Source organism: Streptomyces sp. NPDC041970, from assembly GCF_055588985.1.
Map to the genome: position 1 here is coordinate 1 of NZ_JBVJCD010000008.1, position 55,980 is coordinate 55,980.

The 55,980-nt window shown below is 73.5% G+C and carries 55 protein-coding genes, 1 rRNA gene and 1 riboswitch (1 of these 57 only partly in view); of the genes, 38 read left to right on the plus strand and 18 right to left on the minus strand.

From position 1 onward, the window contains the following. Positions 1–151: 151 nt before the first annotated feature. The 11 genes from rrf (at position 152) to ACZ6EJ_RS06540 (ending at position 10,430) form a co-directional block, all read left to right on the plus strand. A 5S ribosomal RNA gene (gene rrf / locus ACZ6EJ_RS06490) occupies positions 152–268 on the plus strand. 170 nt (positions 269–438) lie between these two features. Beyond that, positions 439–1,047, plus strand: a complete 609-nt coding sequence (locus tag ACZ6EJ_RS06495; protein WP_469265009.1) for a CDP-alcohol phosphatidyltransferase family protein — start codon at positions 439–441, stop codon at positions 1,045–1,047. Positions 1,048–1,159: 112 nt separating this feature from the next. After that, a complete protein-coding gene (locus ACZ6EJ_RS06500) occupies positions 1,160–3,655 on the plus strand; it encodes a sugar phosphate nucleotidyltransferase (RefSeq protein WP_469265010.1) in 2,496 nt (831 codons plus the stop codon). Between the two features lie 100 nt (positions 3,656–3,755). Continuing rightward, positions 3,756–4,670 carry a DUF881 domain-containing protein gene (locus ACZ6EJ_RS06505; RefSeq protein ID WP_469265011.1) on the plus strand — a complete coding sequence of 305 codons (915 nt, stop codon included), beginning with the start codon at positions 3,756–3,758 and terminating at the stop codon, positions 4,668–4,670. Further along, positions 4,667–4,999: a small basic family protein gene (locus ACZ6EJ_RS06510; protein ID WP_003970459.1), complete on the plus strand. Its 333-nt coding sequence runs from the start codon at positions 4,667–4,669 to the stop codon at positions 4,997–4,999. The genes ACZ6EJ_RS06505 and ACZ6EJ_RS06510 overlap by 4 nt, the downstream gene beginning before the upstream one ends. Before the next feature lie 5 nt (positions 5,000–5,004). Continuing rightward, positions 5,005–5,817, plus strand: coding sequence for a DUF881 domain-containing protein (locus tag ACZ6EJ_RS06515; protein WP_469265012.1), 813 nt, complete (start codon positions 5,005–5,007; stop codon positions 5,815–5,817). 190 nt (positions 5,818–6,007) lie between these two features. Continuing rightward, complete coding sequence (locus tag ACZ6EJ_RS06520) at positions 6,008–6,772, plus strand: FHA domain-containing protein (protein WP_469265013.1); 765 nt, start codon at positions 6,008–6,010, stop codon at positions 6,770–6,772. Positions 6,773–6,813: 41 nt separating this feature from the next. Next, entirely contained in the window at positions 6,814–7,557 is a 744-nt protein-coding gene (ftsR, locus tag ACZ6EJ_RS06525; protein ID WP_469265014.1) for a transcriptional regulator FtsR, read from the plus strand. A gap of 53 nt (positions 7,558–7,610) precedes the next feature. Beyond that, a complete protein-coding gene (locus ACZ6EJ_RS06530; protein ID WP_006123076.1) occupies positions 7,611–8,084 on the plus strand; it encodes a bifunctional nuclease family protein in 474 nt (157 codons plus the stop codon). Positions 8,085–8,252: 168 nt separating this feature from the next. After that, complete coding sequence (locus ACZ6EJ_RS06535; RefSeq protein WP_469265015.1) at positions 8,253–8,870, plus strand: MerR family transcriptional regulator; 618 nt, start codon at positions 8,253–8,255, stop codon at positions 8,868–8,870. A 99-nt stretch (positions 8,871–8,969) separates the two neighbouring features. Continuing rightward, a complete protein-coding gene (locus ACZ6EJ_RS06540; RefSeq protein WP_469265016.1) occupies positions 8,970–10,430 on the plus strand; it encodes a DNA polymerase IV in 1,461 nt (486 codons plus the stop codon). Here the strand turns inward: ACZ6EJ_RS06540 and ACZ6EJ_RS06545 are convergent. Then, the gene (locus tag ACZ6EJ_RS06545; protein ID WP_469265017.1) at positions 10,355–10,723 is read right to left on the minus strand and encodes a PRC-barrel domain-containing protein; all 369 of its coding nucleotides are present in this window, start codon (positions 10,721–10,723) and stop codon (positions 10,355–10,357) included. The genes ACZ6EJ_RS06540 and ACZ6EJ_RS06545 overlap by 76 nt on opposite strands. A gap of 131 nt (positions 10,724–10,854) precedes the next feature. After that, positions 10,855–10,950, plus strand: a riboswitch (glycine riboswitch). 192 nt (positions 10,951–11,142) lie between these two features. On the opposite strand from ACZ6EJ_RS06545, the gene gcvP reads away from it, so the two are divergent. Beyond that, on the plus strand, positions 11,143–14,028 hold the full coding sequence (gene gcvP / locus ACZ6EJ_RS06550) for an aminomethyl-transferring glycine dehydrogenase (RefSeq protein ID WP_469265018.1): 2,886 nt from the start codon (positions 11,143–11,145) through the stop codon (positions 14,026–14,028). 103 nt (positions 14,029–14,131) lie between these two features. Here the strand turns inward: gcvP and ACZ6EJ_RS06555 are convergent, their stop codons facing one another. Beyond that, complete coding sequence (locus tag ACZ6EJ_RS06555; RefSeq protein ID WP_007452228.1) at positions 14,132–14,338, minus strand: DUF5999 family protein; 207 nt, start codon at positions 14,336–14,338, stop codon at positions 14,132–14,134. Positions 14,339–14,666: 328 nt separating this feature from the next. Beyond that, complete coding sequence (locus ACZ6EJ_RS06560) at positions 14,667–15,251, minus strand: hypothetical protein (protein ID WP_469265019.1); 585 nt, start codon at positions 15,249–15,251, stop codon at positions 14,667–14,669. Between the two features lie 488 nt (positions 15,252–15,739). Here ACZ6EJ_RS06560 and ACZ6EJ_RS06565 point away from each other — a divergent pair, with 488 nt between their 5' ends. Continuing rightward, positions 15,740–17,245 (plus strand): glutamate-cysteine ligase family protein, encoded by a 1,506-nt coding sequence (locus ACZ6EJ_RS06565; protein ID WP_469265020.1) that lies wholly within the window; start codon positions 15,740–15,742, stop codon positions 17,243–17,245. Between the two features lie 236 nt (positions 17,246–17,481). Beyond that, positions 17,482–18,303, plus strand: coding sequence for a CPBP family intramembrane glutamic endopeptidase (locus tag ACZ6EJ_RS06570; RefSeq protein WP_469265021.1), 822 nt, complete (start codon positions 17,482–17,484; stop codon positions 18,301–18,303). Between the two features lie 101 nt (positions 18,304–18,404). Here the strand turns inward: ACZ6EJ_RS06570 and ACZ6EJ_RS06575 are convergent, their stop codons facing one another. Continuing rightward, positions 18,405–18,599 (minus strand): hypothetical protein, encoded by a 195-nt coding sequence (locus tag ACZ6EJ_RS06575; RefSeq protein WP_469265022.1) that lies wholly within the window; start codon positions 18,597–18,599, stop codon positions 18,405–18,407. A gap of 230 nt (positions 18,600–18,829) precedes the next feature. Between ACZ6EJ_RS06575 and ACZ6EJ_RS06580 the strand changes: the two genes are divergently transcribed. Next, complete coding sequence (locus ACZ6EJ_RS06580) at positions 18,830–19,351, plus strand: peptidase (RefSeq protein WP_469265023.1); 522 nt, start codon at positions 18,830–18,832, stop codon at positions 19,349–19,351. Positions 19,352–19,494: 143 nt separating this feature from the next. Next, on the plus strand, positions 19,495–20,511 hold the full coding sequence (locus ACZ6EJ_RS06585) for an EamA family transporter (protein WP_469265024.1): 1,017 nt from the start codon (positions 19,495–19,497) through the stop codon (positions 20,509–20,511). Positions 20,512–20,556: 45 nt separating this feature from the next. Here ACZ6EJ_RS06585 and ACZ6EJ_RS06590 read toward each other — a convergent pair whose 3' ends face one another. Next, positions 20,557–21,255 (minus strand): pyridoxamine 5'-phosphate oxidase family protein, encoded by a 699-nt coding sequence (locus ACZ6EJ_RS06590; RefSeq protein WP_469265025.1) that lies wholly within the window; start codon positions 21,253–21,255, stop codon positions 20,557–20,559. Between the two features lie 36 nt (positions 21,256–21,291). Here ACZ6EJ_RS06590 and ACZ6EJ_RS06595 point away from each other — a divergent pair, with 36 nt between their 5' ends. After that, the gene (locus ACZ6EJ_RS06595) at positions 21,292–22,623 is read left to right on the plus strand and encodes an aminotransferase class I/II-fold pyridoxal phosphate-dependent enzyme (RefSeq protein ID WP_469265026.1); all 1,332 of its coding nucleotides are present in this window, start codon (positions 21,292–21,294) and stop codon (positions 22,621–22,623) included. A 518-nt stretch (positions 22,624–23,141) separates the two neighbouring features. Further along, positions 23,142–24,053 carry a LysR family transcriptional regulator gene (locus ACZ6EJ_RS06600; RefSeq protein ID WP_469265027.1) on the plus strand — a complete coding sequence of 304 codons (912 nt, stop codon included), beginning with the start codon at positions 23,142–23,144 and terminating at the stop codon, positions 24,051–24,053. 591 nt (positions 24,054–24,644) lie between these two features. On the opposite strand, the gene ACZ6EJ_RS06605 is transcribed toward ACZ6EJ_RS06600, so the two are convergent. Together ACZ6EJ_RS06605 and ACZ6EJ_RS06610 are read right to left on the minus strand one after the other, a co-directional pair. Next, positions 24,645–25,061 carry an ATP-binding protein gene (locus ACZ6EJ_RS06605; protein WP_469265028.1) on the minus strand — a complete coding sequence of 139 codons (417 nt, stop codon included), beginning with the start codon at positions 25,059–25,061 and terminating at the stop codon, positions 24,645–24,647. A 315-nt stretch (positions 25,062–25,376) separates the two neighbouring features. Further along, complete coding sequence (locus ACZ6EJ_RS06610; RefSeq protein WP_469265029.1) at positions 25,377–25,868, minus strand: MarR family winged helix-turn-helix transcriptional regulator; 492 nt, start codon at positions 25,866–25,868, stop codon at positions 25,377–25,379. Positions 25,869–25,965: 97 nt separating this feature from the next. Here ACZ6EJ_RS06610 and ACZ6EJ_RS06615 point away from each other — a divergent pair, with 97 nt between their 5' ends. The 6 genes from ACZ6EJ_RS06615 (at position 25,966) to ACZ6EJ_RS06640 (ending at position 31,404) form a co-directional block, all read left to right on the plus strand. After that, positions 25,966–27,156, plus strand: coding sequence for a PP2C family protein-serine/threonine phosphatase (locus ACZ6EJ_RS06615; protein ID WP_469265030.1), 1,191 nt, complete (start codon positions 25,966–25,968; stop codon positions 27,154–27,156). 246 nt (positions 27,157–27,402) lie between these two features. Beyond that, positions 27,403–28,281 (plus strand): STAS domain-containing protein, encoded by an 879-nt coding sequence (locus tag ACZ6EJ_RS06620; RefSeq protein ID WP_469265031.1) that lies wholly within the window; start codon positions 27,403–27,405, stop codon positions 28,279–28,281. Further along, positions 28,278–28,688 (plus strand): STAS domain-containing protein, encoded by a 411-nt coding sequence (locus tag ACZ6EJ_RS06625; protein ID WP_469265032.1) that lies wholly within the window; start codon positions 28,278–28,280, stop codon positions 28,686–28,688. The genes ACZ6EJ_RS06620 and ACZ6EJ_RS06625 overlap by 4 nt, the downstream gene beginning before the upstream one ends. Further along, a complete protein-coding gene (locus ACZ6EJ_RS06630) occupies positions 28,672–29,136 on the plus strand; it encodes an anti-sigma regulatory factor (protein WP_469265033.1) in 465 nt (154 codons plus the stop codon). Before ACZ6EJ_RS06625 ends, ACZ6EJ_RS06630 begins: the two co-directional genes overlap by 17 nt. Next, entirely contained in the window at positions 29,133–30,152 is a 1,020-nt protein-coding gene (locus tag ACZ6EJ_RS06635; protein WP_469265034.1) for a SpoIIE family protein phosphatase, read from the plus strand. The genes ACZ6EJ_RS06630 and ACZ6EJ_RS06635 overlap by 4 nt, the downstream gene beginning before the upstream one ends. Further along, the gene (locus ACZ6EJ_RS06640) at positions 30,136–31,404 is read left to right on the plus strand and encodes a PP2C family protein-serine/threonine phosphatase (protein ID WP_469265035.1); all 1,269 of its coding nucleotides are present in this window, start codon (positions 30,136–30,138) and stop codon (positions 31,402–31,404) included. Before ACZ6EJ_RS06635 ends, ACZ6EJ_RS06640 begins: the two co-directional genes overlap by 17 nt. Before the next feature lie 90 nt (positions 31,405–31,494). On the opposite strand, the gene ACZ6EJ_RS06645 is transcribed toward ACZ6EJ_RS06640, so the two are convergent. Together ACZ6EJ_RS06645 and ACZ6EJ_RS06650 are read right to left on the minus strand one after the other, a co-directional pair. Beyond that, a complete protein-coding gene (locus ACZ6EJ_RS06645) occupies positions 31,495–31,854 on the minus strand; it encodes a hypothetical protein (protein WP_469265036.1) in 360 nt (119 codons plus the stop codon). A gap of 174 nt (positions 31,855–32,028) precedes the next feature. Further along, on the minus strand, positions 32,029–32,850 hold the full coding sequence (locus ACZ6EJ_RS06650; RefSeq protein WP_469265037.1) for a MerR family transcriptional regulator: 822 nt from the start codon (positions 32,848–32,850) through the stop codon (positions 32,029–32,031). Between the two features lie 931 nt (positions 32,851–33,781). Between ACZ6EJ_RS06650 and ACZ6EJ_RS06655 the strand changes: the two genes are divergently transcribed. Both ACZ6EJ_RS06655 and ACZ6EJ_RS06660 read left to right on the plus strand, forming a co-directional pair. Beyond that, positions 33,782–34,102, plus strand: a complete 321-nt coding sequence (locus tag ACZ6EJ_RS06655; protein ID WP_469265038.1) for a hypothetical protein — start codon at positions 33,782–33,784, stop codon at positions 34,100–34,102. A gap of 172 nt (positions 34,103–34,274) precedes the next feature. Then, positions 34,275–35,087, plus strand: coding sequence for an SAM-dependent methyltransferase (locus ACZ6EJ_RS06660; protein WP_469265039.1), 813 nt, complete (start codon positions 34,275–34,277; stop codon positions 35,085–35,087). Positions 35,088–35,246: 159 nt separating this feature from the next. Here ACZ6EJ_RS06660 and ACZ6EJ_RS06665 read toward each other — a convergent pair whose 3' ends face one another. Together ACZ6EJ_RS06665 and ACZ6EJ_RS06670 are read right to left on the minus strand one after the other, a co-directional pair. Beyond that, positions 35,247–36,215 carry a helix-turn-helix domain-containing protein gene (locus tag ACZ6EJ_RS06665; protein WP_469265040.1) on the minus strand — a complete coding sequence of 323 codons (969 nt, stop codon included), beginning with the start codon at positions 36,213–36,215 and terminating at the stop codon, positions 35,247–35,249. Positions 36,216–36,297: 82 nt separating this feature from the next. Then, complete coding sequence (locus ACZ6EJ_RS06670) at positions 36,298–36,537, minus strand: DUF397 domain-containing protein (protein ID WP_469265041.1); 240 nt, start codon at positions 36,535–36,537, stop codon at positions 36,298–36,300. A gap of 525 nt (positions 36,538–37,062) precedes the next feature. On the opposite strand from ACZ6EJ_RS06670, the gene ACZ6EJ_RS06675 reads away from it, so the two are divergent. The 9 genes from ACZ6EJ_RS06675 (at position 37,063) to ACZ6EJ_RS06715 (ending at position 45,364) form a co-directional block, all read left to right on the plus strand. Then, positions 37,063–37,941, plus strand: coding sequence for an ATP-binding cassette domain-containing protein (locus ACZ6EJ_RS06675; RefSeq protein WP_469265133.1), 879 nt, complete (start codon positions 37,063–37,065; stop codon positions 37,939–37,941). Next, on the plus strand, positions 37,938–38,594 hold the full coding sequence (locus tag ACZ6EJ_RS06680; protein ID WP_469265042.1) for a hypothetical protein: 657 nt from the start codon (positions 37,938–37,940) through the stop codon (positions 38,592–38,594). The genes ACZ6EJ_RS06675 and ACZ6EJ_RS06680 overlap by 4 nt, the downstream gene beginning before the upstream one ends. Before the next feature lie 458 nt (positions 38,595–39,052). Next, a complete protein-coding gene (locus tag ACZ6EJ_RS06685) occupies positions 39,053–39,931 on the plus strand; it encodes a HipA family kinase (RefSeq protein WP_469265043.1) in 879 nt (292 codons plus the stop codon). Then, the gene (locus tag ACZ6EJ_RS06690) at positions 39,928–40,311 is read left to right on the plus strand and encodes a DUF3037 domain-containing protein (RefSeq protein ID WP_469265044.1); all 384 of its coding nucleotides are present in this window, start codon (positions 39,928–39,930) and stop codon (positions 40,309–40,311) included. Before ACZ6EJ_RS06685 ends, ACZ6EJ_RS06690 begins: the two co-directional genes overlap by 4 nt. Positions 40,312–40,589: 278 nt before the next feature. Further along, the gene (fabG, locus tag ACZ6EJ_RS06695) at positions 40,590–41,351 is read left to right on the plus strand and encodes a 3-oxoacyl-ACP reductase FabG (protein ID WP_469265045.1); all 762 of its coding nucleotides are present in this window, start codon (positions 40,590–40,592) and stop codon (positions 41,349–41,351) included. A gap of 20 nt (positions 41,352–41,371) precedes the next feature. Next, positions 41,372–42,127 carry an SDR family oxidoreductase gene (locus ACZ6EJ_RS06700; RefSeq protein WP_469265046.1) on the plus strand — a complete coding sequence of 252 codons (756 nt, stop codon included), beginning with the start codon at positions 41,372–41,374 and terminating at the stop codon, positions 42,125–42,127. A gap of 119 nt (positions 42,128–42,246) precedes the next feature. After that, positions 42,247–43,827, plus strand: coding sequence for an ABC transporter substrate-binding protein (locus ACZ6EJ_RS06705; protein ID WP_469265047.1), 1,581 nt, complete (start codon positions 42,247–42,249; stop codon positions 43,825–43,827). Positions 43,828–43,904: 77 nt separating this feature from the next. Beyond that, entirely contained in the window at positions 43,905–44,591 is a 687-nt protein-coding gene (locus ACZ6EJ_RS06710) for a uracil-DNA glycosylase (RefSeq protein WP_469265048.1), read from the plus strand. A 209-nt stretch (positions 44,592–44,800) separates the two neighbouring features. Further along, positions 44,801–45,364 carry a hypothetical protein gene (locus ACZ6EJ_RS06715; protein WP_469265049.1) on the plus strand — a complete coding sequence of 188 codons (564 nt, stop codon included), beginning with the start codon at positions 44,801–44,803 and terminating at the stop codon, positions 45,362–45,364. Between the two features lie 30 nt (positions 45,365–45,394). On the opposite strand, the gene ACZ6EJ_RS06720 is transcribed toward ACZ6EJ_RS06715, so the two are convergent. Further along, entirely contained in the window at positions 45,395–45,859 is a 465-nt protein-coding gene (locus tag ACZ6EJ_RS06720; protein ID WP_469265050.1) for a hypothetical protein, read from the minus strand. A gap of 218 nt (positions 45,860–46,077) precedes the next feature. Here ACZ6EJ_RS06720 and ACZ6EJ_RS06725 point away from each other — a divergent pair, with 218 nt between their 5' ends. Then, entirely contained in the window at positions 46,078–46,983 is a 906-nt protein-coding gene (locus ACZ6EJ_RS06725; RefSeq protein WP_469265051.1) for a Gfo/Idh/MocA family protein, read from the plus strand. Here ACZ6EJ_RS06725 and lnt read toward each other — a convergent pair. The 3 genes from lnt to ACZ6EJ_RS06740 form a co-directional block, all read right to left on the minus strand. Continuing rightward, a complete protein-coding gene (gene lnt, locus ACZ6EJ_RS06730; protein ID WP_469265052.1) occupies positions 46,907–48,577 on the minus strand; it encodes an apolipoprotein N-acyltransferase in 1,671 nt (556 codons plus the stop codon). The two genes, ACZ6EJ_RS06725 and lnt, sit on opposite strands and share 77 nt — an antisense overlap. Positions 48,578–48,824: 247 nt before the next feature. Further along, a complete protein-coding gene (locus ACZ6EJ_RS06735; protein ID WP_469265053.1) occupies positions 48,825–49,691 on the minus strand; it encodes a universal stress protein in 867 nt (288 codons plus the stop codon). A gap of 34 nt (positions 49,692–49,725) precedes the next feature. Further along, positions 49,726–50,769, minus strand: coding sequence for a ferric reductase-like transmembrane domain-containing protein (locus ACZ6EJ_RS06740; protein ID WP_469265054.1), 1,044 nt, complete (start codon positions 50,767–50,769; stop codon positions 49,726–49,728). A 257-nt stretch (positions 50,770–51,026) separates the two neighbouring features. On the opposite strand from ACZ6EJ_RS06740, the gene ACZ6EJ_RS06745 reads away from it, so the two are divergent. Both ACZ6EJ_RS06745 and ACZ6EJ_RS06750 read left to right on the plus strand, forming a co-directional pair. Continuing rightward, complete coding sequence (locus ACZ6EJ_RS06745; protein ID WP_469265055.1) at positions 51,027–51,692, plus strand: hypothetical protein; 666 nt, start codon at positions 51,027–51,029, stop codon at positions 51,690–51,692. A gap of 314 nt (positions 51,693–52,006) precedes the next feature. Continuing rightward, positions 52,007–52,573, plus strand: coding sequence for a sigma-70 family RNA polymerase sigma factor (locus ACZ6EJ_RS06750; protein ID WP_469265134.1), 567 nt, complete (start codon positions 52,007–52,009; stop codon positions 52,571–52,573). A 49-nt stretch (positions 52,574–52,622) separates the two neighbouring features. On the opposite strand, the gene ACZ6EJ_RS06755 is transcribed toward ACZ6EJ_RS06750, so the two are convergent. The 3 genes in view from ACZ6EJ_RS06755 to ACZ6EJ_RS06765 are tightly spaced (at most 10 nt apart) and all read right to left on the minus strand, a layout consistent with a single transcriptional unit that may run on beyond the window. Then, positions 52,623–53,837 (minus strand): MFS transporter, encoded by a 1,215-nt coding sequence (locus tag ACZ6EJ_RS06755; RefSeq protein ID WP_469265056.1) that lies wholly within the window; start codon positions 53,835–53,837, stop codon positions 52,623–52,625. 10 nt (positions 53,838–53,847) lie between these two features. Next, entirely contained in the window at positions 53,848–55,071 is a 1,224-nt protein-coding gene (locus ACZ6EJ_RS06760; RefSeq protein WP_469265057.1) for an ATP-grasp domain-containing protein, read from the minus strand. Next, on the minus strand, positions 55,068–55,980 hold the 3' portion of the coding sequence (locus tag ACZ6EJ_RS06765) for a pyridoxal-phosphate dependent enzyme (protein ID WP_469265058.1). The gene runs 191 nt beyond the window's last position; the window shows 913 of its 1,104 coding nt (coding positions 192–1,104); its start codon lies off the right edge, out of view; it ends in the stop codon at positions 55,068–55,070. The genes ACZ6EJ_RS06760 and ACZ6EJ_RS06765 overlap by 4 nt, the downstream gene beginning before the upstream one ends.

The following is a 55,980-nucleotide window of genomic DNA, read 5'->3' on the forward strand; positions in this document are numbered from 1 at the left end:
TTGATAGGCCAGATGTGGAAGCCCGGTAACGGGTGGAGCTGACTGGTACTAATAGGCCGAGGGCTTGTCCTCAGTTGCTCGCGTCCACTGTGTTGGTTCTGAAATAATGAACGGCCGTGTTGTGTTCCGGTGTTTGTTGATTTCATAGTGTTTCGGTGGTCATTGCGTTAGGGAAACGCCCGGTTACATTCCGAACCCGGAAGCTAAGCCTTTCAGCGCCGATGGTACTGCAGGGGGGACCCTGTGGGAGAGTAGGACGCCGCCGAACAATTTTTCCGGGAAAGCCCCGTGCCATTGGCACGGGGCTTTTCTGCGTTTCGGGCATGTCGGCTGGATGTCGCCTATCACCTTCGTCACCACCCCTGTGCGTCTGACGGCAGAAGCTGGGGGTAGGGTCATGGGGCATCATCGGCACATTCCCCCACAGGAGGCCCCAGGGTGGAGGTCCAGGAGACTCGGGTCCAGACGGACCGGGTCCTCACCATCCCCAACATCCTCAGCATGGCCCGCCTCGTCGGAGTGCCGCTCTTCCTGTGGCTGATCCTCCGCCCCGTGTTCGGCGGCCCCAACAGCGACGGCTGGGCGCTGCTGGTGCTGATGCTCAGCGGCATCACCGACTACCTCGACGGCAAGCTCGCCCGCCGATGGAACCAGATCAGCAGCCTGGGCCGGCTCCTGGACCCGGCGGCCGACCGCCTCTACATCCTTTCCACCCTCGTCGGGCTCACCTGGCGCGAGGTCCTGCCGCTCTGGCTCACCGGGGCGCTCCTCGCCCGCGAACTGATGCTGCTCGTGATGGTGGCGATCCTGCGCCGCCACGGGTATCCGCCGCCACAGGTCAACTTCCTCGGTAAAGCTGCAACCTTCAACCTGATGTACGCCTTCCCCTTGTTGCTGCTCAGCGACGGGAGTGGTTGGCTGGCTACTGTGGCCGCCGTTTTCGGATGGGCGTTCGCAGGATGGGGTACAACTCTGTATTGGTGGGCAGGAATCCTGTATGTGATTCAGGTCCGCCGACTCGTGAAGGCGGACGCAACAGCCGAATGAGCTCGTCGGTGCGGGACCGCGCAGTGTGGCCGGTCCGCGGCAGAGGTCTTCAAGGATCCCCTGACGGGTGAACTCGGCCGACCGTCGTCTCTTCTAGGAGGACGTTTCCGACATGAAGGCCGTCGTGATGGCTGGTGGTGAAGGCACACGCCTTCGCCCCATGACCTCGAGTATGCCCAAGCCTCTCCTGCCGGTCGCCAACCGGCCCATCATGGAGCACGTGCTGAGGCTGCTCAAGCGGCATGGGCTCAATGAAACAGTGGTGACCGTCCAGTTCCTCGCCTCCCTCGTCAAGAACTACTTCGGCGACGGCGAAGAACTGGGCATGGAGCTCACCTATGCCAACGAGGAGAAGCCACTCGGCACCGCTGGCAGCGTGAAGAACGCAGAGGAGGCGTTGAAGGACGACACCTTCCTCGTGATTTCCGGTGACGCGCTCACCGACTTCGACCTCACAGACCTCATCGCCTTCCACAAGGAAAAGGGCGGCCTCGTCACGGTCTGCCTCACCAGGGTCCCCAATCCGCTGGAATTCGGGATCACCATCGTGGACGAGGAAGGGCAGGTCGAGCGGTTCCTGGAGAAGCCGACCTGGGGCCAGGTCTTCTCGGACACCGTGAACACGGGCATCTACGTGATGGAGCCCGAGGTCTTCGACTACGTCCAGGCGGACACCTCCGTCGACTGGTCGGGTGACGTCTTCCCCCAGTTGATGAAGGAAGGCAAGCCGATCTACGGCTACATCGCCGAGGGCTACTGGGAGGACGTCGGCACGCACGAGAGCTACGTCAAGGCCCAGGCCGACGTCCTGGAGCGCAAGGTCGACGTGGAGCTGGACGGCTTCGAGATCTCGCCCGGCGTCTGGGTGGCCGAAGGCGCGGAGGTCCACCCCGACGCCGTCCTCCGCGGGCCGCTGTACATCGGGGACTACGCCAAGGTCGAGGCCGACGCGGAGATCCGCGAGCACACGGTCATCGGGTCCAACGTCGTCGTCAAGTCGGGCGCCTTCCTGCACAAGGCCGTGGTGCACGACAACGTCTACATCGGCCAGCAGAGCAACCTCCGCGGCTGCGTGGTCGGCAAGAACACCGACATCATGCGCGCGGCCCGGATCGAGGACGGCGCCGTCATCGGCGACGAATGCCTGGTCGGCGAAGAATCGATCATCCAGGGCAACGTGCGGGTGTACCCGTTCAAGACCATCGAGGCCGGCGCGTTCGTCAACACCTCGGTGATCTGGGAATCCCGCGGGCAGGCGCACCTCTTCGGCGCGCGCGGGGTCTCCGGCATCCTGAACGTCGAGATCACCCCCGAGCTGGCCGTGCGGCTGGCGGGCGCGTATGCCACCACCCTGAAGAAGGGCTCGACGGTCACGACCGCCCGAGACCACTCCCGAGGCGCCCGCGCCCTGAAGCGGGCCGTCATCTCGGCCCTCCAGGCCAGCGCGATCGACGTCCGGGACCTGGAGAACGTCCCGCTGCCGGTGGCCCGGCAGCAGACGGCACGGGGCAGCGCCGGCGGCATCATGATCCGGACCTCGCCCGGCGTGCCCGACTCCGTGGACATCATGTTCATCGACGAGCGCGGCGCCGACCTCTCACAGGCCCAGCAGCGCAAGCTCGACCGCGTCTACGCCCGCCAGGAGTACCGCAGGGCGTTTCCCGGCGAGATCGGGGACCTGCACTTCCCGTCCAGCGTCTTCGACTCGTACACCGGCTCCCTGCTCCGCAACGTCGACATCACCGGCATCGCGGACTCCGGGCTCAAGGTCGTCGTCGACGCCTCCAACGGAAGCGCCGGCCTCGTCCTGCCCAGCCTCCTCGGGCGGCTCGGCGTGGACGCCCTGACGATCAACCCCGGACTCGACGAGTCGCGGCCCACCGAGACCGCCGAGTCCCGGCGGGCGGGGCTCGTGCGGCTCGGGGAGATCGTCTCCTCGGCGCGGGCGGCCTTCGGGGTCCGGTTCGACCCGGTCGGCGAGCGGCTCTCCCTCGTCGACGAACTCGGCCGGATCATCGAGGACGACCGGGCCCTGCTGGTCCTCCTCGACCTCGTCGCCGCCGAGCGGCGCAGCGGCCGGGTGGCCCTGCCCGTCACGACCACCCGTGTCGCCGAGCAGGTGGCGGCCTACCACGGCACCCAGGTGGAGTGGACGACCACCTCGCCCGACGACCTGACCCGCGTCGGCCGCGAGGAGACCACCATCTTCGGTGGAGACGGGCGCGGTGGGTTCATCGTTCCCGAATTCAGCAGCGTCTTCGACGGGACGGCGGCCTTCGTGCGGCTCATCGGTCTCGTCGCGCGCACCCAGCTCACCCTCAGCCAGATCGACGCCCGCATCCCCCGTGCCCACGTCCTGCGCCGCGACCTGGCGACTCCGTGGGCCGTCAAGGGGCTCGTCATGCGGCGGGTCGTCGAGGCGGCCGGCGACCGGAGCGTCGACACCACGGACGGCGTCCGCGTGGTCGAGGCGGACGGGCGCTGGGTCATGGTCCTTCCCGACCGGGCCGAAGCCGTCACGCACCTGTGGGCCGAAGGCCCGGACGACGCCTCCGCGCAGGCGCTGCTCGACGAGTGGTCCGCCGTCGTGGAGAGCGCGGGCGACTGACCGTACGACCGCGGTGCGCCGGAACGCCACGAACCCGGCGGTCCGGCGCACCGGTGGGGCCATTCGGCGGCAGCCGTGATGACGTGCGACGATGTGCGGCATGTCGCAGCAGTCCCCCGATCGGAGCACCGCCCCGCCTTCCGCACGCCCCGACGCCTCCATGTCGCTGCTGAACAACGTGATGGACCACAGCCTCGACGACGGGTACGCCGAGGCCGCCGCGCGCCGCCGGGCGGACGGGAGCGAGGGGCTGCCCCGTACGCTCAGATCGAAGCTCTGGCTCGCGGCCGGTCTGGTGGTGGCCGCCCTCGTGGTCACCCTCGGCGCCGCCGAGGCGCGGATCTCCGCGCCCGTGGTCGCCAAGGAGCGCGAGGAGCTGATCGACCGCATCGACGCGGAGACGAAGGCGGCCGACACGCTGGAGTCGGACGTCGAGGAACTCCGCACGGACGTGAGCGAGCGTCAGCGCAAGGCGCTCGAGCGCCACGGCGGCGACCAGGGGGAGCTGGTGGCCCTGCTGGCCGGGGCGACGCCGGTCGAAGGGACGGGGGTCAAGCTCGTCGTCGACGACGCCAAGGACACCGACCAGGGCGGTGGCGGGCCCAGGGATTCCGCCGGCTTCTCCGACACCGGCCGGGTGCGCGACCGCGACATGCAGCGCGTCGTCAACGGCCTGTGGGAGTCCGGCGCCGAGGCCATCGCCATCAACGGGCAGAGGTTGACGGCGCTGTCGGCCATCCGGGCCGCCGGCGACGCCATACTGGTCGACAACAGGCCGCTCGTACCGCCGTACACGGTGCTCGCGGTGGGGGACGGGAAGAGGCTCGCGGCCGCGTTCCGGGACAGCGCCGACGGCCAGTACCTTCAGGCGTTGAAGGAGAGCTTCGACATCCGCACCAGCATCTCCGACCAGGACGACGTGCGGCTCCCGGCCGCGCCGAGCCTGATCGTCCGTACAGCAGAGCCGAAGGCCGCCGGCAGTGGTGCGGCTGACACAAAGAAGGGCACATCGTGATCGCCGTACTGGGCCTCGTCGTGGGAGTCGTGGTCGGACTGCTGGTCCGGCCCGAGGTGCCGGCGGTGGTCGAGCCCTACCTGCCGATCGCCGTGGTCGCCGCGCTCGACGCCGTCTTCGGCGGACTGCGGGCCATGCTCGACGGCATCTTCGTCGACAAGGTCTTCGTGGTCTCCTTCCTCTCCAACGTCGTGGTCGCCGCGCTGATCGTCTTCCTCGGCGACAAACTGGGTGTCGGCGCCCAGCTCTCCACCGGCGTGGTGGTCGTGCTCGGCATCCGGATCTTCTCCAACGCCGCGGCCATCCGCCGCCACGTCTTCCGGGCTTGAGGCCGATGAACAACGACGACATCCCCCGCGGCGGACAGCCCGAAGGCGGCGCGTTCCCCACCCCCGAACCTCCTGCCCCGGCGCCCGCCGACACCGAGGTCACCGGCCGTCAGAGGCTGCTGGCCGGTCTGTGGCCGCCCCGGCTCAGCCGAGCCCAACTCATCGTCGCCCTCCTGCTGTTCGGGCTCGGACTGGGGCTCGCCATCCAGGTGCGCTCCACCAACGACGACAGCACGCTGCGCGGCGCCCGCCAGGAGGACCTGGTCCGCATCCTCGACGAGGTCGACGACCGGACCCAGCGCCTGGAGGACGAGAAGCAGCGTCTGGACGACCAGCGCACCGAGTTGGAGAACAGCTCCGACCAGGCCGAAGAGGCCCGTAAGCAGACGCTCGAGAAGGAGCGTCAGCTCGGCATCCTCGCCGGCACGGTGGCGGCGCAGGGCCCCGGCATCACGCTGAGGATCACCGATCCCGTGGGCGCGGTCGCGCCCGACATGCTGCTCGACGCCATCCAGGAGCTGCGGGCGGCGGGCGCGGAGGCGATCGAGGTCAACGGTGTGCGGGTGGTGGCCAATACGTACTTCGCCGGCGGCGGCGGCGACGTCCAGGTGGACGGCGAGAAGATCGAGGCGCCGTACGAGTTCACGGTGATCGGGAAGCCGCAGGATCTGGAGCCCGCCCTCAACATTCCCGGCGGAGTGGTCCAGACGTTGGAGAAGGAGCAGGCCACCGTGGTCGTGGAGCGATCCGACGACATCGTCGTCAACGCCTTGCGACCGGCGCAGCGGCCTGACTACGCTCGGTCGTCGTCCCCGTGAGCCGGGCGAGCGTGCGAGCCGGTGGAACGGGTCGGAGCGTTGCGGGGGGTCGGCGCACCGGATTGGTGGTGCGTGGTGGAAACTGTCGGGTGGATACGGACGTTGTGAAGATGTCCGAGTCGGCAGGTGTGGTCAATCAGGGTTCGTCCTGCCCCACGGGCGGGTCTATGTCGGTCAAGGGGAATCGCCCGTGAAGTTGTTTGCGAAGTTGTTCGGGAAGAGTGCACGCGAGGACAGCAACAGTGCTGCTCGTCACCGCGCTCCGCGCCATGGTCAGGGCGAGGAGCAGGAGGCGGGGCGTCCGCTCTTCCGCGATGAGGTGCCCGGTTCCGGCCCCGGCGGGTCGTCCACGGACCCCGCCGGTCCCGCGACCATAGGTTTCGGCGCGTCACTGGCCTCGGGCGGAGCCTCCTCGGGGGGCTCGTCGACGCCGGCGTGCCCGCGGTGCGGCCACCGCAACGCGGAGACCGGCCGTTTCTGCTCCAACTGCGGTACGCCGCTGCGGGGCGGCGTTCCCGAGCGCGCCTCGGAGACGACGTCGACGATCTCCATCTCCGGACTGGAGGCGTACGAGGCCGAGGCGACGGGCCAGACGGCCCTGCCCTCGCTCTCCCCGGAGGCCCAGGCGGCCGTCGACGCGCTGCCGGGAGGCTCGGCGCTGCTGGTCGTGCGCCGCGGTCCGAACTCCGGGAGCCGTTTCCTGCTCGACGGTGATCTGACGACCGCCGGGCGTCACCCGCAGAGCGACATCTTCCTGGACGACGTGACCGTGTCGCGCCGTCACGTGGAGTTCCGCCGGGGCCCGGACGGCAGCTTCACCGTGGGGGACGTCGGCAGCCTCAACGGCACCTACGTCAACCGCGAGCGCATCGATTCGGTCCCGCTGTCCAACGGCGACGAAGTCCAGATCGGGAAGTACCGCCTGGTCTTCTACGCGAGCCCGCGGGGCGTGTGACCTCCGCCAGACTCCGTCCGGGGGGACCCCCAGGAAGGCCCATGCTGCGAACACCGACAGGCGGCGCCGGTCACGGCGCCGCCGACGCGGAAGCGGGCTCGATGAGCATCGGAACGGTGCTCACCCAGTTGCGCGACGAGTTCCCCGAAGTCACCATCTCCAAGATCCGGTTTCTGGAGGCCGAGGGGCTCATCGAGCCGCAGCGCACTCCTTCCGGATACCGGAAGTTCGCGCCGAGTGACGTGGAGCGGCTGGCCCAGGTGCTCCGGATGCAGCGGGACCACTACCTGCCGCTCAAGGTCATCCGGGAGCATCTGGACGCCCTGGCGAGGGGGGAGCAGCCCGCCCTCCCCTCGCCGGGCGGCCAGCGGGACCTCGCCGACGGGGTCTGGGACCCCGCCCCGGCGGCGGCCACCGCGGTCCGGCTCGGGCGGGCGGAACTGCTCGCGGCGGCCGAGGTGGACGAGGAGCGCCTCGCGGAGTGGGAGTCCTACGGGCTGATCGTCCAGGCCCCGGACGGCGGGTACGACGCCGAGATGGCGACCGTGGCGAAGCTCGTGGCGGATCTGGGCCGCTTCGGCCTGGAGCCCCGGCACCTGCGCGCCATGCGCGCCTCGGCGGACCGCGAGGCCGGGCTGGTCGAGCAGGTGGTCGCCCCCTTGCGCCGGCACCGGAATCCGCAGACCAGAGCCCATGCGGAGGCCATGGCGAACGAGCTCGCCGAGCTCTCCGTACGGCTGCACGCGGCGCTCGTGCAGACCTCGTTGCGAAGCCGTCTGCACTGACCTCGGGGGAGCCCGACTACCCAAACATGGCGAGCACGTCCTAGGGTTGCTGTGTGAACGAGCTCGACGTTGTCGGTGTCCGGGTGGAAATGCCCTCCAACCAACCGATCGTTCTCCTGCGTGAAGTGGGAGGCGACCGGTACCTCCCCATTTGGATCGGTCCGGGGGAGGCGACCGCGATCGCCTTCGCCCAACAGGGCATGGCTCCGGCCAGGCCGCTGACCCATGACCTGTTCAAGGATGTGCTCGAGGCCGTGGGCCAGGAGCTCACCGAAGTGCGCATCACTGACCTTCGCGAAGGGGTCTTCTACGCGGAACTCGTCTTCGCCAGCGGAGTGGAGGTGAGCGCCCGGCCCTCCGACGCCATAGCGCTCGCCCTGCGGACCGGCACGCCGATCTACGGCAGTGACGGCGTGCTGGACGACGCGGGCATCGCGATCCCCGACGAGCAGGAGGACGAGGTGGAGAAGTTCCGCGAATTCCTCGACCAGATCTCACCGGAGGACTTCGGCACCAACAGCCAGTGACCGTCCCGCAGGGGTGCCGTCAGCGCATCCGGCAAGCCTTTCCCGCGAACGAGACACGGGAAACCACCCTCAGGGTGATTATCACTCGGCGTGCCGAGTGTGGCGATCGTTGACGCACCCCGAGTGACTGCCTACCTTCGAGTGGGCAGGTCAAGGACGGAGGTCGGCGTGAGAAGCAGCGGCGACGGTACGGCGGCGGGCGGGCCGTATCCGCAGCACGGCAGTGGAGCCGACCACACCATCAGGCAGCCGGTTCAACCGGCCGCGGTGGCAGCGGACGGCGTGGCGGCGGCGAGCGATATCGGCTATCGCGGACCTACGGCGTGCGCGGCGGCGGGGATCACCTACCGCCAGCTCGACTACTGGGCCCGCACCGGGCTGGTCGAGCCGAGTGTGCGCCCCGCCTACGGATCGGGGACCCAGCGTCTCTACAGCTTCCGGGACGTGGTCCTCCTCAAGATCGTCAAGCGGTTCCTGGACACCGGGGTCGCTCTCCAGAACATCCGCACCACGGTCCAGCATCTGCGGGCCCGCGGTTTCCAGGACCTCGAGCGCATGACGCTGATGAGCGACGGGGCCACGGTCTACGAGTGCTCCTCCCCGGACGAGGTCGTCAGCCTGCTCCAGGGCGGGCAGGGCGTCTTCGGGATCGCCGTCGGCGTCGTCTGGCGGGACGTGGACGCCGCCCTCTCCCAGTTGCACGGGGAGCGGGTCGACACGGGGGAGACGCTCATCGGCCACAACCCCGCCGACGAGCTGGCGCGGCGGCGCAACAGGGCCGGCTGAGCGCGGACCGACGCGGACATCCGTGCCGGGGCTGTCCGGCGCCCCCGCACGGGGCGCCGGACAGCCCCGTTGTCAGTGGCGTAGGGCAGCATCGACGGTGTGAGACCCGTGCCGACCATCCTCCACTTGGACATGGACGCCTTCTACGCCTCCGCGGAGCAGGCGGCCAAGCCGAGCCTGCGCGGCAAGGCGGTCGTGGTCGGCGGCCTCGGCCCCCGCGGCGTGGTCGCCACCGCTTCGTACGAGGCGCGGCGTTTCGGCGTGCACTCGGCGATGCCCACGGCCCAGGCCCGGCGGCTCGCGCCGAACGCCGCCTACCTGGTGCCGCGCTTCTCGCTCTACCGGACCGTGAGCGACCAGGTCATGGAGTTGCTGGGACGGCTCTCGCCCCTGGTGGAGCCGCTGAGCCTGGACGAGGCCTTCGTCGACCTGGAGGCGGGCGGGGCGGCCGACGACGCCGCGTCGGCCCGTGCGACGGGGGAGGGGCTGCGGGCGGCCATCCGCGCGGTGACGGGCCTCAGCGGCTCCGTCGGGTTGGCGGGGTCCAAGATGCTCGCCAAGATCGCCTCCGAGCGGGCCAAGCCCGACGGACTGGCCCTCATCGAGCCGGGCACCGAGCGCGCGCTGCTGGCGCCGCTGTCCGTCCGCGTCCTGCCGGGGGTCGGCCCGGCCACCGGGGACCACCTCAGACGCGCGGGGATGACCACCGTCCACGACCTGGCCGAGGCCGGCGAGGCGGAGCTGGTGCGCCTGGTCGGCAAGGCCCACGGCCACGGGCTGTACCGGATGGCCCTGGGCCTCGACGACCGGCCGGTGGTCGCCGAGCGGGACGCCAAGTCCGTGTCGGTGGAGGACACCTTCGACGTGGACCTGCACGACCGGGTGCGGGTGCGGGCCGAGGTGGAGCGGCTGGCGGTGCGGTGCGTGGAGCGGCTGCGCGCCGCCGACCGGTCCGGGCGCACGGTGGTGCTGAAGGTGCGCCGCTACGACTTCTCCACGCTGACCCGCTCCGAGACCCTCAGAGGCCCCACGGACGACCCCACGGTGGTCCGTGAGGCCGCTGGGCGGCTTCTGGAGTCCGTCGACACCACCGGGGGCGTACGGCTCCTCGGCGTGGGCGTCACGGGCCTGGCCGACTACACGCAGGAGGACCTCTTCGCGCAGGCCGCCGACGCCCGCGAGCTGGCGCGGCGGTCGCGGGAGCCGCAGCCGCCCGCGGACGCCGGCGGCGGGCGCGCCGAGCCCGCCGCCGAGGAGTCCGACCAGGACGACGCGGAAGCGCTCGCGGCCCGGCGCTGGCCCGCCGGCCACGACGTGCACCACGAGGAGCACGGGCACGGCTGGGTGCAGGGCAGCGGCGTCGGCCGGGTCACCGTGCGGTTCGAGGAGCCGTGGAGCGCGCCCGGCCGCGTCCTCACCTTCCGCACCGACGATCCGCTGCTGCGGCCGGCCGATCCGCTGCCGCTCGTCCGCGAGCCGGCCGACTACTCCTCCTGGCCCGCCAGCCTGCCGAAGTCGCGGTCGGGCGCGGACTCCGCGGGGGGCGAGTCCAGCCCGTAATGGCGGTAGAGCCGCAGTTCCTGGTCGGGCGAGAGGTGCCGGCCGACGCCGAAGTCCGGCGCGCCCCTGATCAGCGCGCGGTCGAAGGGGACCCGCAGGGCGTCCTCGACGAACTCGCTGGGCTCCAGGGGCACGAAGGCGTCCCGGCTGAACAGTCCGGTGCGCACGGCCGCCCACTCGGGCACGCCCGTCGCGTCGTCGAGATAGACCTCGTCCACCGTCCCGATCTTGACGCCCTCGCGGTCGAACGCCTTGCGGCCGATCAGTCGGCGCGGATCGATATCGGCCTGCACGGTTCCTCCCACGGATCGCGGCTGCTCGGGGCGTTCCTGACGCCCACCAGCACCACACAAGTGCAGATCGGCGGCGTCGGCCACTCGAGGGCTCCGGCCCGGTGGCCGCTGGTAGGCTGGGACACGGCTGCTGACCCCGTGCGGGAGAGTCCTCCGGCGAGTGCCGGAGGCGCCGAAGGAGCAACTCCTCCCCGGAATCTCTCAGGCTCCCGTACCGCACGGACGAGGTCACTCTGGAAAGCAGGGCGGTTCCGTACGGGCGCAGGCCGGGACGGGTCCGACCCTCACCGACGGTGAAAACCGGCGCGCCTCGGGGCGGGTCGGTGAAGCTCTCAGGTTGAGATGACAGAGGGGGAGGCCGTTCGGGCACCCGCGCCGTGGTGCCCCTCGCAGGTCGTGAAGACCAGGAGGCCTCCACCATGACCCCCCGTCGCACTCCGCTCTCCCAGTTGGAGCAGGGCATTCCGTTCGAGCAGCGCCACATAGGGCCCGACGCCGAGGCCCAGGCGAAGATGCTCGCCCAGGTCGGTTACGGCTCCCTCGACGAGCTGACCGCCGCCGCGGTGCCCGACGTGATCCGGAGCGCCGAGGCACTGGACCTCCCCGCCGCGCGCACCGAGGCGGAGGTGCTGGCCGAGCTGCGGTCGCTGGCCGACCGCAACCAGGTGCTCGCCCCGATGATCGGCCTCGGCTACTACGGCACCTTCACGCCGCCCGTCATCCTGCGCAACGTGATGGAGAACCCCGCCTGGTACACGGCGTACACGCCGTACCAGCCGGAGATCTCCCAGGGCCGCCTGGAGGCCCTGCTGAACTTCCAGACGATGGTCGCCGAGCTGACCGGGCTGCCCACCTCCGGCGCCTCGCTGCTCGACGAGGGCACCGCGGCCGCCGAGGCGATGGCGCTCGCCCGGCGCGTCGGCAAGGTCAAGAACGGCGTGTTCCTGGTCGACGCCGACACCCTGCCCCAGACCGTCGCGGTGATCGAGACCCGCGCCGAGCCCACCGGCGTCGAGGTCCTCGTCGCCGACCTGAGCAACGGGATCCCCGCCGAGATCGCCGAGCGCGGCGTCTTCGGCGTCCTGCTCCAGTATCCGGGCGCGTCCGGCGCCGTGCGCGCCATCGAGCCCGTCATCGAGCAGGCCCACGAGCTGGGCGCGATCGTCACCGTCGCCGCCGACCTGCTGGCCCTGACCCTCCTCGCCTCGCCCGGCGCGCTCGGCGCCGACATCGCGGTCGGCACCACCCAGCGCTTCGGCGTCCCCATGGGCTTCGGCGGCCCGCACGCCGGCTTCATGGCGGTCCGCGAGAAGTTCGCCCGCAGCCTGCCCGGCCGCCTGGTCGGCGTCTCCGTCGACGCGGACGGCGACACGGCGTACCGCCTGGCCCTGCAGACCCGCGAGCAGCACATCCGCCGTGAGAAGGCCACCAGCAACATCTGCACCGCGCAGGTCCTGCTCGCCGTCATGGCCGGGATGTACGCCGTCTACCACGGCCCCGACGGGCTGCGCACGATCGCCCGGCGCACCCACCGCTTCGCCGCGATCCTGGCCGAGGGGCTGCGCGCCGCCGGGGCGGAGGTCGTGCACAAGGCCTTCTTCGACACCGTGACCGTACGGGTCCCCGGCCGGGGCGCGGACACCGTGGCTCAGGCCCGCGAGCGCGGGGTCAACATCCGTCTCGTCGACGCCGACCACGTCTCCATCGCCTGCGACGAGACGACCACCCGTGAGCGCGTCGCCGCCGTGTGGGCCGCCTTCGGCGCCGACGGCGACGTCGAGGCGCTGGACGGGACGGTCGCCGACGCGCTGCCCGAGGGGCTGCTGCGCGACGACGAGATCCTGGCCCACCCGGTCTTCCACCAGCACCGCTCCGAGACCGCGATGCTGCGCTACCTGCGCAGGCTCGCCGACCGGGACTACGCGCTGGACCGGGGCATGATCCCGCTCGGCTCCTGCACGATGAAGCTGAACGCGACCGCCGAGATGGAGTCGATCACCTGGCCCGAGTTCGGCGCGCTGCACCCCTTCGCCCCGGCCGAGCAGGCGCAGGGCTTCCTCACGCTCATCCGCGAGCTGGAGGAGCGCCTGGCCGAGGTCACCGGCTACGACGCCGTCTCCATCCAGCCCAACGCCGGTTCGCAGGGCGAGTTCGCCGGTCTGCTGGCCGTCCGGGCGTACCACCGGGCCAACGGCGACGACCAGCGCACCGTCTGCCTCATCCCGTCCTCCGCGCACGGCACCAACGCCGCCAGCGCCGTCATGGCGGGCATGAAGGTCGTCGTGGTGAAGACCGCCGACGACGGCGAGGTGGACGTCGCGGACCTGCGGGCCAAGATCGAGCAGTACCGCGACGAGCTGGCCGTGCTCATGATCACCTATCCGTCCACGCACGGGGTGTTCGAGGAGCACGTGGCGGACATCTGCGGCGAGGTGCACGACGCGGGCGGCCAGGTCTACGTCGACGGCGCCAACCTCAACGCGCTGGTCGGGCTCGCCAAGCCAGGCAAGTTCGGCGGCGACGTCTCGCACCTCAACCTGCACAAGACGTTCTGCATCCCGCACGGCGGCGGCGGCCCCGGCGTCGGCCCGGTCGGCGTCCGCGCCCACCTCGCCCCGTACCTCCCCAACCACCCCCTCCAGCCGGCCGCGGGCCCGGAGACCGGCGTGGGCCCGATCTCGGCCGCGCCGTGGGGCTCGGCGGGCATCCTGCCGATCTCGTGGGCGTACGTCCGGCTGATGGGCGGCGAAGGGCTCAAGCGCGCCACGCAGGTCGCCGTGCTGGCCGCGAACTACGTCGCCAAGCGGCTGGAGCCGCACTTCCCGATCCTCTACACCGGCCCGGCCGGGTTGGTCGCGCACGAGTGCATCGTGGACCTGCGGCCGCTGTCCAAGGCGACCGGCGTCTCCATCGACGACGTCGCCAAGCGCCTGATCGACTACGGCTTCCACTCGCCGACCATGTCGTTCCCGGTGGCCGGCACCCTGATGATCGAGCCTACGGAGAGCGAGGACCTCGCGGAGCTGGACCGGTTCTGCGACACCATGATCGCCATCCGGGCGGAGATCGAGAAGGTCGCCACCGGCGAGTGGAGCGCGGACGACAACCCGCTGCGCAACGCCCCGCACACCGCGGCCGCGCTGGGCGGCGACTGGGAGCACGGCTACAGCCGCCGCGAGGCCGTCTTCCCGGCCGGGGTGTCGGCCGCCGACAAGTACTGGCCGCCGGTGCGCCGGATCGACGGCGCCTTCGGCGACCGGAACCTGGTCTGCTCCTGCCCGCCGCTGACCGCGTACGACGACTGAACCACCCTGTCGCGGGCGTACGCCGTCGGGCGGCGTACGCCGGACATGCGTCGGGGCCGGTGCGGAGATCCCTCCGGGCCGGCCCCTGCTCGTGGCACCGCCGTCAGGCGGCCTTCACCACGCGGCCGGCGGCCAACGGGCGGTGCGGAGCGATGATCTGCCCGTCGGGCAGCAGTTCGCCGGTGTCCTCGAAGAGCAGGACGCCGTTGCACAGAAGGCTCCAGCCCTGTTCGGGGTGGTGGGCCGTCAGGCGGGCCGCCTCCCGGTCGGGCGAGTCGGCGGTGGGACAGGGTGGCTGGTGCTGGCACATGGATGGGTTCTTTCGCTGCGTCGAATCGAATGTTCCGCGGCTGGATGACGTGTTCACGGCCGCCCCCCGTATCAGTCGGTCGGGTCCCAGTGTTGCCCTCCGGAGGTGATTCCGCAGGCATTTGGCCGGAGCTCCCGTTCTCCTCCCATGACGCGTCACCCGCGCGGACGGTTCACCGTGACCGCACTGTCCCTTTGGGTGGTTCGGGGTAGTCGGACCGGGCTAGTCCGAGTGGGCAGCACAACGCCCCCGCGGTGGTCCGCTCCGTCGGCCCGATGGGCGCGGAGAGCGGATCGCCGCGGGGGCGGGTTCGCCGCGGGGGTGCGGGTCAGGCGGATCTGAGCAGGGGGCCGGGGGCCACGCGCAGCGAGATGACGGGCAGCAGGTCGGCGACCCGGTGCGGCCGGTGGGCCGTGATGCCCGGTGGGGCCGGCGCCAGGGGCACCAGGACGTCGGTCGGCGCGAGGACGCCCGTGGCCGCGTCCGCCCCGGTGTCGCCGTGCAGCCAGAGGGTGAGCATGTACAGCTCCGGGATGGACAGCAACCGCGCCTGGCAGGGGGCGGCCGACGCCTCCGCCTGGTGCAGGGCCAGCTCGGTCGAGGCGAGGTAGGGGCCCTCGAAGAAGTGGGAGAACGCCCACCCGTCGGGGGTGGGCACGGTGTCCGCCGCGGCGATCGCGCGGCCTTCGCTCCGGATCAGGAAGCGCCAGGCCGCGAGGCGTGTCGCGGGGGCGGCCGAGCCCGGAGCGATCCGGTCCAGGACGTGGACGGGGAGCGGCAGTTCGGGGCTCAGCGGTCCCTGGACGGACCGGAGAGCGGACGTTCGGGCCTCGCGGACGGCGGTGGGGGAACCGAGGGCCGCGAGAACGCTGCGCAGGGCGGGCGCGGGGGCCGGGAGGACATGCAGCGGCATAGTGGGTCGCCTCTCACTTCGGAGACACGGTGACGCGTGGGCGGGGTGCAGACAGCGCTGTCGGCGTGTGCGGGGCCGAAGAAGGCCGATGACGGGCGATCCGCATCCGCTCTCGGCCTCGTCGAGCGGAGTTTATATGACGCCTGTTCATGCGAGGTTTCCGCTAGCGGTCGGGGATATTTCGCACAAGGCGCCATCCGGACTCCGCATCGCGGTATTCCTGGCGATATGCCCTGTCGTTCCCCGCCCTGACCTGGCACCTCTCCGGCGGTGCGGTAGGCCGAAACTCACCGGTCTTTCCGGCGGGTCTTTCCAGCCCGGAGAATGCCGTCGGCGACATGCCATGAGAATGTGCCGCAGGTCTCCCTCAACCAGACTACCGGGTAACGGACGTCCGCGGGGGCGTTACGGATCACTTCCACGGGGCATTATCGATCGTGATGCGAGCGGCCTGGGCCGCAGGCCGCCACTGGAGGAGGGACCCCTCGATGGGGGAGAAGGTCGCCGCGGACGCCGTTGACCTGTCGGATCGGCAGATGTACCGCACCAAGCTCAACCAGTGCCTGGAAGGGCTGGGCAGGCTCCTGGCGGAGCGGAGGTTCGACCGTCCGCGGAACATGATGGGGCTGGAGATAGAGCTGAATCTCGCGGGCTCCGACGGGATGCCCCGCATGATGAATCAGGAAGTGCTCCAGCGGATCGCCAGCCGGGATTTCCAGACCGAACTCGGGATGTTCAACCTCGAGGTCAATATCGTTCCGCACCGCCTCGGCGGCCGGGTATTCGATCAGCTCTCGGAGGAGTTGAGGACCGGCCTGGCCTATGCGCACCGCAAGGCCGGGGAGGTGGACGCGGGGATCGTGATGATCGGAATCCTCCCCACCCTGGGCCAGCAGGACGTGGTGTCCGCGAACCTCTCCGACGTGGACCGCTACACCCTGCTCAACAACCAAATGGCCGCGGCGCGGGGGGAGGATTTCGCCCTGGATATCGAGGGCGTGGAGCGACTGGTCTGCACGTCGCCCTCGATCGCCCCGGAAGCCGCCTGCACCTCCGTCCAGCTGCACCTCCAGGTGACGCCCGACCGGTTCGCCGACGTGTGGAACGCCGCCCAGGCGATCACCTCGGTCCAGATCGCGCTGGGCGCCAACGCCCCCTTCCTGTTCGGCAAGGAGCTGTGGCGGGAGTCCCGTCCGCCCCTGTTCCAGCAGGCCACCGACGTACGGCCGCCGGAGCTGGCGAACCAGGGGGTGCGGCCGCGGACCTGGTTCGGGGAGCGCTGGATCACCTCCGCGCACGAGCTCTTCGAGGAGAACCTGCGCTACTTCCCGCCCCTGCTGCCGATCTGCGACGACGAGGACCCCCTCCAGGTCCTCGACGAGGGCGGGGTGCCGGAGCTGGCCGAACTGGTCCTGCACAACGGCACGGTCTACCGCTGGAACCGCCCGGTGTACGGCATCGCCGACGGCGTCCCGCACCTGCGCGTGGAGAACCGGGTGCTGCCGGCCGGGCCGACGGTCACCGACGTGATCGCCAACGCCGCCTTCTACTACGGGCTCGTCCGGGCGCTCGCCGAGGAGTCCCGGCCGGTGTGGAGCCGGCTGCCGTTCGAGGCCGCCGAGCAGAACTTCACCGAGGCCTGCCGCCGCGGCATCGAGGCCGAGCTGCTCTGGCCCCGGTCGGACCGCTCCGGCGGCCTGGCCAGGATCCCCGCCGTGCAGCTCGTCCGCGAGGAGCTGCTGCCGCTCGCCGCCGCCGGGCTCGACGCCTGGAACATCGAGCCCGCGGACCGGGACCTGTACCTGGGCGTGATCGAGGAGCGCTGCGAGCGGCGCGTCAACGGGGCGTCCTGGCAGGTCGCCACGTACCACCGGGCCGTGGACGCCGGGCTCGGGCGGGACGCCGCGCTCGCGGCCACCACCCGCCGCTACGCCGAACTGAGCCGCGCGGGGGAGCCGGTGCACACCTGGCCGGTGGGGTTCCCGGCGCCCTGAACGCGCCCGCCGGGGCGCGCCGCTCCGCCCGGCGTGAGGTGCCCCGGCGGGCGGTCGCCCCGCCCGATGCGCCGTCGCCGCCCCCCCTCAGCGGCCGGGACGGGACCTCGGTGGATCATGTCCTCGGTGGCGGTGACCGTCCCCCGACCCGCCGCGCAAGATCTCCGCACCCGCCTCCGGGGTCCGGGCGCCGCCCCGGAACACGCGGCGGGGGCGGGGAGCGGTGGCGGGACGCGATGGCAGAGCTGAAGGCAGGTGTACCGGTGGAGGCAGGCCGCGTGGCTGATTCGATCCCCCAGGAGGCGGTGGGGCGGCGGACCCTGCGGTCCGAGACCGTCCTGGTCCTGGCGCTCTCGCTGGGGGCCAGTGGGGTGTCCGCCCTCATCAGCTTCGTCGGATCGCTGACGAAGCCGGGAGGGCTGAAGGACCAGGCGGCGACGCTCAACGGCTCGTACGCGCCGGGCCGTCCATGGCTGGATCTGGCGTGGCAGTCGTTCGGGATCGCCACGGCGCTGGTGCCGGTCGCACTGGTGGCGCACCTGCTGCTCAGGGAGGGCGCCGGGCTGCGGACCATCGGGTTCGACCGCACCAGGCCGCGGTTCGACCTCGGCCGCGGCGCTCTCGTCGCGGCCGGCATCGGCAGCGCCGGCCTCGCCTTCTACCTCGTCGCCCGGGCCACCGGGTTCAATCTGACGGTCGTCCCGGAGTCGCTGCCCGACGTCTGGTGGAAGTTCCCCGTACTGATCCTCTCCGCGGTGCAGAACTCCGTGGTGGAGGAGGTCATCGTCGTCGGCTACCTGCTGCGGAGGCTCGGCCAGTTGGGCTGGACGCCGACGGCCGCTCTGGCGGCCTCCTCCGTGCTGCGCGGCTCGTACCACCTGTACCAGGGGATCGGCGGCTTCATCGGGAACGTGGTGATGGGCGTCGTCTTCGTGCTGCTCTACCGCCGCTGGGGCCGGGTGGGCCCGCTGGTCGTCGCGCACGCGCTGCTGGACATCGGGGCGTTCGTCGGATACGCCCTCCTCGCGGGCCGGGTGGACTGGCTGCCGACGCCCTGAGCCCGAGCGGCGGTCTGTGGACGCGTGGACGCGCACCCCGTCGCGGAGTCGACCGTGCGGGCCGGGGCGGGCGCGCGGTTCCCGGCCCCCGCGTCCGGTGATCAGATCTGTTCGCGCCTGCGGTTCCGCCAGATCGCGGCCGTGTCGAAGCTGTCCGACGCCCTGGGGTGCGGCCCCTCGTCGTGGCAGTGGAAGGCGGCCCAGAAGAGATCGGCGAGCAACGCGTCCTCGGGCGCGTGGACCCGGTAGACGTACTCCAGTCCGTCCTGCGCGAGCAGGGCGACCAGCCAGACCACCCGTTCCTCCTCTCCCGCCCCGTCGAGCGCGTACGGCGCCTGGGGATGTGCGTGCCGGGGCGGCGGTCGCTCCGGCACGGCGCGAGGCGGCGCCCGTCCCTCTGGTGCGCCGCGGCCCGATCTCCTCCCCAAGGATGACGTGGGCCAGGACCGCGCCCGACTTCCGCGGGACGCGTGGATGGTCCGCCGTGACGATGCCGTCCGGCCCCGGAGCTGATGGGGTGGGAAGTGTGCAGAACCGGACGCTGCGGACGCCTCGACAGCCCGCCCCGAACCACCCCGGAGCCGACGCCCGCCTCACCGCGGAGCTGGCATCGGTGGTGACGGGCGCGCGCAGGCGTGCGCTGCGCGACGGGGACCGCCAGATCGACACCGCCCACCTGCTGCACTCGCTGATCGAGGCCGATCCCGACGTCCGTGCGGCCTTCGACGGGGGCCAGCGCTTGGCCAGGGTTCTCGGCTACCTCGTGCAGCGCAGCATCGGTTACGGGCTCCGCTGGCGCGGCGCCGTCGAGGATTCCGGAGCCGTTCCGCCGGGCCGGGGCCCGGCCGACGAGGGCTGGTCGCCCTCGGCCTCAGCGGCCATGAGGGGCGCGCTCCGCCGAGCCGCGCTGCGGGGGGCCCCGCGCGCCACCGGCCTCGACCTCCTGGCCGAGCTGACCGCCGACGCCGAGTGCCGCGCCGCGAAGATCCTGGCCCGCGCGGGTGTGGACGCCGGGCGGCCGGCGGGGAACACGGCCGGAACGCGCTGACGCGTCCGGGGAGCGGGCGTGCCGCGGTCGGCGCCGGCCATGGCCCTGCCAGCCGCGGGACGCGTCCGCGACGACCGTCGGGCGGTCGGATCGACAGGCGTCACCGGGGTGGCGGTGCTGTCGAGTGCTGTCATGATGTGCCGATGCACGCGTCTTCGGGGTCTCAGGGCAGAAGCGCGGGTCTGGGGCTCGCCCTCATCTCGGCCTTCGCGTTCGGCGGTTCGGGCGTGGCGGCCAAGCCGCTGATCGAGGCGGGGCTCGACCCGCTCCACGTGGTCTGGCTGCGGGTCGCCGGCGCCGCCCTCATCATGCTGCCCGTCGCCTGGCGCCACCGGAACCTCGTGCGCGAACGCCCCGCCCTGCTGGCCGGCTTCGGCCTCTTCGCGGTGGCCGGGGTGCAGGCCTGCTACTTCGCCGCGATCTCCCGCATCCCGGTCGGGGTGGCGCTGCTGGTCGAATACCTGGCGCCCGCGCTGGTCCTCGGCTGGGTCCGCTTCGTGCAGCGCCGGCCCGTCACCCGTGCCGCCGCGCTCGGGGTGGTCCTGGCGGTCGGCGGCCTCGCGTGCGTCGTCGAGGTCTGGGCCGGCCTCCGGTTCGACCTGCTCGGGCTGGCGTTGGCCCTGGGCGCCGCCTGCTGCCAGGTCGGCTACTTCGTGCTCTCGGACCACGGCGGGCAGGACGGTCCGGGCGGCGAGGGCGGAGGCCGCGCCGGACCTCCGCACCCCGTCGGCGTCATCGCGTACGGCCTGATCGTCGGCGCGGCCGTCCTCACCGTCGTCGCGCGCCCCTGGGGCATGGACTGGTCGCTGCTCGCGGGCAGCGCGGACATGGACGGCGACGCGGTCCCCGCCTGGCTGCTGCTCGGCTGGATCGTGCTGCTCGCCACCGTGCTCGCCTACCTCGCCGGCGTCGTGTCGGTCCGGCTGCTCTCGCCCCAGGTGGCGGGGGTCGTGGCCTGCCTGGAAGCGGTCGTCGCCACGGGGCTGGCGTGGACCCTGCTGGGCGAGCACCTGTCCGCGCCCCAGCTCGTCGGGGGATGCACCGTCCTGGTCGGGGCGTTCATCGCCCAGTCCGCGGCGCCCGAGCCGCCGTCCGGGCCCGAGGGCGCGGTGGCCGGGTCGATCGAGGGGGAGCTGCCCGCCGAGCGGGCCGCGCGGTAGGGGCCGGCCCCGCACCCCGGACCGCCCGCGAACCGCCGTACCGCGTCAGAGCGCCGACAGGTAGTCCGGTACGCCGATGGACGGGTCGAGGTCGTCCGCCGGGACCGGTGCCGCGTAGCCCCGCGTGAGCGGCACGATGCCGGTCCAGTGGGGGAGGGCGGCGTCCTCGGGCTCGTCGTTGGGCCCGCCGGTGCGCACCTTCGCGGACACCTCGTCCAGGTCGAGCCGGATCACCGCCGTCGCGGCGAGTTCCCTGGCGTCGGCCGGTCGCGAGTCCCTGGAGCGGCCCGGTACGACCTGCTCCACGATGGCGTCCAGCGCGAGCCGCCGCTCCTCGGGGTCGGTCACCGTCACCGCCGTGCCGTGCACCACGACCGAGCGGTAGTTCATCGAGTGGTGGAAGGCGGACCGGGCCAGGACGAGGGCGTCGACATGCGTGACGGTCAGGCAGACCGGCAGGCCGGGGTCGGCGGTCTGCGCCGATCGCAGCGGCGGCGAGCCCGTCGAGCCGTGCACGTACAGCCGTTCGCCGATCCGTCCGAAGAGGGTCGGCAGTACGACCGGGGCGCCGTCGCGGATGAAGCCGAGATGGCACAGGCAGGCCTCGTCGAGGATCGAGTGGACCAGCTCGCGGTCGTAGGAGGCCCGCTCCTTGGACCGGGTGGGGACCGTGCGGTCGGTGCTGCGGTAGGAGGAGGAGGCGGCGCCGTCGCCGGCACGGTCGGGCGTTTCGGTGGGCTGCATGGGCTGACTCCATTGAACTAGTGCATAATGTCTTTTGTGCTAGGAGACTATCGGATCAGTGGGCGGCGCGCGTCGGAGATCGCCGACAGCGTGGAGCGCGGGGTCGGCTCCGGAGAGCTGGAGCCGGGACATCTGCTGCCTCCCATGCGGGAGTTGGCGGCCCGGTTGGAGGTCAACCCCAATACGGTGGCGGCCGCGTACCGGACCCTGCGCGAACGCGGGGTGATCGAGACGGCCGGCCGCCGGGGGAGCCGGGTGCGGCCCGCCCCGGCCAGCACCTCGCGCGGCTCCCTGCGGGTCGAGGCCCCGCCGGGCGTACGGGACCTCGGCGAGGGCAACCCCGACCCGGCGCTGCTGCCCGACCTCGGGCCCGCCCTCGCCGCGGCGGCCGCCGCCGACGCGGAGGAGCGCGGACTGTACGGACAGGCCCCGGTGGACCCGGAGTTCGCCGCGTACGCCCGCGCCGCGATGGACGCGGACGGAGTGCCCGCGGGCGCGTTGGCCGTGGCCTCCGGTTCCCTCGACGCGATCGAGCGGGTGCTCGCGGCGCACCTGAGACCGGGTGACGCGGTGGCGGTGGAGGACCCCGGCTGGGGCAGCCTGCTGGACCTCGTACCGGCGCTCGGGCTGCGCGCCGTGCCGGTCGGTGTCGACGACGCCGGACCGCTGGCCGCCGACGTGGAGCGGGCGCTGCGGGCCGGGGCGCGGGCGCTCGTCGTCACCGACCGGGCGCAGAACCCGACCGGCGCCTCCCTGGACGAGCGGCGCGCCCGCGAGCTGCGGGCCGTCCTCGCCCGCCACCCGGAGGTGCTGCTGGTCGAGGACGACCACGGCCACGCCATCGTCGACCTCCCCCTGCACCCCCTGGCCGGCGCCACCCGCCACTGGGCCTTCGTCCGGTCGGCGGCCAAGGCGTACGGCCCGGACCTGCGCGTCGCGGTGCTCACCGGCGACGCCGTCACGCTCGACCGGGTCGCGGGGCGGCAGCGGCTCGGGCCCGGCTGGGTCAGCCGGCTGCTGCAGCGCGCCGTGCTGTGCCTGTGGACCTCCGGAGCCGTCGACCCCCGCGCGGTGGCCCGGTCCTACGGCGTCCGCCGCGACGCGCTCGTACGCGCGCTGGCGGAGCGCGGCGTGGCGGCGCACGGGCGCAGCGGCATGAACGTGTGGGTCCCCGTCAGCGACGAGACCGTGGCCGTCGCCCGACTGCTGCACGCCGGCTGGGCCGTGGCGCCGGGCGCCCGCTTCCGCATGGCCGCGCCCCCGGCCGTACGGCTCACCGTCTCCCCGCTGGCCGCGGCGGACATCGGCCCGCTGGCGGACGCGGTGGCGGACGCCGCGGGCCCGGCCCGGCCGGTCAGCTACGGCTGAGGCGTCCGGCGGCCGGTGTCCGGGTCCGCCGGACGGCCGGGCCGGGGCCGGGAGCCGCCGCCCCGTCTTCGGCCGCCCGCTCCTCGGCGGTCGGGGGCGGTACGGGCTCCCGTGCGGCGGGGCCTGACAGGGGGGCGGTCCCGTTGCAGACCCGGCCGGGGAGGACGGGATCGCCGACTCGGCGTAGGGGAGGAGCGAGGGGGCGGCGCGTCGAGGGGGAGCGCGGCGACGGCGAGGCGCCCCCGGTTCCGGGGCGGACGCGGCAGCGGCTCCCGGCGCGCGGCGATGGCGGCGACCGGCACGGCCGCACCGGGAACGGGGCGTACCCCTCGGCGCCGACCTCGATCAGCGGGAAGTCGAAACGCCACAGGAGTGGGAGCGCCGCGAACCGGATGCGCCTGTCGAGGGCCCGTCGACCCGGTGGAGCGGGGGCCGGCGACTCGGGGGACACTCTGCGCGCGTCGGCGCCGGGGAACAGGCCGAGAAGACGCTGTCGGGGCCCGCGTAGCATCGCTTCCATGTTGAATCTGGAGCGTCTGCGCACCCTGGACGCCCTGGCCCGGCACGGTTCGGTGAGCGGGGCGGCCGGCGGGCTGCACGTGACGACCTCGGCCGTCTCGCAGCAGATGGCCAAGCTGGAGCGCGAGGTGGGCCAGCGGCTCCTGGCCAGGCAGGGGCGCGGCGTCCGCCTCACCGACGCGGGCCGACTGCTCGCCGAGCACGCCGCGCGGATACTCTCGCAGGTGGAACTCGCCCAGTCCGCCATCGAGGCCCAACGCGGCGAGGTCGTGGGCGAGGTGAGGATCTGCGCCTTCCCCACCGCGGCCCGCGGGCTGTTCCCCGCCGCACTCACCGCACTGCGCGCGGACCACCCCGACCTCACGGTCTGTACACGGGAGTTGGAGCCCGAGCAGGGGCTCCACGCGGTGCTCCGGGGGGACGTGGACCTGGCCGTCGTGCTGGACTGGAGCAACAAGCGGCTGCCCGTGCCGGGCGGGTTGACCACGACCGAACTCCTCGAAGACGCCCCGGACATCGCCATGCCGGTCGGACACCCGCTGGCGGACCGGAGCGAGGTGGAGTTGGAGGACTTCGCGCAGGACGCGTGGGTCTCCTGGCCCGAGGGCGAATTCTGTTACGACTGGCTGGTGTTCACCCTGCGCTCGCGGGGCATCGAGCCGCGCATCGCGCACCTGGCCGGTGAGCACCACACGCAACTGGCACTGATCGCGGCGGGTTTCGGCGTCTGCGTGGCCCCGCGTCTGGGCCGCGGCCCGGTGCCGGACGGGGTGCGCCTGGTGCCGGTGCGGCAGACCATGCGGCGTCATGTCCACGCGATCTGGCGTACGGACGCCGACCGCCGCCCCTCGATCCGCGCGGCGGTGGCGGCGCTGCGGGCGGCGGGCGGCAACGTGTCCGCCGGGGGGTGAACGGCCCCCACCCGCCGGGCGTTCGCCCGCACGCGCCCGCTGTTCGCGCGTACGGTCCGGTCGGCGCGGCGTGCCCGGCCCGTCGCGGCGTCATGGGCGCACTGGCCGTCTGTGCGCCGGATGACGGCCTCGATGCCGTTCTGCCGGTACGCCGACCAGTCGGGCGCCAGGACCGTGCCGCCCTGCGCGGCGGACCCCCCGTAGTGCGCCGGGAGCCCGAAGTCCTGGGCGTACGCGTGGTACCGGCCGGTGCGCGCGTACGTCCCCTCCGGCCCTGGGCGACCCGCTCGGTCCCGCCCGCCGGGCAGGGGAGTCCGTAGGAAGGGCCGGGGGCCGCGGCGGGGGAGACCCCGGCCGGGCCCGCCCCGACCGCGGCCGCCGGCGCGGCGTGCTCGTCGCGTCGAACGCGACGCGCCTCCTGCGCCCGAAGCCGACGCGGATCACCGAGCGTGCGGGCAACGGGCTTCCGAAGAACGGGAGTTGCCCGATCCGCCGTGTCCCGCGAGCCCGCGTGAGGCCCACGGGCCGCCGCGTCCGCCGGGCAGCGCGGTGGGCGCGGCCGCGGGCGATGGCGGCCGCTCCCCCTGGCGGTCAGCGGGGGACGCGGGCGCGGATCGTCTTGCCCGCACCGGGACCGGGAGCGACGTCCAGCGCGGCGGTCAGGCGGCGGACCATGTGCCAGCCGAAGCCGCCGGTGCCGCCGTTCAGGTCGGGGGTGCGCTCGCGCGGGGGCGCCGGGCTGGGGTCGCTGACGGCGGCGGTCACCGCGTCCGCCGTGGCGGACAGCTCGAGGGTGTAGCGGCCGCCGCCGTGGCGCAGTGCGTTGGTGACGAGTTCGGACACCACCAGGACGAGGCTGTCGGCCGTACCGGAGTCCATGGGCGGGGCGAGACCGTCGGCGAACGCGCGAGCGGCCTTGCGGGCCCAGTGGATGCCGGCGCTGCTCTCGCCCCGTACCAGGGCCGGTCCGGAGGATGTGGGAGCGATGGTGGTCTTCGTGCTGTTCATGCGCGTTCACCCCACCTGTATCGGTTGTGTCGCTTTGCTGTGTCAGGCAACGTGCCCTCTCTCCGCGCCTCCACACCCGCCCCCCCCCGCTCGTCAGGACGGGCTTTCCGAGAGGTTCGCACAGCAGGACACCGGCCTCGCGGCACCCCGATGATCTGTCGCGACGAGGGGGACACGCGGCGGTGAGGGGTGGGTCGGCCCCCGGCCTCCCCGCTTCCGGCCGGCCAAGAGCGACCGAAGCGGACCGCCGTGAGCAGGCGCCCCCGCTCCCCGCCCAGGAGGCACGTACCGCGCATCCGGGGGCCGGGGCGCGCCTCAGGCGGTCGCCCGGCGGCCTTCGTGGGCCGGAGAGAGGTCGCCGACCGCGTCGCACAGGGCGCTGAGCCCGAGGACGAGGGCCTGCTGCGCTTCGGGGCTCATACGGCTCGTGGCCTCCTGGAGCGCCTCCTGCCTGCGGACCCGGATGCCGTGCAGGTGCGCGAGGCCGGCCTCCGTGAGCTCCAGTTGTATCTCCCGGCGGTCCTGGGGGCGCGGGGTCCGCCGGAGGAATCCGGCGGCCTGGAGGCGGTCGCAGAGGCGTGTGACGGAGGGCGCGGCCGCGGCGAGGCGGCGGCCGAGCGTGCTCAGGTTGATGCCGGGCTCGCGCTCGACGAGATACAGCACACGTGTCTGGGCGGCGGACAGGGGTGCGGTGCCGAGTGCGCTGCGGCTCCGCTCCCAGGCGACTTCGAGGAGTTCGAGGACCTGGCCGAGCTCGGGGACGGCGGGGGAGGCGTGCTGGTGGGCGGCGGCGGGAACCTTGCGCATGTGACACTCCCGAGTGGGCCTTTTGCGCCCGTTCCGGCTGGTCGATGTGGGCAGTCGCATAGATGAAGATATGTGAAGGAAAGAAGGACCGGTACCGGTGGACACACCCAGTGCGGTCGAGCGTGCTCTGCGCGAGGCCGCGCCCCACGAGATCTTCGACGTGATCAGGTCCCTGTTGGAACGCCGCCATCGGGCTCGGGCGGTGGAGCTGCTGATGGCCGACTACGCGATGACGCAGCTGCAGCCCGTGGGGGTGCTGCCGCACACCCGCCCGCCGGTGTCGGTGCACGAGAGCGCTCCGGGGCGTGCGTTCGGCGCCCAGGAGGCGCACTGCGTCCACGACCGCTCCGCGTCGACGGTGACGGCGCATCTGCCGGTCAGCGTCCGGGGGGACCGGCTGGGGGTCCTGAGCGTCACCGTGCCCGCGGGGGAGGAGGGGCTGGCGGCCGACGCGCTGGAGGAGCTCCAGGGATACGCCGACGCGCTGGCGCACGAGGTGGTCGTCGCGGAGCGGGACACCGACCTGTTCCTCCAGGCCCGCCGGGCGGAGCGGCTGACCCTGGCGGCCGAGATGCAGTGGCAGCTACTGCCGGGGCGTTCCTGCTCCCGCCCCGAGTACTGCCTCGGGGCCCAGTTGGAGCCCGCGTACGCCATCTTCGGCGACAGCTTCGACTGGTCGGCCTCGGCCGACGACCTGTACGTGACCGTCAGCAACGGCATGGGCGAGGGGATCGACGCCGCGCTGCTGACCAACCTCGCTGTCAACGCCCTGCGCAACGCCCGCCGGGCCGGCCTGGACCTCGGCGACCAGGCGTATCTGGCCGATCAGGCCATCTTCGGGCAGCACCGGGGGAGCCGCTATCTGTCGTCGCTGCTGCTGCGGTTCCATCTCCCGACCGGGGACGTGGAGATCATCGACGCCGGTTCGCCGCATGTGTGGCGGATGCGCGAAGGGGTGGTGGAGGCGATCGAACTGGAGGCGCAGATGCCGCTGGGCATGTTCGAGGACACCGCCTATGTGCCCCAACACTTCTCGGTCGAACCCGGGGACCGGCTGCTGTTCATCAGCGACGGCGTCTACGACGCGCTGTCGCCGGCCGGTGAGAAGTACAGCCAGCGCGCCCTGGCCCGGTCGATCACGAGCACGCGGCTGCTGCCCGCGTCGCAGGTGCCCAGGGCGATGCTCCAGGAGCTGCTGGGGCACCGGGGCGCCGGCCCGGCCGCCGACGACTCGCTGGTGATGTGCCTGGACTGGCACGGCCGTCCCGCCGCGGAGGAGGGCTGCTGAGGCCCGGTCGCGCGGGCTCCGGCACGCGGTTCGCGGCGCGCCGCGTACGTGCCGCGGAGCGTCCGGGCCGGCCCGGCGCCCCGGCGGGGGCGGGCGGCGCCCCTGCTTGCACGTGACGCGCGGCTCGCTAATATTTGCCGAACGGCAATTATCTACCCGTGCGGGGCACGCGTTCGCGCTCGCCCGCACCGACCACGACTCCGGACCCGCCGCGGTGTGCTGGGCGTCGCAAGCGAGGGATACCTGGTGGACGTCAGCGAAGGCACCATACGCAAGCTGGTGGGCGCGGCTCTGGACGAACGCGCGGACGCGATCGCCGACCGGTGGGTGCAGCTCCAGCGCGAGCACAGCGAGGCCGGGACCTGGATCGGCGAGAGCGAGCTGCGGGAGGAGTCGGACGCCGTGGTCGCCGCCCTCGCGGCGGCGCTGGCCGGCGCCCTGCCGGTGGAACGGGTCGTCACCGCCGACCCCGAGGTGAGCCGCGCGGTCGCCGAGCTCTCGCTGCGCCGGGCGAGGGAGGGCGTCTCCCCCACCCTCACCTCGCTCGCGGTCCTGGCGCTCAAGGACGCCCTGCTGGAGGCGGTACGGGAGACCGTCCGCGACACCGGCGAGTTCCTGGCGGTCGCGGTGATGGTCAACAGGCTGCTGGACCCGGCCGGTGCCCTGTCCTTCGGCACGTACATGGAGGGCCGGGAGAGGATCATCGGACGGCAGAGCCGGCAACTGCTGGAGCTGTCGACGCCCGTGGTGCGCCTGTGGCGCCACGTGCTCGCCGTACCGCTGATCGGCACCCTGGACACCGCGCGCACCCAGGTCGTCATGGAGAACCTGCTGCAGGGGATCCAGGAGCACGAGGCGCTCGTCGCCATCATCGACATCACCGCGGTCCCCACCGTCGACACGGTGGTCGCGCAGCACCTCATGCAGACGGTGAGCGCGGTGCGGCTGATGGGAGCGGACTGCGTCATCAGCGGCATCCGCCCGCCCATCGCCATGACCATCGCCCAACTGGGCATCGACCTGTCCTCCATCCTCACCCGCGCGACGCTCGCCGACGCCCTTTCGGCCGCGATCCGGTTGACCGAGCAGGCCCCCACGCACAACGGACCCCCGGAGGTCCGATGAGCCCTCGGCCCTCGGCCGGCGTGCCGATCCTGCGCCTGGGCGACGTCCTGATCACCGGGCTCCTCGACGAACTCGACGACAAGTCCGCCCTGGCCTTCACCGACGAGCTCACCCAGCGCATCGTGGCGGACGAGGCGCGCGGGGTCCTGATCGACGTCTCCCGGCTGGAGATCATCGACTCCTTCGTCGCCCGCACGCTGATGGAGCTGACGACCACGGCCCGCCTCCTCGGCGCCCGCGTCATCGTGGCGGGAATGCTGCCCCCGGTGACGATCACGCTGGTGGAACTGGGGATCACGCTGACCGGAGTGGAGACCGCGCTCAACGCGGAACGGGGCATGGCCCTGCTCGGGTGGCAGCAGAACCGGCAGCTCCGCGAGGGGGCGGCCCGTGCTGCGCTCCGGTGATCCCACCCCTCCCCCGGACACGGCCCGCGACCGCGCCCTGCGACCGGGCGCACCCGCGTCCTTCCCGGTGCGCACGGAGGAGGACCTGCTGGCGGCCCGCCACGCCGTACGCGCGGCCACCCTGGCCCTCGGGTTCGGCATCGTCGACCAGACCCGCATCGTCACGGCGGCCAGCGAACTCGTGCGCAACGCCTACATCCACGGGGGCGGCGGCACGCTCTCCCTCGCCTTCCTGGACCGGCCGGGCACACGGGGGCTCCGCCTCGTCGTCAGCGACGAGGGCCCCGGCATCGAGAACGTCCAGGAGGCGCTGAGAGACGGATTCACCACCGGCGCCGGCCTCGGCCACGGCCTGGGCGGAGCACGCCGCCTCATGGACGAGTTCACCATCGACTCGGCGCCGGGCCGAGGCACCACCATCACCGCCACCCGATGGGCGGCCCCGTGACACCGCCCCCGGCGACGACGGCCACCGTCCAGATCCGCATCGACCACCACAGCGCCGTCCAGCTCGCCGCGGAAGCCGCCCGCGCGCTCGCCGAACGCTGCGGCCTGACCAGGTCCCTGCCCCACCGGGCCGCCGTGCTGGCCTCCGAACTCGCCGGGAACCTCGACAAGCACGCCACCGGCGGGGCGGTCTACCTCCAGCCGCTCCTCCTCGGCGGCGGGATGGAGATCCTGAGCGCCGATCGCGGCCCCGGCATCGACGACCTTCCGCGTGCGCTCACCGACGGATACAGCACCACCGCCACCCTCGGGGCCGGACTGGGCGCGATCCGCCGCATCGCCACGGACGTCGCCATCCGCACCGAGCCGGGCACGGGGACCCTCGTCAGCGCCCGGCTCACCGACCCCGACCACCGGCTCACGGCCCGGCAGGACCTCGGCGCCGTCTGCCTGCCCGTCGAGGGCGAACAGCTCTGCGGCGACGCCTGCGCGTCGGCGGACACCGCGGACAGCCGCACCGCGATCGTCGTCGACGGCCTCGGGCACGGCCCCGAGGCGGCGCAGGCCGCCCACACCGCCCTCCGCGTGTTCCACCGCGCGCCGGACCGGCCGCTGCACGACATGCTCCTCGCCGTCCACCGCGCCCTGCGGCACACCCGCGGAGCGGCCGTCGGCGTCCTGCGGCTGCACCGCGACCGGACCGAGTACTGCGGCGTCGGCAACATCCGCGCCTCGATCGTCACCTACCAGGGCGTCCACCCCTGGGCGACCGGCCGGCCCGGCGTCGTCGGGTGGAACATGCCCGTCCCCCAGAAGCACACCGCGCCCGCGGAGCCCGGAGCCACCGCCGTACTCCACTCGGACGGCATCAACCCGCAGTGGACCCGCACGCCCTCGCGCTTCCTGCTGAGGCTGCCGCCCAGCCTGCTCCCGGCTGCGGTGGCGCACGCCCACCGCTCCACGCGCGACGACGCGACGTTCCTCGCCGCCCGAGCACCCGGTGGCCCCCTTGTCTGAGGCCTTCCGCTCCCTGCCGCCCCTGCGCGGCGCGCTGCGCCGACTGGCCGACGCGCACAACCTGTCGGTGGAGACGCGCGCCCGGCTGGTGCTCGCGGTCGGGGCCGTCGCCGACCGCGAGCTGAGGGCCGGCCGCGCCGTCGGCCTGGCGTCCGCCTACCACCCCGGCACGCACGAGCGGGCCGCACTGCTCTCCGTCAGCCTCACCTGCCCGGACGCCCAGGCTCCCCTGGCCCTGGCCGGGCTGCCGCTGCCCGCGCAAGCCGTCCGCGACACCACGGCCACCTGGCACGTGCCCGCCCCCGCCGCGGGGGAGGGCCGGGCCCCGGACGGCGGACCGCCGGTCCCCCCGGCGGGCGGTACGGAAGTCGGGGCGCTGGAGCAGGAACTGAGGGACGCGCTGGCGCGAGCGGACTCCTTCGCCGCCGAGCACCGGCGCCTCAAGCACGAACTGGCCGAGACCAACAGCGGCGTGCTCGCCCTGTACGTCCAACTGGAGGAGCGCGACGAACGGTTGCGCCAGGCCCACGGGCAGATGCTCCAGGAGCTCGAGAACGCCCTGCGCCCCCAGCCCATCGAGGTGGACGGCATCGAACTGGCCGTCCACTACGAACCGGCCGGCAGCCACGACCCCACCGGCGGGGACCTCTACGACTGGTTCCGCCTGGCGGACGGCACGGTGCACATCACGGTCGTCGACGCCCTCGGGCACGGGATCACGAGCACCCGCAGCGCCCTGGCCGTCACCCACGCCGTACGCACCCTCGCGCTGGAGGGGCACCCGCTGTCCTCGATCATCGCGCGCACCGACGCACTCCTCACGCCCGTCGACCGCGACCTGATGGCCACCGTCCTGCTGGTCCGCGTCGACCCGGCCACCGGCGACCTCCGGCTCGCCAACGGCAGCCATCCCCCCGCGCTCCTCGTCCGCGCGGACGGCCGGGCCGACTACCTCGGCGTACGCGGGCGCGGCATCGGCTATCCGACGGCCGGCAGCGACCACGTGCTGCACACCACGATGGGCGCGGGCGACCTCCTCGTCCTCTACACCGACGGCCTCACCGAGAGCCGCCGCGACCCCGTGGAGGGCGAGGTACGCCTCATGGCCTCGGCCCGCCTGCGGGCCGAGGCCCCCACGGCGACGATTCCGGGGGCCATCGCCCAGGACATGCACACGGTCGTCCTCCACGCGGACGACACGCTCGCCCTCGTCGTCCGCAAGGGCGGCCCCCGCGACCGCGGGGCGTCCTGAGGGGCGCGGACGGGACAGCGGTGGGGGCCCGACCGGAACGCGCCGGCCGGGCCCCCACCGAAGTACGGGAACCTCTCCTACGAGGGCGGGTCAGTGATCGGAGTAGCTGAAGTCGCCGATGGTCCAGGCACTGACGTCCTCGATCGCCACGCGGTACATCCCGCCCGTCTCCGGGATGCCCACCGCGCCCTGCAGAATCCGCGCCACGTGGAAGTGCAGATGCGTGGGCGGTTCCTCCCTGTCCGCCATCGCCGTGAAGGCAGCGGAGAACTCGCCCAGGTGGGCCGAGTCCGCCAGCACCTCCGACACCCGCTGCCTCCAGACGGCTTCGGGGGCCAGTCGACCGGTGACGACGGCACCGCCGGCGACCACGGTAAGAGACATCTGGTTGCTGCGCCCGGACTCCACCAGGGCGGCAACCTCAACAAGCAGCTCGTCAAGCTTCGACATGAAAGACGATTCTAGTCACCGGCGCTCCGCTCCAGGGGGTCCCTCCCGCGGTGAAGGTGTGAGCCGCGCCCCCGCCGCCTCGCGCGGAGGCGGCGGACGCGGCGGGCGGCGCGCCCGCGGCGGGAGGCAGCGCGGGCCCCACGCCGCCGGACGCCAGGTCTCCGACGTGGCCGTTCAGTCCCGGACCACCGGCGCCTGCAGTTCCGTCACCCACGCGTCGCGGTCCTCGGGGCACTCCAGGTTGACCTCGCGGGGGTACCCGGTCGTCCGGTAGCCGTTGGCGTCGATCCAGTGGGCCAGGGTCTGGGCCGTGGGCAGCACGGTGTCCATCGGGCCCCGGTGCACGATGGTCGCCGCCCGGTCGAGGGGCGGCAGGTCCAGGACGCGGAAGGCCCCGTCCTGGAGAGGGGCGGAGACCTGGACGGCGGCGTGGACGGTGATGCGGCCGCCCCCCTCCGGGGCGTCCTCGTAGGAGGCGACACCGGGGCCGGCGGGAGTGATGCCCGCCGCCTCCAGGCGACGGAACAGCTCGTCGTAGAGCGGACCGATGACCGGGGAGATGTCGTCGGGCTCGAAGCCGGCGGCGGTCGCGGTCAGCTCCGCCACCCGGACCGGGGGGACGTTCTTGAGGACGACGTCGTTGGTGGGCATGTGCCCCTCGCTCTCGATCGCTCGGAGCCTCGCCTCGACCTGGACCAGCCGTGCCGCCGCGGCGGTCGCGGCGGCCTCCAGTTCGGCCCGCCGCATCCGGAGCATCCCGCGCAGCTCCTCCGCCCCGACCTTCTCGTCCACGATGTCGCGGACCTGCTGGAGCGTGAACCCGAGGTCCTTGAGCGCGATGATCCGGTTCAGTCGGGCGAGTTGGGCGGCGGTGTAGTGGCGGTAGCCGGTGGCGGGTGCGACATGGGCCGGGCGCAGCAGGCCGGTCGCGTCGTAGTGACGCAGCATCCGGACCGAGACGCGGCCGTGCCGGGCGAAGTCTCCGATGGTGAACATGATGTCTCCGAGCTGACCGCCTGACACGGTGTGAGGGTCAAGAAGCTACTCGGCCGACGCGGGGGAGCGGGGAGCCGGGGGGTCCGAGGGCGTCGCGCGGGACGGGCGAACACGACCCTGGTCACGAGATGAGCACCAAGGACCGAATGTCGACAACATCCTCTGTTTGCGATCAATTCGGGCTGCCATGTGATCGCTTTTGATCGCAGTGTTAAGAGCGACAAGAATGAGTTTTCACAGCGAGGAGAGCGGGGCCGTGCGTCCGGTCCGGCGGGGTACTTTCGATGTGGGCCGTCAATCGAAGGCCCGCCCGAGAACGTGTGCCATCACGATTCCGGGAACGAAAAGACCCAAGGAACCATGCACATGTACGAGCCAATGCGCCGAGGCCGTCGGCGGTTGCCCTCCGGGCGCATTCACGGTACCAGTCTCCCCGTCTTTCCCGTGGAGCCTCCCGAGAACCCCCGCGAGCGCGCGCTGTCGCGGCCGCGCACGCTTTCCGCCGCGTTCGTCCACGCGGGCGGAATCCGGTCACGGGCGCCGCGATCGCCGGTGCCGAGCCCGCCGTCACGATGACCGTGCGCGGCACGCCGTCGCGCGCCGCACGCGCGGCCGGAGCGCGCGGCGCCGCGCGTCCCCGCCTCGCGCCCGAGCGGGGCACGGGCGTCTTCGCCGCGTGTCCCGGAGCCGGCGCGGCATCGCACACCAGGACCCGCGGCAGCGGTCCTTCCGTCGAAGGAGCGTCCTCATTCTCCCCACCCACCGGCCGAGTGCGCCGCCTGTCGGACTCCGTCCCCGGTCCCCCGCCCGGACCGCGCCCACCCCGGTCGCGGCGGACCTCGGATTCCGCGCCTTCACCGAACGGAATCAGCCTCGTTACACGCGCTACGCCCAGGCCCGTCTCTCCGGGGACGCGAGCGTGCGGGCGGCCGTGAACGGCACCTTCGCCTATGCCGAGAGGCGCTGGGACTGGCTGCTGCGCCGGCCCAACCCCTCGGCCGACGTCTGGAAGAGACTGCGCCACCAGGTCGGCCGCCGCGGCGAGGCGTCCCCGCCCGAGGACGAGGAGGTGGCCGCCCTGTACCGGGCTCTGCCGCTGACCAGTGCCGACAGCGTGCTGCTGTGCCACCGGCTCGGTCTGGACGTCGAGGAGGCGGCCGAACTCATGGGACTGGAGCCCCCCGCCGTCGAGGCCGGCCTCGGCGCCGCCTGGCGCGCCCTGCGCGGCCGCACCGAGAGGGGAGGCGCCTGACACCCGCCTGAACGCCGCCCGCCCACGCGCACTCCGAGGGGCGGACCCCTCCGCCACTTCTCGCCACCCCGCGCCACCGTTCACCCTCACCGGCGGTGGTGCGCCCGGTCATGCCCTCCTAGGATGGGCGACTCCACGGAAAACGCGCGGAATCGGTGAGGGGACACGTCCGTTGACGCAGAGAAAGCGTGTGGTCGACCTGTCGGTCCCGAGCGCTGCGCGGATGTACGACTGGCTGCTGGGCGGCAGCAACAACTACGAAGTGGACCAGGAAGCGGGAGAGTTGCTTCTGCGGGCCGCGCCCACCTCGCGTGAGCTCGCGCGGAACAACCGCTGGTTCCTGCAGCGCGTGGTCCGCGTCCTCGCCGAGGAACACGGCATTCGGCAGTTCATCGATTTCGGCTCCGGTCTGCCGACCCAGCGCAACGTGCACCAGATCGCCCAGGAAACCGACCCCGCGGCCCGTGTCGTCTACATCGACAACGATCCCGTCGTGCTGGCGCTCGGCCAGTCACTGCTGGACGAGAACGAGAACACCGCGATCCTGCCGCTCGACATGACGGACACCGACCGGATCTTCGCGCACAAGGACCTGAACCGGCTCATCGACTTCTCCCAGCCGGCGGCCGCCCTGTTCATCTCCGTCCTGCACTGCCTGCCCGACAGCGCCGGCCCGCGACAGCTCGTGCGACGCGTCGTGGACCGCCTCGCGCCCGGCAGCTTCGTCGTCGTGTGCCAGCTCGTCAGCGACGACCCGAAGGTCCGCGACAGCGTCACCGACCTCATGCTGACCAAGACCGGCGGCAACTGGGGCCGCGTCCGGGAGAAGGCGGACGTGGACGCCATATTCGAGGGCCTCCTCACGGAGGAGCCCGGCCTCGTCGATGTGACCGACTGGCGGCCCGACTCCGAGCTCCAGCAGCGCCAGCGCAGCATCGAGTGGACGGAGTACGGCGGGCTGGCGAGGGTGCCGCCCCGGAGCTGAGCGCCGCCCACCGCACCGGGCGGACCGGCGCGCGGCACCGGGTGCCGTACGGGGGAGAGGGCGCCCGTGCACGGGACGCGCTGCCGGTGCGTACGCGATGACCGGCTCCGGGCGACCGGCGAGGTGCGCGCGCTGTGACGACCGCGGGGCGTCCGTCCGTCACGCGTAACGCTTGATCGCCTTGTCCAGCATCAGCCGGCTCTTCACCGGGGACGCGCACCCTTCCCCCTGGATGCGCAGCAGCAGTTGCAGGTGCCGTTCGTAGTCGTTCTGACGCGGCGTCAGCGGTTTGTCCGGGGCGCCGGGGGCCCTGGGCGGCTTGGTGAAGTAGTCGGCCCGTTCGTACCCCTCGGCGTACACGAAGTCGGCCGGGCCGCCGCGACCGAACTGCAACTGCGCCATGGAGCCGGCCAGCGCCGCGACGTTGCCGGCGATCATCCGGCTCGAGTACACGAACCGGATGGTGATGTGGGGCAGGTCGGCCATCTCCCGCAGGTGGGCCATCTGGCCGTGCATGGTCCTGCGGTCCCCGACCTTCCGCCGCAGCACGGAGTCGTCCATCAGGACGATGCACCGGGGCGGGTCGGGCTGTCCGAGCACCCTTCTCTGGCGCTCGAACCGCTGGGCCCTCCGCAGCTCGACCTCGGGGCCGTCCCACTCGCTCAGGTGGAGGCCGGTGCGGACGATCTGCTCGATGTACGCCGGCGTCTGCAGGAGGCCCGGCACCAGTCGCACGTCGTACGTCGTTATCTGGATGGCCATCGACTCCAGGCCGAGGAGGCGGTGGAGATAGCCCGGCGTGCAGTCCCCGAACCGGTGCTGGAACCACTCCGGCTCCTCGGTGCGCGAGAAGAGCACCAGCATCTCGTCTTTTTCCGCCCCGCTGAGCTGGAAGTAGCGGATCACCCCCTCGACCGTGCGCCGGGTGGGAGTGCCCTTTCCGTCCTCCAGGCGATTGACCGTGGGGGTCGAGACGTGAATGGCGTTCGCGAGTTCCCTCTGCGTGAGCCCCTCGTTCTCGCGCAGCCGTCTCACGGTGCACCCCAGCATGATCTTCGCCGCCGTCTGGGTGCAGTCGGGTCCGGCGGGCCGGGCCAGACGGATGATCGGATTCGGGTCCGAGGACACGCCTTCTCCTTACCGAGGTGTCATATGCCCATGATGACACGCCCGATAAGGAGAAGAGGTCCGAACTGGATGGCGACGATGCCTAGTTGAGCGAGGTGAAGTCGTCGAACTCGCCCTTCTTCGCGCCGTCGAGGAAGGACTCCATCTCGGCCGCGGTGAAGACGAGGGCGGGGCCGGTGGGGTCCGTCGAGTTCCGCAGCGCCACCCGGCCCCGGGGGAGCTTCAGCGCCTCGACGCACGTGCCGTTGACCTCGCTCTTGCGGCTCTTCACCCACCGGCCGGGGAGGCGGTCGGCGGGCGTGCCGTTCATGAAGCTCTCCATCGGGGCACTTCCTCTGTTCGAAAGTCTCACGTGTCCGGTCGTCTGGCCGCCGCCGACGGAAATGGGCAGGTGGGGGCCCGCGAAAATCCGTCATGAAATTTCATGAGCGGCGCGCCTGGAATGCTAGCGGCTCGAATGCGAACGAGGTGATCCCGCGAAAGGGTGGAATGATCGAGATGATGCGTACCTGCGTTCGCCCCTTGGGCCTGGGCCGCATGTTCGGTCAGGGGCGGAGGCGTCGGCTCCGCGGACCTGGCCGACGAGGGCCGTGCTCCGGGTCGTCGAACGGATGCGTGCGCGGAGGGAAGGGGAGGGGCGGCCGGGGCTCGACGGTCTCGGTAACGTACCGGTGGAGGTCCGAGGCCGATCCCCGGACCGGGGCGACGAGTCGCCGGGGGGGCGCACGGGAGGGAAGCGGTGTTCGGGCCCGGCCGGTCCCGCACACGCCCGCCGCCTCGACCGACGCACAGCGCGCAAGCGGAGAACGAAGCGAAAAGGGCCGGCGCGGGGCGAGGAGTCGGGTTGTTGCGTTGTGAGGCGGTCGGCAAACGCTACGGCGGAGGGCGGTGGGTCCTCAGAGGCGTGGACATGGAGGTCGCGCCGGGGGACGTCCTCGCGGTGGTGGGCGGCAACGGTTCGGGGAAGTCGACCCTGCTGAGGCTCCTCGTCGGGCTGTCGCGGCCCACCACCGGCAGGGTGACGGGCCGGCCGCGGCACATCGGTTACGTGCCGGACCGCTTCACCGCCCACGACCGCATCTCGGCCCTGTCCTACCTCACGCACATGGGGCGTATCCGCGGGATGCCGGCCTCCGCCGCCCGTGCCCGAGCGCATCACCTGCTGGATCGGCTGGGCCTGGTGGGCGGCCGGACCGCGTCGCTGCGCACGCTCTCGAAGGGCAACGCGCAGAAGGTGGCACTCGCCCAGGCCCTGCTGGTCCAGCCCGACCTGCTGGTCCTCGACGAACCCTGGTCGGGACTGGACGCGTCGGCCCACGCCGCCCTCGCGCGATCCATCGAGGACGTGGCCGCACGGGGCGGTTCCGTGGTCTTCACCGACCACCGCGAGGCGATCACCGAGACGCACGCCGACGGCGCGTACGCCATCAGCGGCGGCCGGGTCGCCCCGCGCGGCGGCCGGCACGCCGCGGACCGCGTCCCGATGGCCGAGCTGGTGCTGGCCGCGCCGTCCACCGGCGTCACGCCGGTCGAGGTCGACTGGTCCGCGCTGCCGGGCGTGGCGGACAGCGCCCGGCGCGGTGGACAGGTCGTCCTGCGGGTGGCGCGGGAGCACTCCGACGCCGTACTGCTGGCGGCGCTGCGGCACCAGTGGTCGGTGGTGAGCCTGGCGGGGCCGGCGGGCGGTCCCGGTCCACGGGACGACGCGAGGGGGGCGGACGCGTGATCGCCCTGGTCGGCTACATGTTCACGCTGATGCTGCTCTCCCAGCGCTACCTCGCGCCCGTGCTGCTCTTCGTCGGTCTCGTGGTCGTGCTGACCGGCAGTGACACCGGCCCGTTCACCGCGACCTATGCCTCGGTGGCCGGAGCCATGATGGTGTGCTCGGTCTGGCTGACCATGGCGCTGATCGGCATCGAGGACCGGTCGCACCGCTCGGTCGTCGTCGTCGGCGCGGGCAGCCGCCTCCGCTTCCTGCTCGCGACGACCGGGACGGCCCTCGTGTGGTGCCTGCTGCTCGCGGTCGCCGGTCTGGTGCTGCCGCTGGTGTCGGGGGGCCGCACGCCCGGCCCCGCCGACCTCGTGCTGGGCGCCGTGGCCCAACTCACCTGCGCGTTCACCGGCATGGCGATCGGGCTGGTCTGTTCGCGGATGGTGTTCCGGCGGCAGGGGTACGCACTGGTCCTCGCGCTCGTGCTCCTGCTGGCCGTACTGCTGGGGCGCGGTTTCTCCCCGGTCAGCGCCATGTTCACCCGCCTGCAGACGGCGCCGGACTCGGCGGCCGCTCTCATCGCCACGAGCCCCCTGCTCGCCGCCGCCGCGGGCTTGTTGGCGACCGCGGTGGCCGCCACGCACGCGGTCGCCGGCAGAAGGGCGTGAACGCCGCGGCGGTGGGCCGTACGTGTGCGGAGGGCGGGGCGCTGTCCGGCGCGGAGGCGCGAGCGAGCGGGCGTGGGCGCCGGTGACGCGATCCGGCTCGACCTGCGCCGCGCGGTGATCGCCCAGCACGAGCGCGCTCCGCGCGCCCCTGTGCGCCCATGCGCCCAAGGCGCCGTCGACCCGGACCTGCCGACCGCCCACGCGTCGCCTACGAGCGCGCCGGGGCGTTGGCTCAAAGGCGCGGGCGCTCTTCGCCCTCCGGACCGCTCGGCCACTATGCTCCCTTCCTGTCGGAGGCCGGCAGCACGGGGTGCGCCGCCGACGGCGGAGCGCTCGGGAAGCGGGGCGGGGCTGCGTGCCCGGTCGTCCTCCGGGGGCGCGGACGGGCGTATCCCACTGCTGGGCCTCACCGGAGTGGATCGTGGACGCAAGGTCGAAGAGACGGGTGGCCTGGGAAAGTGCTGACAGAGGTGACAGCGACCCGCTACGTCACGCCTTTGCGTGAGGGCGGCTCGCTCCCCGGAATCGTCGAGGCCGACGATCTCGGTACGTACGTGGTGAAGTTCACCGGCGCGGGGCAGGGGCGCAAGACGCTCGTCGCGGAGGTCGTCTGCGGGGAGCTCGGCCGCCGGCTCGGGCTGCGGGTGCCGGAGCTGGTGACCGTCGAGCTGGACCCGGTCATCGGGCTCGCCGAGCCCGACGAGGAGGTGCAGGAGCTGCTGCGGGCCAGCGGCGGTCTGAACCTCGGGATGGACTACCTGCCGGGCTCGCTCGGGTTCGACCCGCTGGCCTACGAGGTCGGGTCGGCCGAGGCCGGGCGGATCGTCTGGTTCGACGCGCTGATCAACAACGTGGACCGGTCCTGGCGCAACCCCAACATGCTCGTCTGGCACGGGGAACCCTGGCTCATCGACCACGGCGCGACCATGATCTGGCACCACAACTGGCCGGGCGCCGAAGCCTCCGCCGCGAAGCCGTACAACGCCTCCGACCACGTCCTGGCCTCCTTCGCGCCGGACGTCGCGGCCGCCGCCGCCGAGTTGGCCCCGCTGGTCACCGAGGAACTGCTCACCGAGGTGGCCGCCGAGGTGCCGGACGTCTGGCTGGCCGACGAGCCCGGTTTCGGGTCCACCGACGAGCTGCGCCGGGCCTACGTCGCCCCGCTGCTCGCACGGGCCGCCGACATCCACCAGCGGATCACCCTCGACGCGCCGACCGCGGCGCGGCCCTCCCAGGCGCCGGGCTGGCTCACCGACCACATCGCGCCCTGGCCGCACCCCACGAAGAAGGACGCGGCCGCCACCGGCGCGGGCGACGGACAGGAGAACGGGCGATGAGCACGCGCGACGTCTTCGAGTACGCCCTCCTGCGCGTCGTCCCCCGGGTCGAACGCGGCGAGTGCTTCAACGCCGGGGTGCTCGTGTACTGCCGGGCCCGGTCGTTCGTCGCCGCCCGCACCCATCTCGACGAGCAGAAGCTGAAGGCGCTGGACCCGCACGCCGACGTCGTCGGGGTGCGGGCCGCCCTGCGCGCCGTCGAGGGAGTGTGCGGCGGCGGCCGGAGCGCCGGACAGGCGGCCGACGACGACGCCGGGCGGCGGTTCCGCTGGCTGATCGCCCCCCGCTCCACCGTCGTGCAGCCCGGCGTCGTGCACAGCGGGCTCACCGCCGACCCGGCCGGTGAGGTCGAGCGGCTGCTCGACCTGCTCGTCCGTTGATCCCCGGCCGCTGACCGGTCCCGCCCGTGCGCCGATCCCGGTGCACGGGCGCGCGGTCTCCGGACGCCCGACCGCCCCTTCGAGGGGCCGCGCCGCCCCCGCTCGCCGGTGGGCCGCGCGGCCCCTCGAAGCCGTGTGCCGTTGACACCGGGTGCCAGGGCTTCTAGCGTCTCGTCTGCTGAAGGTACTAAGCGGTCGCTCAGTGATCGGGAGTCTTCCTGTCGGGGAACCGCCCCGAAGTCCGCTGAGCCGCGATCCAAGGGCGAGGAGAACCAAGCATGTCCACCACCGAGCAGCGCGTGGCCATCGTGACGGGAGCGGCGCGGGGCATCGGCGCCGCCACCGCCGTACGTCTCGCGGCGCAGGGCCGCGCCGTCGCCGTACTCGATCTCGACGAGGCGGCCTGCGAGGAGACCGTCGAGAAGATCACCGCCGCCGGGGGCGCCGCGCTCGCCGTCGGCTGCGACGTGTCGGACGCCGCCCAGGTGGAAGCCGCCGTCGCGCGGGTCGCCGCCGAGCTGGGCGCCCCGACGATCCTCGTCAACAACGCGGGCGTGCTCCGCGACAACCTGCTGTTCAAGATGAGCGAGTCGGACTGGGACACCGTCATGAACGTGCACCTCAAGGGCGCGTTCCTGATGGCGAAGGCCGTCCAGGCGCATATGGTCGAGGCCCGGTTCGGCCGGATCGTCTCGCTCTCCTCCTCCTCCGCCCTCGGCAATCGCGGCCAGGCCAACTACTCCGCGGTCAAGGCGGGGCTCCAGGGCCTGACCAAGACGCTCGCCAAGGAGCTGGGCAAGTTCGGCGTCACGGCCAACGCCGTCGCCCCCGGCTTCATCGTCACCGAGATGACCGCGCAGACGGCCGAGCGCGTCGGCATGGGCTTCGAGGAGTTCCAGGCGGCGGCCGCCACCCAGATCCCGGTCCAGCGCGTCGGCCGCCCCGAGGACGTGGCGAACGCCATCGCCTTCTTCGCGGGCGACGACGCCGGGTTCGTCTCCGGCCAGGTCATGTACGTGGCCGGCGGCCCCCTCAACTGACCCGAAGGGCAGCGGACACCATGACGGTGCAGGACAGTGGAATGGTCGCCCTCGTCACGGGCGCCAGCCGGGGCATCGGCTACGGCATCGCCGAGGCGCTCGTCGCCCGCGGCGACCGGGTCGCCATCACCGGACGGAACGAGGACGCCCTGCGGGAGGCGGTGGAGCGGCTCGGCCCCGACCGCGTGATCGGCATCGCGGGCAAGGCGCACGACGAGGCGCACCAGGCGGTGGCCGTCGAGCGCACCATGGAGGCGTTCGGCCGCGTCGACCACCTGGTGAACAACGCCGGGACCAACCCGGTCTTCGGCCCCATCGCGGAGCTGGACCTCGGCGTCGCCCGCAAGGTGTACGAGACCAACGTGATCTCGGCCCTCGGCTTCGCCCAGCGGACCTGGAAGGCCTGGCAGAGGGAGAACGGCGGGGCGATCGTCAACATCGCCTCGATCGCGGGGGTGTCCGCCTCGCCGTTCATCGGCGCGTACGGCATGAGCAAGGCGGCCATGGTCAACCTGACCCTGCAACTGGCGCACGAGTTCGCCCCGGCCGTCCGGGTCAACGCCATCGCCCCGGCCGTGGTCAAGACCCGGTTCGCCCAGGCCCTGTACGAGGGCCGGGAGGCGGAGGCGGCCGCCTCCTACCCGTTGGGCAGGCTCGGCGTGCCCGAGGACATCGGGGGCGCGGCGGCCTTCCTCACCTCCGCGCAGTCCGACTGGATCACCGGGCAGACCCTGGTGGTCGACGGGGGGATCTTCCTGAACGCCGGCGTGGGCTGAGAGCGGCCCTGGGCCGGTTCGGCCCCGGTGGAGGCAAGTGCCCCGTCCAGTCGAGGAGTTGACTCGGCGGGGCGCTGCGGTATGGTCTGCCGACCCATGGCCGATCGAGGAGCGTGCGCGTGTTCTACCGGGCCAGTCTGCAGGCCGCTGCAGCCCTTGCTTCCCTTTCCCTGCTGGCCGGTTGCGGTCTCGTGTCCGACACGGGCTCGGAGACCGACCGGAAGATCGTGGTCGGGACGACCAGCTCCCCGTCCACCCTCGATCCGGCGGCCTCCTGGGACAACTCCTGGGAGCTCATGCGCAACGTCTACCAGACCCTGCTGAGCTTCCCCACCGGCAGCACGACGCCCGAGCCGGACGCGGCGGAGTCCTGCGGGTTCACCGACGCCACCAGCACGGCCTACCGGTGCGAGCTCAAGCGGAACCTCACGTTCTCCAACGGCGACGAGCTCGACGCCGAGGCCGTGAAGCACTCCATCGAACGCATCGTCGCCATCCGCTCCAAGGGCGGTCCGGCCGGGATGCTCGGCTCGCTGGACCGGATCGAGACCAAGGGCGACGACACGGTCGTCTTCCACCTGCGCACGTCCGACGCCACGTTCCCGTCCATCCTGGCCACGCCCGCGATGTCGATCGTCGCCCCGAGCGACTACCCCGAGGACGAGATCCGCCGGGGCGCCGAGGTCACGGGCTCCGGCCCGTACCTCCTGGAGTCCTACCGGGCCGGGGACACCGCCGAGCTGAAGAAGAACCCCGGTTACAAGGGGTTCGCCAACCGGAGGAACGACGCGGTCGCCATCCGCTACTTCGAGAAGTCCGCCGCGATGGTGCGGGCGCTCCGCGCGAAGGAGATCGACGCCACCTACCGGGGTCTGACCGCCGAGGAGGTCGTCAGCCTGGAGGACGCCGAGGACGACGCGTCCGGTCTCCAGGTCGTCGAATCCGTCGGGGCGGACATCCGCTTCCTCGTCTTCAACCCGAAGGACCCGGCCGCCGCGAACCCGGCCGTCCGCAGGGCCGTCGCCCACGTCGTGGACCGCGACGCCCTGGTCGCCAAGGTCTACCGGGGCACGGCCGAGCCCCTGTACTCCATGATCCCCAAGGGCATCGCCGGCCATGCCACGAGCTTCTTCGACACCTTCGGCGAACCGGACGTGAGGAAGGCGCGGAAGACCCTCGCCGAGGCCGGCATCACCGAGCCCGTGAAGCTGGCCCTCTGGTACGCCACCGACCGGTACGGCTCCTCCACCGAGCCCGAGTTCAAGGAGCTGGAGCGGCAACTGGAGGGCTCGGGGCTCTTCGAGATCACGCTGCGGGGCGAGCCCTGGAAGGTCTTCCAGGAGGGCTTCAACAACGGCGAGTACCCCGTCTTCGGCCGCGGCTGGTTCCCGGACTTCCCGGACCCCGACAACTTCGTCGCCCCCTTCGTGGGCCAGGAGAGCGTCACCGGCACGCCGTACCCGAACAAGGAGATCACCCAGCGGCTCATCCCCGCGTCGCGGCGGGAGAGCGACCGGGGGGCGGTCGGCGAGCACTTCGAGCGCGCCCAGCAGATCCTCGTCGAGGACGTCCGCCTGCTGCCGCTGTGGCAGGGCAAGCTCTACATCGCCGCGGGCGAGGACATCGGCGGCGGCGAGCGCGCACTCGACCCGCAGACCGTGATGCAACTGTGGGAGCTGTACCGCAAGACCAGTTGGTAGGGCTCCCGAGGCCCGTTGTCAGTGGCGCCCGGTAGGTTCTGAAGACAAGAACCTGATGCTCACCGGAGGTTGTGGACGTGACCGACATCGACCTGCTGCCCGAGTCCTGGCGCGGCGTCCTCGGCGAGGAACTGCAGAAGCCGTACGTCAAGGAGCTGGCGGACTTCGTCGAGGAGGAGCGGGCCGAGGGGCCCGTGTACCCGCCCCGTGAGCAGGTCTTCGCCGCGCTGGACGCCACGCCCTACGACCGGGTGAAGGTGCTCATCCTCGGCCAGGACCCCTACCACGGCGAGGGCCAGGGCCACGGGCTGTGCTTCTCCGTGCGGCCCGGCGTCAGGACGCCGCCCTCCCTGCGCAACATCTACAAGGAGATGAACCAGGAGCTGGGCCTGCCCATCCCCGACAACGGCTACCTCATGCCGTGGGCCGAGCAGGGCGTCCTCCTGCTCAACGCCGTGCTCACCGTGCGCGCGGGCGAGGCCAACTCCCACAAGGGCAAGGGCTGGGAGAAGATCACCGACGCGGTGATCCGCGCCGTCGCCTCCCGGCCCGACCCGGCGGTCTTCGTGCTCTGGGGGAACTACGCGCAGAAGAAGCTCCCCCTCATCGACGAGGAGCGCCACGCGGTCGTCAAGGGCGCGCACCCCTCGCCGCTCTCCGCCAAGAAGTTCTTCGGCTCCCGCCCCTTCACCCAGATCAACGAAGCCGTGGCCGCCCAGGGCCACGAGCCGATCGACTGGCGCATCCCCGACCTCGGCCGGTAGCCGCGGTCGGGCCGGGCCCGCCGGGCGTGCCGCGGCGGCCGCGCCCCCCGCCGCGTGCCCGGAACGCCCGCGTGCGTCCGCGTCCGCGGGCTTCTCCCCGCCGTGCGATGCGCCGCGTCCGACGCCGCGCGCTGATCCGGCGGAGACGACGGGACACCCCTTAGCGTCGGATCGACCGCAACCCGCAGCACGGGGACGAGGAGACCGCAGTGGTGGAGCAGCAGGAGGCGTCCGAGGGCGCCGTCGCGACCAGGATCGGCCAGGCGATCATGCTGCTCCACGGAGGCGACCGGGAGGAGGCGCGCAACCGCTTCGGCCTGCTCTGGGCGGAGCTGGGCGCCGAGGGCGACGCCCTGCACCGCTGCACCGTCGCGCACTACATGGCCGACACCCAGGACGACCCCGGTGACGAGCTGGCATGGGACCTGCGCGCCCTGACGGCCGCCGAGGGCCTGAGCGAGGGGCGGGCGTACGCCCCGGCACCCGGCGGCGGGGGGCCGGTCGCCGCGGACCCGCGCGCCGACACGGCCGCCGCGGGCGGGCCGAGCGGCGCGGAAGCCGGGGAGCACCCGGACGCCGCGGCCGTCCAGGCGTTCTACCCCTCGCTCCACCTCAACCTCGCGGCGGACTACCTCAAGCTCCAGCGCCTCGGGTCGGCCCGCATCCACCTGCGGCGGGCCCGCGCCGCCGCCGAGGTGCTCGCGGACGACGGGTACGGCGGCGGGGTCCGCGCCGCGATCGAACGGCTGGAGCTGCGGATGCGCGGGCAGTGACCCCCGCCGCCCCTCGGGCGCGTCGGGGCGTCAGCGGTGGTACGCCTCCTCGCAGATGCGGGCCTGCCTGCTCCCCGCCGGCCACGTCCCGTATCCGCGCCCGAGCGCGCAGACGTCCGTGCCGCCGCCGGCCACGCGCGGCACGAGGGGCGGGAGGGCCGGGGGAGCGACCGTGATCCGGGGCGCGGTCCGCCGGGGCCGCTGCGTCCGCCGCGGCGGACGGGGCTCCCGCGGCGGCCCGGCGCGCCGGACGTCCGCGCGGGGCCCGGAGGCCGCCGCCGGCGAGGGCGGCCGGGCGGTCGAGGGGCTCGGCTCCACCACCTCCAGCGCCTCGCGGGAGGGCGGTTGCACGATCTGCGGGGCCACGTCGTGGACCGGCGCGGCGGTCCCGGAGCGTGGGGAGGGGCCTGCCGGGGCCTTCACCGAGACACAGCCGGAGACGGCCACGACCGTCGCGGTGATCAGGAGGCTCGCGGTGATTCTGATTCGCTGCACCCGGACAACTCTGGGGTGCGGCCGCGCTCCAGGGGGAGCCGACAGGCGAGGAATGGCCCGCACGAGTGACCCGGTCAGCCCGGCGCCCCGGTCCTTCGCCGCCCGCGGGCGCCGTCCCGGCCGGGACTCCTGCGCCGGGGCCCGCCGGGAGGCGCGGCGGCACGCACGTATGCTGCCGTCGCGGGAACAGCAGTGCGTCACGGCGACAGGGAGACCTCGTGAGAATCGGTTGCATCGGGCTCGGCGACATCGCGCAGAAGGCGTATCTGCCGGTGCTCACCGCCGTCGCCGGGGTCGAACTCCATCTGCAGACCCGCACCCCGGCCACGCTCGACGCGGTCGCCGACGCCTACCGCGTCCCCGCCGAGGGGCGGCACGCGACCCTGGACTCGCTGCTCGACGCCGGGCTCGACGCGGCCTTCGTGCACGCCCCGACCGCCGTGCACCCGCAGATCGTCGAACGGCTCCTCGACGCCGGCGTCGCCACCTATGTCGACAAGCCGATCGCCTACGAGCTCGCGGACTCCGAGCGGCTGGTCGACCTCGCCGAGGAACGCGGCGTCAGCCTCGCCGTCGGCTTCAACCGCCGCTTCGCCCCCGTCTACGCGCAGTGCGCCGAGCGCCCGCGCGAGCTGATCCTGATGCAGAAGAACCGGGTCGGGCTGCCCGAGGACCCGCGCACCATGGTCCTGGACGACTTCATCCACGTCGTCGACACCCTGCGCTTCCTCGTCCCCGGCCCCATCGAGCACACCACCGTGCGGGCCCGGATCGCGGACGGCCTGATGGAGCACGTGGTGCTCCAGCTCTCCGGAGACGGCTTCACCGCGATCGGCCTGATGAACCGGCTCAACGGCTCGACCGAGGAGATCCTGGAGGTCTCCGGGCAGGACGCCAAGCGCCAGGTCCTCAACCTCGCGGACGTCGTCGACCACGAGGGCCGGCCCTCGGTGCTCCGGCGCGGCGACTGGGTGCCGGTGGCCCGCCAGCGCGGGATCGAGGGGTGCGTCCACGCGTTCCTCGACGCCGTGCGCCGGGGCGAGGTGGTCAGCGCCCGCGACGCTCTGGCCACCCATGAGCTGTGCGAGCGGGTGGTCCGGGAGGCTTCGGAGCACGCCTCCTGAGGGCCCGCGCCCCCTCGGCGGCGCACAGCGCGGCCAGCGCCGCCAGGGCCCCGTACACCGGCCAGTCGCCGAACCGGCCGTAGAGGGTGTCGCCGCGCGCCAGCGGTACGTCGAACACCCGTGCCGCGCTGTCGTCCGTGCCGAGCGGGCGGCCCAGCGACTCCCCGCGGGGCCCGTACGCGGCGCTGACGCCGGTGAGCGTCGCGTGGACGGCGGGGCGGCCGTTCTCGGCGGCCCGCAGCGCCGCCAGCGAGGCGTGCTGGGCGGGGGCCCAACTGTCCTGGAACGTCGAGGTGGCCGACTGGGCGACGAGCACCTGCGCGCCGTCGCGGACCAGCCGCCTGCTCATGTCGGGGAACGCCGACTCGAAGCAGACCAGCGGACCGGCCCGCAGCCCCCGGCCCCCGCCGTCGGGGAGCGTCATCACCACGGGGCGGTCGCCGCGCAGCCGGTCCTCGCCCGCCGCCCGGCCCACGGAGGTCGCCCAGCCCAGCACGCCGCGGGCCGGGACGTACTCGCCGAACGGGACCAGCCGCATCTTGTCGTACCGGTCCCCGGTCGGCCCGTCCGGCCCCACGAGCACGGCCGACTTGAAGATGCCCGACCGCCCCGAGCCGTCCGTCTGCCGGGCGTCCACGTTGACCAGCAGGTCCGCCCCGACCCGCCGGGACAGCTCCGCGAGCCGCCGCGCGGTCCGCGGGCTCTGCCACGCGCCCGCCCCGATGCTGCTCTCGCCCCACACCACCAGATCGACGCCCCGGCCCTCCAGCGACCGGGTCAGCTCCGCACCGCGGTCGAAGCGCCGCGCCACGCTGCCCGGCCCCTCGATGACGCCGGGCTGCACCACGGCGACCCTGACCGTGCCCGTCGTCCGCGGTCGCGGGGCCCACGCCCACACCGCCGCGACCGCCAGCGCGCACGCCACCAGCGCGGCCGCCGCGGTCGTCCGGGCGGCGGGCGCGGTCAGCAGCAGGACGACGCCGGTGTTCACCGCGAGCACCAGCAGGCTCACCAGCCAGACCCCGCCGACCGAGGCGACGCGCAGCGCCGGGGCCACGTCCCACTGGCTCGCGCCCAGCAGGCCCCAGGGCCCGCCCAGCCCCTCCCAGGAGCGGACCAGCTCGATCATCAGCCACCCGCAGGGCACGAGGACCACGGCGGCGGCGGCCCGCCGCGCGGAGGGCGCGCCGCCGAGCAGCCGGGCCGCCAGCACCCCCCAGGGGGCCCAGAGCAGGCCGAGCAGCGCGGCCAGCAGAAGGATGAAGACATGGAGGCTCGGCATCAGCCAGTGGTGCACGGCGAGCACGAACCCCGTCCCGCCGATCCAGCCGTCCAGCGCCGCCCGGCGGGCCGTGCCCGCCCGCCGGACCAGCAGCAGCCAGGGGACCAGCGCCCCGTACGCCCACCACCAGAGGCCGGGCGCGGGGAAGGCGAGCGCCGGGAGCGCCCCGGCGAGCAGCACCGTGAGCCCCCGCCCCCACCGCGAACCGGCGGACCGGGCGCGGGCGGACGGCCCGCTGCCCGCCTCCGGCCCGCCGCCGGGGGCGGGCGCCCGGTCCGGGCCGGTCGTCGGGCGTCTGCCGGAGATCCGCATACCGTGCCCTCCTCGTCCCGCGCGGGCGGTCGCCGTCGCCGGGTCCACCTCTGTGTACCCAGTGTGGGGGCGCCGGTCCCAGGGCGGCCGGGGAGCGCGGCCGGGCGGGGGGCGCGCGGCGGCTCGTGCCCGTACCGGGCGGAGCGACCGGACCGATCGCGCCAGGGCCCTCGACGGCCGGGGCGCCGGTGGGGGAGCAGCCGCACGAGCCGGTCCCGGCAGACCGCCCGGCCGCGGGGGTCCCCGGTCAGCAGGGGACGACGGCGACCGGCCCCAGCGCGTGCGTGAGGGTCGTCTGCGCCACGGGGGACAGCCCGAGGCCGAGCGACTCGCCGCCCTTGCGGCGGCCGACCACCGTGAGGGCCGCCGTGGCGGACGCGGACACCAGGGTGCGCGCGGCGGAGCCGTTGACCGGCTCCCGCACGACCTCCACCTGGGGGTACCTCCCGTGCCGGCCGGAGGTCAGCTCCGCCAGGGTGCGGGCGGCCGAGCCCGCCGCCTCCTCCCGGTCCAGCACCGGACCGCCCGCGAGCAGCGAGGAGAACATCGTCCAGCCGTGCACGATCCGCAGCCGTGCGCCCGGCCGGGTGGCCGCGGTGGCGAACGCGAACTCCAGGACCGACTCACTGCTCTCGTCGGCGGCCACCCCCGCGACGATGTCGGTGGAGGCCTCCGCCTCCGCCGGCCCGCCGTCCTCCTCCGGCCGCCCGCCCCGCACGACCACGACCGGGCAGCTCGCCATCGACGCGGTGGCGAGGCTGTTGGAGCCGATCATGAGCGAGCGGAAGCCGCCGAGCCCCCGCGAGCCCACGACGATCATCGAGGCGTCCCGGCCGAGCGCGACGAGCGCCGCCGCGGGGAAGTCCAGCGGGGCCAGCGTCGAGGGCCGCAGCTCCGGCGCGATCACCGCGCAGCGGCGTACGGACGCGGCCAGCAGCTCGTCCGACTCGCGCCGCCGCGTCTCCTCGTCGACCTGACGGGTGCGCGGGCGGACGTGGACGATCCGCAGGGGCAGCCGCCGCCGCACGGCTTCGTGCGCGGCCCAGTCGAGCGCCTGCCGGCTGGGCGCCGAGCCGTCGACGGCGGCGATCACGGGAAGATCATCAGTGGTCATGCCCCGAGCGTACGTCTCCCGGCGCGGGGGCTTGTCAGTCGTGGTCGTGCTCGTGCGTGGAGGAGGTGTCCTCCGGAGGGAGACTGCGCCCGCCGTCGTGTCCGCCGGCCACCACCACGACCAGGGCCGCCACGACCCCGAGGACCGCGAGCCGGCCGCCGAGCCGCAGCGCCCAGGCCGTGCGCGCCCGCGCGGTGGCGTCCGGTCGGGCGGGCAGCTTCTCGGAGCGGCGGGCGGGCCGCAGCAGCCGCAGGAGCAGCAGCGCGGCGATCGGGAGCTGGAGCAGCCAGACGCTGGTGCGGAACCAGCCGTCGTACCAGACGTTCGTCCCGTACAGCAGGGTGTGCCAGACGCTCAGGACGTACACGGCGATCACGCAGCGGTGCAGTACGCGCCAGGTGTGGGGGCCGATGCGGTGGCGCACGTAGAAGAGCAGGCCGAGCGGGATGGCCAGGTAGAGGGCGGCCTGGCCGACGGGGATGGCTATCCGCCCGGTCCCCGAGTCGTAGCCGCCGGGGACGAAGACCTCGACGAAGGCGGTGGCGAGGGCCGAGTTCCAGGAGGCGGTGTCGTGCCGGACCAGCTCGGCGCCGAACAGCAGGGCGTGGGCCGCGATGAGCGCGATGGTGTTGAGGCTCGTGGTGCGGTGCAGGCGCTCCAGCCGGGGTCCGGACAGCGGGAGGCGGGCCGGGCGGGGCCCGGACAGCATGAGCCCGAGGACGACCGTGCCCCAGGCCCACAGCAGCGCGGACCAGCCGAACGCCTGGCTGAGGAAGTAGAGCCAGAAGCCGCCCGCGTCCGCCATGAACGGCATCACGGTGACCGTGGAGGAGGTCTTGTTCCGGATGCGCACGTACAGCAGGGCGAAGACCGCCGCGGTGATCAGGAGCGCCACCAGCCCGTCGGGCCAGGAGGCGCGCAGGTCGGAGCGGAGGGTGGGCCGCGCCTGCCGTCCCGGCTGCCGGGGGCCGGGGAGCGGGTCGGCCGCCGGCGCCGCGGTCGCGGGGCGGGGCGGGGCGGTGGTCCCGGACGCCTCGGCGGCCGCTGCCGGTTCGGGGGCGGGGGGCGGATTCGTCATGCGGCCTTCTTCGGGGCGGGCGTCGGCTGGTGGGGCGGGTGGGGCGCGGGCCGGCGGGGGTGGACAGGGCGGCCCGGCCACGGGGCGTGGGCGGGCGCGTTGTCAGAGCAGTCGGGCGCGGGACGGGAGAAGTTCCCGGCAGGTTCGTGTGATGTGAATCACGACCTGACGTATCGGGGGCAAACGAGCGAACTGCGACTGTTCCGGCGACCGGTGGTCTTCTCGCGGGGGTGGGTGGGACTGGCACCATGGCGGCCATGGGAGCCGGAACCGCACTCCGACTCGGCCGCACCGCACTGTTCGCGTTGGTGTGCGTCGCCGTGTCCGGGCTCGGCCACGCGCTGATGTCCGATGCTCCCCTGCCGCTCCTCGTCCAGGCCGCGGCCCTGCCGGCGGTGTTCGGCGCGGGATGGCGGCTGGCGGCACGCGAGCGGAGCGCTGCGGCGACCGTCGCGGCCCACGGGCTCGGCCAGGTGGGGCTGCACGCCTTCTTCTCCGTCGCCGTCGCCTGCACGACGCCTGGGCGGGGAGCGCATCCGCCGGGCGGGGCGCGCGGTGCGATGGGCCACTTCGCCCACCAGGCGCCGCCCGGCGGCTCCCTCGGACCGGCTGACCTCCTGGCGGCCTTCGACGGCTCGGCGTTCACCGCGGGCATGGCCGCCGCCCACGCGCTGGCCGGCCTGGTCTGCGGCTGGTGGCTGTGGCGCGGCGAGGTGGCCCTCGCCCGGCTCGGGCGCTGCCTGGCCCTGTTCGTGGCGGCGCCGCTCGCGACGGCCCGCCGCCTGTGGGCGGCGACGCCGCCCGCCCCGCTGCCGCCCGCCCGGCGACGCGCCCGCCGCAGACCCGGTCGGCGCCCCCAGGACCTGCTCGCCCTGCACGCGATCTCGCGGCGCGGACCGCCCCGCCTCCTCCGTCTTCCCTGACCCCGCCCGCCTCCCGGCCGCCGCGCCCCGGAGGCGGTACGGGTGTGCGCGCCCGCGCCCACCCGTGACAGGCATGGCCGCTTCCCCGATGCGCTCGGGGACCGGCCGTCGGAGCCGTGCGCTCCGCGACGACGCGAAGGACCGCTGTGATACGTCCCGCCCCCGCCTTACTCGCTCCCGAGCCCCCGGCCCCCGCGCCGCCCGCCGCCGGGCCCTCCGGCCCCGCCCCGCTCACCCGGCCGCCGGCACACCGGGCGGGCGCCGCCGGTCCGCCAGGGCCCCGCACCCCCTTCGTCCGGCAGAACGACGGGCAGATCACCGACTGGGCCCTGGCCGCGGGCGGCGGCGACCGCGAGGCCGCCGAGCGCTTCGTCCGGGCGACCTACGAGGACGTCCGCAGGTTCGTCGCCTACCTCAGCGCCGACGTGCCCGGCGCCGACGACCTGGCCCAGGAGACCTACCTGCGGGCGCTGGGCGGGCTGGCCCGGTTCGCGGGACGCTCCTGCGCCCGGACCTGGCTGATGTCCATCGCCCGGCGCGTCGTCATCGACCGGCACCGCACCGCCGCCGTGCGCCCCCGGACCGCCGACACCGCGGACTGGCAGAGCGCGGCGGAACGCGCCCAACCCCGCCACCTGCCCGGCTTCGAGGAGTCCGTCGCGGTGCTGGACGCCCTGCGGCGGCTGGACCCGGCGCGCCGCCAGGCCTTCGTCCTCACCCAACTGCTGGGCGTCTCCTACGAGGAGGCGGCGGCGCTCGCCGGGTGCCCCATCGGCACGGTGCGCTCGCGCGTGGCGCGCGCCCGCCGCGACCTGGCCGGCCAGTGGCGTACGGAACCGGCCGACGCCGCACCGCCGACGGAGTCGGCCGCGCGGCGGTGAGCGAGCGCGTCCGGGCCGGGCCCGCCGGGTCCGGCCCGGACGCGCGTTCTCAGGCGGGCCCGCGGCCCCGACCGGTACGGCGGTGGAGCAGCAGCGCCGGCAGCAGCAGGCACTGGAGGCAGACCGCCGCCCAGAACGCCCGCGCCGAGCCCGCCGCCTCCGCCGCCCCGTACAACTGGCCGCCCACCACCCCGCTGGCGAACGCGCCGATGCCCGCCGCCAACCGCTGGCGCCCGAACACGGCGGCCGCCGGAGCCGCCGAACGGGCCAGCGCCTCCAGGTCGTTCCTCAGGAAGAGCACGACCTCGCCCAGGCACAGCAGCGCCCCGCCCACCGCGATCCCCGCGTGCCCGCCGACGCCGATCGCCGCCATGCCCGCCGCCATCGCGCCGAACCCCCACCGCAGCGCGCGCGGGTAGCCCAGCGCGGCGACCCACTCCGCGAGCAACGGCTGCGCGACGACGAGCAGGGCCGCGTACCCCGCCAGAACGACCCCGTAGAAGGCCGCCGAGGTCCGGGGGACCGCGTACAGCGCCAGATAGTGCTGGAAGAACATGAAGGCGTACACGCTCGCCACGGTGACCAGGAACGGCGAGGGGCCGGAGCGCTGCTCGGCGGGCCCGCGGACCGGGTCGGGAGCGGGCGCGGCGGGGGACCGGTGCCCCGCGCCCGGCGGCAGCAGCGCGTGCCCGGCTCCGACGAGCGCGAACAGCGCGGTGACGCACGCGAACAGCGTGCCGGGCGAGCCCATGACCAGGGGCGCGGCGACCGGCGGGCCCAGCGCCATCCCCGCGTTGAACGCCGAACCGCTCGCCGACAGCAGCCGGGGCCGCTCCGCCCGCGACGCCCCGTCCACCAGGTACGCCTTGTTCGCCGGGAGGTACAGCGCCGCGCCCGCCGACACCAGCAGCAGCGCCCCCACGGCGAGCACGGGGTCGGCCAGGCCGGGCACGAACGCGGCGAACCCCGCCGTGCGCAGGGCCAGCGCCAGCAGCATCGAACGCCGCAGCCCGATCCGCCCGGTCACCGGCCCCGCGACCACGCCCCCGGCGAACTGGATCAGCGAGGCGACGGCCAGCACGACGCCGACCGTGCCCAGCCCGAGGCCGAGCCGCCGGTGCAGCAGCACCGACACGTAGGGCAGCACGGCGAAGCTGCCCAGCGTGATCAGGAACGACCCCGCCAGCAGGAAGCGCTGGGCCCCGGTGAACGCGGGATGCGCCGTCCGCCCGCGCCCCGCCCCGGCCGCCGGCCGTGCTCTCACCTCTCCGGGCTCACGGCGCCGGGGCGACGACCGGCCGGACCCGGACGGCGGCGCTCCACGCGCGGTGCTGGGCCAGCTCGGCGGTCCGGGCCCCGGCCAGCACGATCCCCGTGCACCCCCGCTGATCGTTCACATGGGCCACGGTCTCGCCGGGGTCTCGGGTGGGGAACCACTCCACCGGGCCGGGGAAGGCGGCGAGTTCGTCGAGTCCGAGCCAGCCCTTCAGCACGCCGGGCCGGTCCGCGTACACCAGCACGAAACCGTACGCGGGCCCGGCGGCATCCAGCGGGGCGTCCAGCAGCGCGGGCCGCCGGCCCAGCGCCTCGTCCATCATCGCCGTGTACACGTTGGTCCGAAGGGTGCGGCAGAGCACCTCGCCGACCAGCGCGCCGCCGATCCGGCGGTTGATCTCCACCAGCTCCGGACCGTCGGCCGTCAGGACGAACTCCACGTGGGCGAAGCCCCGGCGGTGCCCGGCGCACTCCAGGACCGGGCCCACCCACTCCTCGATCCCGGCCCGGTCCTCGTCCGGCAGGGCCACCGGAAAGGCCGCCGCCTCCTCCCGCACCACCGCCGACCGCGACGTCTGACGGCTCAGCACCCCGAGCAGCCGGGTCGTCCCGTCCCAGCTCAGGGTCTCCGCGCTGTACAGCGGCCCGGCCAGGAACGCCTCCGCGAACAGCGTGCCCGTCAGACGCTGCTCCGCGGCCTCCGCCAGCACCCCGTGCAGCGCCTCCTCGTCGTGCGCGATCCACACATGGCGCGAGGAGGTGCCCGCCGAGTCCTTGAGCACCGCGGGCAGCCCCACCGCCCGCACCACCTCCCCGGCGCCCTCGGGACCCGGCGGCACGGCCACCGCCGTGCTCCGGCTGTGCCCGTGCGCGTGCAGCGCCTCCCGTACCCGGCGCTTGTCCCGCAGCAGCCGCACGGCCTCCGGCGCGGGACCCGGAAGCCCGAACTCGGCGGCCAGCGAGGCGGCCGCCACGCCCCAGGTGTCCGTCGTGTTGATCAGCCCGGCCAGCTCCGGCACGGCGGCCAGCGCCCGGCGCACGGCGTCCTCGTCGCGGGTGTCGACGTCGACGACGGCCAGCGCGTCCGGCGGCAGCGTCGCCAGCTCGTGGCGGTAGACCGAGCGGTCGCCGGTCAGCAGGCACAGCCGGTGCCCCGCCCCGGCGGCGGCCTCGGCCATCCGGCCCAGGCCGAAGGACAGGGACTCCAGTGCGGCGATCGTCATGGCAGCAGCTCCGCGGTCGGTACGGGCGAGGGGGAGTCCTGAGCGGCGTGCCGGGCGGCCCGCGGGGCGGCGCGTCGGCCCCACTCCATCACCGACCACGGCGGCCGCAGGGCGTCGAGCGAGGCGATGGCGCGGGGCCGCAGCCCGGCCGGGTCCAGGGCCTCCGCGTGCCGGGCGAACACCCGCTCCGCGTACCGGTGCCCGGTGTCCGCGCCCAGCACCACATGCAGCCGTCCGGGGTCGCTGGCCGCTTCCCAGGAGGCCGCCAGATGGGCGGCGCCGGTGGACAGCCCGGCGAACACCGCGTGCTCCCGCAGCAGTCCGACCGCACCGGCCATCGCGTGGCGGAAGTCCATCCAGTGGACGGTGTCGTACAGCTCGTGGTGGACGTTCCCGAAGGGGATGGAGCTGCCGATCCCCGCGATGATCGCCTCCGGGTCGCTGAACTGCTCGCTGCCGAAGGTCACGCTGCCGAACGGCTGGACGCCCACCAGCCGCACCGACCGCCCCGACGCGCGCAGGGCGCGCGCCAGCCCGCCGCTGGACGCGCCGGTGCCCACCGCGCCCACCACGGTCAGCGGCCCCTCGGGCAGCGTGGCGGCGAGCAGGTCGGCGAACTCCCGGTAGCCCTCGTGGTGGACCGCGTCGTGGTACTGCCGCATCCAGTGGAAGTCGGGCCGCTCCGCCAGCAGCCGCCGCACATGGCGCACCCGCAGCTCCTGGTCCAGGCGCAGGCTCGTCGACGGCGGCATCGCGTCCACCGTCGCGCCGAGTATCTCCAACTGCGCCCGCATCGTGGCGTCCACGGTGGTGGACGCCACGATGTGGCAGCGCAGCCCGTAGCGGTGGCAGGCCATGGCGAGCGCCAGGGCGTAGATCCCGCTGGAGCTGTCGACCAGGGTCTGGCCG

What these genes read in the sequence shown, in the direction of transcription:
- ACZ6EJ_RS06700 (WP_469265046.1), top strand. Translation starts at nt 41,372, where the DNA reads ATGACGGTGCAGGACAGTGGAATGGTCGCCCTCGTCACGGGCGCCAGC.
- ACZ6EJ_RS06505 (WP_469265011.1), top strand. Translation starts at nt 3,756, where the DNA reads ATGTCGCAGCAGTCCCCCGATCGGAGCACCGCCCCGCCTTCCGCACGC.
- ACZ6EJ_RS06560 (WP_469265019.1), bottom strand. Translation starts at nt 15,251, where the DNA reads ATGCCGCTGCATGTCCTCCCGGCCCCCGCGCCCGCCCTGCGCAGCGTT.
- ftsR (WP_469265014.1), top strand. Translation starts at nt 6,814, where the DNA reads ATGCTGCGAACACCGACAGGCGGCGCCGGTCACGGCGCCGCCGACGCG.
- ACZ6EJ_RS06735 (WP_469265053.1), bottom strand. Translation starts at nt 49,691, where the DNA reads ATGACCACTGATGATCTTCCCGTGATCGCCGCCGTCGACGGCTCGGCG.
- ACZ6EJ_RS06515 (WP_469265012.1), top strand. Translation starts at nt 5,005, where the DNA reads ATGAACAACGACGACATCCCCCGCGGCGGACAGCCCGAAGGCGGCGCG.
- ACZ6EJ_RS06605 (WP_469265028.1), bottom strand. Translation starts at nt 25,061, where the DNA reads ATGAACAGCACGAAGACCACCATCGCTCCCACATCCTCCGGACCGGCC.
- ACZ6EJ_RS06670 (WP_469265041.1), bottom strand. Translation starts at nt 36,537, where the DNA reads ATGGAGAGCTTCATGAACGGCACGCCCGCCGACCGCCTCCCCGGCCGG.
- ACZ6EJ_RS06585 (WP_469265024.1), top strand. Translation starts at nt 19,495, where the DNA reads ATGCACGCGTCTTCGGGGTCTCAGGGCAGAAGCGCGGGTCTGGGGCTC.
- ACZ6EJ_RS06600 (WP_469265027.1), top strand. Translation starts at nt 23,142, where the DNA reads ATGTTGAATCTGGAGCGTCTGCGCACCCTGGACGCCCTGGCCCGGCAC.
- ACZ6EJ_RS06625 (WP_469265032.1), top strand. Translation starts at nt 28,278, where the DNA reads ATGAGCCCTCGGCCCTCGGCCGGCGTGCCGATCCTGCGCCTGGGCGAC.
- ACZ6EJ_RS06500 (WP_469265010.1), top strand. Translation starts at nt 1,160, where the DNA reads ATGAAGGCCGTCGTGATGGCTGGTGGTGAAGGCACACGCCTTCGCCCC.
- fabG (WP_469265045.1), top strand. Translation starts at nt 40,590, where the DNA reads ATGTCCACCACCGAGCAGCGCGTGGCCATCGTGACGGGAGCGGCGCGG.
- lnt (WP_469265052.1), bottom strand. Translation starts at nt 48,577, where the DNA reads ATGCGGATCTCCGGCAGACGCCCGACGACCGGCCCGGACCGGGCGCCC.
- ACZ6EJ_RS06650 (WP_469265037.1), bottom strand. Translation starts at nt 32,850, where the DNA reads ATGTTCACCATCGGAGACTTCGCCCGGCACGGCCGCGTCTCGGTCCGG.
- ACZ6EJ_RS06645 (WP_469265036.1), bottom strand. Translation starts at nt 31,854, where the DNA reads ATGTCGAAGCTTGACGAGCTGCTTGTTGAGGTTGCCGCCCTGGTGGAG.
- ACZ6EJ_RS06745 (WP_469265055.1), top strand. Translation starts at nt 51,027, where the DNA reads ATGGGAGCCGGAACCGCACTCCGACTCGGCCGCACCGCACTGTTCGCG.
- ACZ6EJ_RS06610 (WP_469265029.1), bottom strand. Translation starts at nt 25,868, where the DNA reads ATGCGCAAGGTTCCCGCCGCCGCCCACCAGCACGCCTCCCCCGCCGTC.
- ACZ6EJ_RS06760 (WP_469265057.1), bottom strand. Translation starts at nt 55,071, where the DNA reads ATGACGATCGCCGCACTGGAGTCCCTGTCCTTCGGCCTGGGCCGGATG.
- ACZ6EJ_RS06690 (WP_469265044.1), top strand. Translation starts at nt 39,928, where the DNA reads ATGAGCACGCGCGACGTCTTCGAGTACGCCCTCCTGCGCGTCGTCCCC.
- ACZ6EJ_RS06740 (WP_469265054.1), bottom strand. Translation starts at nt 50,769, where the DNA reads ATGACGAATCCGCCCCCCGCCCCCGAACCGGCAGCGGCCGCCGAGGCG.
- ACZ6EJ_RS06570 (WP_469265021.1), top strand. Translation starts at nt 17,482, where the DNA reads ATGGCAGAGCTGAAGGCAGGTGTACCGGTGGAGGCAGGCCGCGTGGCT.
- ACZ6EJ_RS06565 (WP_469265020.1), top strand. Translation starts at nt 15,740, where the DNA reads ATGGGGGAGAAGGTCGCCGCGGACGCCGTTGACCTGTCGGATCGGCAG.
- ACZ6EJ_RS06555 (WP_007452228.1), bottom strand. Translation starts at nt 14,338, where the DNA reads ATGTGCCAGCACCAGCCACCCTGTCCCACCGCCGACTCGCCCGACCGG.
- gcvP (WP_469265018.1), top strand. Translation starts at nt 11,143, where the DNA reads ATGACCCCCCGTCGCACTCCGCTCTCCCAGTTGGAGCAGGGCATTCCG.
- ACZ6EJ_RS06590 (WP_469265025.1), bottom strand. Translation starts at nt 21,255, where the DNA reads ATGCAGCCCACCGAAACGCCCGACCGTGCCGGCGACGGCGCCGCCTCC.